At 60.5% G+C, this 56,517-nt stretch carries 46 protein-coding genes, 17 pseudogenes and 1 other annotated feature (2 of these 64 cut by a window edge); of the genes and pseudogenes, 47 read left to right on the top strand and 16 right to left on the bottom strand.

Annotation, left to right across the window (positions count from 1 at the left end):
• A protein-coding gene (locus tag B9Z03_RS02265) for an urease accessory protein UreF (protein WP_085462681.1) crosses the window boundary here: on the bottom strand, positions 1 to 215 show its start. 475 nt of this gene lie to the left of the window's left edge; the window shows 215 of its 690 coding nt (coding positions 1–215); the start codon lies at positions 213 to 215; its stop codon lies off the left edge, out of view.
• Positions 190 to 642 carry an urease accessory protein UreE gene (ureE, locus tag B9Z03_RS02260; RefSeq protein ID WP_085462680.1) on the bottom strand — a complete coding sequence of 151 codons (453 nt, stop codon included), beginning with the start codon at positions 640 to 642 and terminating at the stop codon, positions 190 to 192. Before ureE ends, B9Z03_RS02265 begins: the two co-directional genes overlap by 26 nt.
• 280 nt (positions 643 to 922) lie before the next feature.
• Here ureE and B9Z03_RS02255 point away from each other — a divergent pair.
• Positions 923 to 3,383 (top strand): annotated as a pseudogene (locus B9Z03_RS02255) (excinuclease ABC subunit A).
• Positions 3,384 to 3,459: 76 nt separating this feature from the next.
• On the opposite strand, the gene B9Z03_RS02250 reads toward B9Z03_RS02255, so the two are convergent.
• From B9Z03_RS02250 to B9Z03_RS02240, 4 genes and pseudogenes are all read right to left on the bottom strand, one after another.
• A complete protein-coding gene (locus B9Z03_RS02250) occupies positions 3,460 to 3,744 on the bottom strand; it encodes a metal-sensing transcriptional repressor (protein WP_085462679.1) in 285 nt (94 codons plus the stop codon).
• 276 nt (positions 3,745 to 4,020) lie between these two features.
• Positions 4,021 to 4,650 (bottom strand): annotated as a pseudogene (locus B9Z03_RS02245) (IS630 family transposase); the annotation flags it as partial.
• Positions 4,610 to 4,969, bottom strand: coding sequence for a transposase (locus B9Z03_RS30155; RefSeq protein ID WP_244561627.1), 360 nt, complete (start codon positions 4,967 to 4,969; stop codon positions 4,610 to 4,612). The pseudogene B9Z03_RS02245 and the gene B9Z03_RS30155, both read right to left, overlap by 41 nt.
• A 73-nt stretch (positions 4,970 to 5,042) precedes the next feature.
• Positions 5,043 to 5,246: a hypothetical protein gene (locus B9Z03_RS02240; protein WP_085462678.1), complete on the bottom strand. Its 204-nt coding sequence runs from the start codon at positions 5,244 to 5,246 to the stop codon at positions 5,043 to 5,045.
• 131 nt (positions 5,247 to 5,377) lie between these two features.
• Here B9Z03_RS02240 and B9Z03_RS02235 point away from each other — a divergent pair, with 131 nt between their 5' ends.
• From B9Z03_RS02235 to B9Z03_RS30145, 5 genes and pseudogenes are all read left to right on the top strand, one after another.
• Positions 5,378 to 6,127 (top strand): hypothetical protein, encoded by a 750-nt coding sequence (locus tag B9Z03_RS02235; RefSeq protein ID WP_085462677.1) that lies wholly within the window; start codon positions 5,378 to 5,380, stop codon positions 6,125 to 6,127.
• Between the two features lie 80 nt (positions 6,128 to 6,207).
• Entirely contained in the window at positions 6,208 to 7,104 is an 897-nt protein-coding gene (locus B9Z03_RS02230; RefSeq protein ID WP_432416980.1) for an IS110 family RNA-guided transposase, read from the top strand.
• 32 nt (positions 7,105 to 7,136) lie between these two features.
• Entirely contained in the window at positions 7,137 to 7,349 is a 213-nt protein-coding gene (locus tag B9Z03_RS30150) for a hypothetical protein (protein WP_244561632.1), read from the top strand.
• A 210-nt stretch (positions 7,350 to 7,559) separates the two neighbouring features.
• Positions 7,560 to 7,861, top strand: a pseudogene (locus B9Z03_RS02225) (transposase family protein); the annotation flags it as partial.
• Positions 7,862 to 7,955: 94 nt separating this feature from the next.
• A pseudogene (locus B9Z03_RS30145) lies at positions 7,956 to 8,461 on the top strand (DUF6088 family protein).
• A 212-nt stretch (positions 8,462 to 8,673) separates the two neighbouring features.
• Here B9Z03_RS30145 and B9Z03_RS02215 read toward each other — a convergent pair.
• Positions 8,674 to 9,023: pseudogene (locus B9Z03_RS02215) on the bottom strand (Tn3 family transposase); the annotation flags it as partial.
• A 268-nt stretch (positions 9,024 to 9,291) separates the two neighbouring features.
• Positions 9,292 to 9,480, bottom strand: a pseudogene (locus B9Z03_RS30575) (IS110 family transposase); the annotation flags it as partial.
• Here B9Z03_RS30575 and B9Z03_RS02205 point away from each other — a divergent pair.
• Positions 9,481 to 10,223: pseudogene (locus B9Z03_RS02205) on the top strand (transposase); the annotation flags it as partial.
• Between the two features lie 12 nt (positions 10,224 to 10,235).
• On the opposite strand, the gene B9Z03_RS02200 reads toward B9Z03_RS02205, so the two are convergent.
• A protein-coding gene (locus B9Z03_RS02200; RefSeq protein WP_139832131.1) for an IS630 family transposase occupies positions 10,236 to 11,182 on the bottom strand; the annotation gives its coding sequence in 2 pieces (ribosomal slippage) (positions 10,236 to 10,843 and positions 10,843 to 11,182; 948 coding nt in all).
• 649 nt (positions 11,183 to 11,831) lie between these two features.
• Between B9Z03_RS02200 and istA the strand changes: the two genes are divergently transcribed.
• The 3 genes and pseudogenes from istA (at position 11,832) to B9Z03_RS02185 (ending at position 14,441) form a co-directional block, all read left to right on the top strand.
• Entirely contained in the window at positions 11,832 to 13,361 is a 1,530-nt protein-coding gene (gene istA / locus B9Z03_RS02190; RefSeq protein WP_085462674.1) for an IS21 family transposase, read from the top strand.
• A 46-nt stretch (positions 13,362 to 13,407) separates the two neighbouring features.
• Positions 13,408 to 13,518 (top strand): annotated as a pseudogene (locus B9Z03_RS29260) (ATP-binding protein); the annotation flags it as partial.
• Between the two features lie 97 nt (positions 13,519 to 13,615).
• A protein-coding gene (locus B9Z03_RS02185; RefSeq protein WP_139832130.1) for an IS5 family transposase occupies positions 13,616 to 14,441 on the top strand; the annotation gives its coding sequence in 2 pieces (ribosomal slippage) (positions 13,616 to 13,747 and positions 13,749 to 14,441; 825 coding nt in all).
• 36 nt (positions 14,442 to 14,477) lie between these two features.
• Here the strand turns inward: B9Z03_RS02185 and B9Z03_RS02180 are convergent.
• A pseudogene (locus B9Z03_RS02180) lies at positions 14,478 to 15,261 on the bottom strand (IS3 family transposase); the annotation flags it as partial.
• Positions 15,262 to 15,592: 331 nt separating this feature from the next.
• Here B9Z03_RS02180 and B9Z03_RS02175 point away from each other — a divergent pair.
• The 3 pseudogenes from B9Z03_RS02175 to B9Z03_RS02165 all read left to right on the top strand — a co-directional run.
• Positions 15,593 to 16,518 (top strand): annotated as a pseudogene (locus tag B9Z03_RS02175) (ABC transporter substrate-binding protein).
• Positions 16,519 to 16,903: 385 nt separating this feature from the next.
• Positions 16,904 to 17,930, top strand: a pseudogene (locus B9Z03_RS02170) (IS110 family transposase).
• Between the two features lie 267 nt (positions 17,931 to 18,197).
• Positions 18,198 to 18,311, top strand: a sequence feature (AL1L pseudoknot).
• Positions 18,204 to 18,644: pseudogene (locus B9Z03_RS02165) on the top strand (IS3 family transposase); the annotation flags it as partial. (Overlaps the previous feature by 108 nt.)
• Here the strand turns inward: B9Z03_RS02165 and B9Z03_RS02160 are convergent.
• A pseudogene (locus tag B9Z03_RS02160) lies at positions 18,640 to 18,984 on the bottom strand (hypothetical protein). The pseudogenes B9Z03_RS02165 and B9Z03_RS02160 sit on opposite strands and share 5 nt — an antisense overlap.
• 227 nt (positions 18,985 to 19,211) lie before the next feature.
• Here B9Z03_RS02160 and B9Z03_RS02155 point away from each other — a divergent pair.
• From B9Z03_RS02155 to B9Z03_RS02040, 26 genes and pseudogenes are all read left to right on the top strand, one after another.
• On the top strand, positions 19,212 to 19,439 hold the full coding sequence (locus tag B9Z03_RS02155; protein ID WP_085462673.1) for a hypothetical protein: 228 nt from the start codon (positions 19,212 to 19,214) through the stop codon (positions 19,437 to 19,439).
• A gap of 116 nt (positions 19,440 to 19,555) precedes the next feature.
• The gene (gcvT, locus tag B9Z03_RS02150) at positions 19,556 to 20,662 is read left to right on the top strand and encodes a glycine cleavage system aminomethyltransferase GcvT (RefSeq protein ID WP_085462672.1); all 1,107 of its coding nucleotides are present in this window, start codon (positions 19,556 to 19,558) and stop codon (positions 20,660 to 20,662) included.
• 80 nt (positions 20,663 to 20,742) lie between these two features.
• On the top strand, positions 20,743 to 21,324 hold the full coding sequence (locus B9Z03_RS02145; protein ID WP_085462671.1) for a HupE/UreJ family protein: 582 nt from the start codon (positions 20,743 to 20,745) through the stop codon (positions 21,322 to 21,324).
• Positions 21,243 to 21,467: pseudogene (locus B9Z03_RS30570) on the top strand (hypothetical protein); the annotation flags it as partial. The gene B9Z03_RS02145 and the pseudogene B9Z03_RS30570, both read left to right, overlap by 82 nt.
• 96 nt (positions 21,468 to 21,563) lie before the next feature.
• Entirely contained in the window at positions 21,564 to 23,243 is a 1,680-nt protein-coding gene (locus tag B9Z03_RS02140) for a formate--tetrahydrofolate ligase (RefSeq protein WP_139832129.1), read from the top strand.
• Positions 23,244 to 23,269: 26 nt separating this feature from the next.
• The gene (gene folD, locus B9Z03_RS02135) at positions 23,270 to 24,172 is read left to right on the top strand and encodes a bifunctional methylenetetrahydrofolate dehydrogenase/methenyltetrahydrofolate cyclohydrolase FolD (RefSeq protein ID WP_085462669.1); all 903 of its coding nucleotides are present in this window, start codon (positions 23,270 to 23,272) and stop codon (positions 24,170 to 24,172) included.
• Positions 24,173 to 24,175: 3 nt separating this feature from the next.
• Entirely contained in the window at positions 24,176 to 24,820 is a 645-nt protein-coding gene (locus B9Z03_RS02130; RefSeq protein WP_085462668.1) for a response regulator transcription factor, read from the top strand.
• A gap of 224 nt (positions 24,821 to 25,044) precedes the next feature.
• Positions 25,045 to 25,578 carry an NYN domain-containing protein gene (locus B9Z03_RS30565; RefSeq protein ID WP_432416982.1) on the top strand — a complete coding sequence of 178 codons (534 nt, stop codon included), beginning with the start codon at positions 25,045 to 25,047 and terminating at the stop codon, positions 25,576 to 25,578.
• Positions 25,579 to 25,829: 251 nt separating this feature from the next.
• Complete coding sequence (locus tag B9Z03_RS02120) at positions 25,830 to 26,990, top strand: substrate-binding protein (protein WP_432416979.1); 1,161 nt, start codon at positions 25,830 to 25,832, stop codon at positions 26,988 to 26,990.
• A 159-nt stretch (positions 26,991 to 27,149) separates the two neighbouring features.
• Positions 27,150 to 27,986, top strand: coding sequence for a branched-chain amino acid ABC transporter permease (locus B9Z03_RS02115; RefSeq protein ID WP_085462665.1), 837 nt, complete (start codon positions 27,150 to 27,152; stop codon positions 27,984 to 27,986).
• Between the two features lie 64 nt (positions 27,987 to 28,050).
• Positions 28,051 to 29,805, top strand: coding sequence for a branched-chain amino acid ABC transporter ATP-binding protein/permease (locus B9Z03_RS02110; RefSeq protein ID WP_244561626.1), 1,755 nt, complete (start codon positions 28,051 to 28,053; stop codon positions 29,803 to 29,805).
• 14 nt (positions 29,806 to 29,819) lie between these two features.
• Positions 29,820 to 30,527 carry an ABC transporter ATP-binding protein gene (locus tag B9Z03_RS02105; protein WP_085462663.1) on the top strand — a complete coding sequence of 236 codons (708 nt, stop codon included), beginning with the start codon at positions 29,820 to 29,822 and terminating at the stop codon, positions 30,525 to 30,527.
• A 38-nt stretch (positions 30,528 to 30,565) separates the two neighbouring features.
• The gene (locus B9Z03_RS02100) at positions 30,566 to 31,267 is read left to right on the top strand and encodes an urease subunit beta (RefSeq protein WP_085462662.1); all 702 of its coding nucleotides are present in this window, start codon (positions 30,566 to 30,568) and stop codon (positions 31,265 to 31,267) included.
• A complete protein-coding gene (gene ureC, locus B9Z03_RS02095; RefSeq protein ID WP_085462661.1) occupies positions 31,260 to 32,975 on the top strand; it encodes an urease subunit alpha in 1,716 nt (571 codons plus the stop codon). Before B9Z03_RS02100 ends, ureC begins: the two co-directional genes overlap by 8 nt.
• A gap of 9 nt (positions 32,976 to 32,984) precedes the next feature.
• A pseudogene (locus B9Z03_RS30140) lies at positions 32,985 to 33,152 on the top strand (GTP-binding protein); the annotation flags it as partial.
• Positions 33,153 to 33,480: 328 nt separating this feature from the next.
• Positions 33,481 to 35,049, top strand: coding sequence for an ABC transporter substrate-binding protein (locus B9Z03_RS02085; RefSeq protein WP_085462659.1), 1,569 nt, complete (start codon positions 33,481 to 33,483; stop codon positions 35,047 to 35,049).
• A gap of 9 nt (positions 35,050 to 35,058) precedes the next feature.
• A complete protein-coding gene (locus B9Z03_RS29245; RefSeq protein ID WP_139832128.1) occupies positions 35,059 to 35,448 on the top strand; it encodes a nitrilase-related carbon-nitrogen hydrolase in 390 nt (129 codons plus the stop codon).
• Positions 35,449 to 35,468: 20 nt separating this feature from the next.
• Positions 35,469 to 36,089 carry an urease accessory protein UreG gene (gene ureG, locus B9Z03_RS02080; protein ID WP_085462658.1) on the top strand — a complete coding sequence of 207 codons (621 nt, stop codon included), beginning with the start codon at positions 35,469 to 35,471 and terminating at the stop codon, positions 36,087 to 36,089.
• Between the two features lie 96 nt (positions 36,090 to 36,185).
• Positions 36,186 to 36,929, top strand: a complete 744-nt coding sequence (locus B9Z03_RS02075; RefSeq protein WP_176247400.1) for an urease accessory protein UreD — start codon at positions 36,186 to 36,188, stop codon at positions 36,927 to 36,929.
• Positions 36,930 to 36,934: 5 nt separating this feature from the next.
• Positions 36,935 to 37,429: an urease accessory protein UreE gene (locus tag B9Z03_RS02070; protein ID WP_085462656.1), complete on the top strand. Its 495-nt coding sequence runs from the start codon at positions 36,935 to 36,937 to the stop codon at positions 37,427 to 37,429.
• Positions 37,422 to 38,129: an urease accessory protein UreF gene (locus B9Z03_RS02065; RefSeq protein ID WP_085462655.1), complete on the top strand. Its 708-nt coding sequence runs from the start codon at positions 37,422 to 37,424 to the stop codon at positions 38,127 to 38,129. Before B9Z03_RS02070 ends, B9Z03_RS02065 begins: the two co-directional genes overlap by 8 nt.
• 14 nt (positions 38,130 to 38,143) lie before the next feature.
• The gene (locus tag B9Z03_RS02060; protein ID WP_085462654.1) at positions 38,144 to 39,340 is read left to right on the top strand and encodes a transporter substrate-binding domain-containing protein; all 1,197 of its coding nucleotides are present in this window, start codon (positions 38,144 to 38,146) and stop codon (positions 39,338 to 39,340) included.
• A complete protein-coding gene (locus tag B9Z03_RS02055; protein ID WP_176247399.1) occupies positions 39,330 to 39,947 on the top strand; it encodes an ANTAR domain-containing response regulator in 618 nt (205 codons plus the stop codon). The genes B9Z03_RS02060 and B9Z03_RS02055 overlap by 11 nt, the downstream gene beginning before the upstream one ends.
• Complete coding sequence (locus B9Z03_RS02050) at positions 39,944 to 41,503, top strand: ABC transporter substrate-binding protein (protein ID WP_085462652.1); 1,560 nt, start codon at positions 39,944 to 39,946, stop codon at positions 41,501 to 41,503. Before B9Z03_RS02055 ends, B9Z03_RS02050 begins: the two co-directional genes overlap by 4 nt.
• A pseudogene (locus B9Z03_RS02045) lies at positions 41,478 to 42,253 on the top strand (HupE/UreJ family protein). The gene B9Z03_RS02050 and the pseudogene B9Z03_RS02045 overlap by 26 nt, the downstream one beginning before the upstream one ends.
• Before the next feature lie 139 nt (positions 42,254 to 42,392).
• A complete protein-coding gene (locus B9Z03_RS02040; protein ID WP_085462651.1) occupies positions 42,393 to 43,259 on the top strand; it encodes a nitrilase family protein in 867 nt (288 codons plus the stop codon).
• A 424-nt stretch (positions 43,260 to 43,683) separates the two neighbouring features.
• Here the strand turns inward: B9Z03_RS02040 and B9Z03_RS02035 are convergent, their stop codons facing one another.
• The 4 genes from B9Z03_RS02035 to tnpA are packed head-to-tail and all read right to left on the bottom strand — an operon-like array spanning position 43,684 to position 46,456.
• Entirely contained in the window at positions 43,684 to 43,983 is a 300-nt protein-coding gene (locus B9Z03_RS02035) for a hypothetical protein (RefSeq protein ID WP_056242805.1), read from the bottom strand.
• Positions 43,983 to 45,620 carry an IS66 family transposase gene (gene tnpC, locus B9Z03_RS02030; protein WP_085462498.1) on the bottom strand — a complete coding sequence of 546 codons (1,638 nt, stop codon included), beginning with the start codon at positions 45,618 to 45,620 and terminating at the stop codon, positions 43,983 to 43,985. The genes B9Z03_RS02035 and tnpC overlap by 1 nt, the downstream gene beginning before the upstream one ends.
• Before the next feature lie 60 nt (positions 45,621 to 45,680).
• Entirely contained in the window at positions 45,681 to 46,031 is a 351-nt protein-coding gene (gene tnpB, locus B9Z03_RS02025) for an IS66 family insertion sequence element accessory protein TnpB (RefSeq protein ID WP_085462499.1), read from the bottom strand.
• On the bottom strand, positions 46,028 to 46,456 hold the full coding sequence (gene tnpA / locus B9Z03_RS30560) for an IS66-like element accessory protein TnpA (protein WP_432416975.1): 429 nt from the start codon (positions 46,454 to 46,456) through the stop codon (positions 46,028 to 46,030). Before tnpA ends, tnpB begins: the two co-directional genes overlap by 4 nt.
• Before the next feature lie 341 nt (positions 46,457 to 46,797).
• Between tnpA and B9Z03_RS02015 the strand changes: the two genes are divergently transcribed.
• The 7 genes and pseudogenes from B9Z03_RS02015 to B9Z03_RS01985 all read left to right on the top strand — a co-directional run.
• The gene (locus tag B9Z03_RS02015) at positions 46,798 to 47,988 is read left to right on the top strand and encodes an aminotransferase class V-fold PLP-dependent enzyme (protein ID WP_085462650.1); all 1,191 of its coding nucleotides are present in this window, start codon (positions 46,798 to 46,800) and stop codon (positions 47,986 to 47,988) included.
• 10 nt (positions 47,989 to 47,998) lie between these two features.
• The gene (locus B9Z03_RS02010) at positions 47,999 to 48,964 is read left to right on the top strand and encodes an HpcH/HpaI aldolase/citrate lyase family protein (protein WP_085462649.1); all 966 of its coding nucleotides are present in this window, start codon (positions 47,999 to 48,001) and stop codon (positions 48,962 to 48,964) included.
• A gap of 13 nt (positions 48,965 to 48,977) precedes the next feature.
• The gene (locus B9Z03_RS02005; protein WP_085462648.1) at positions 48,978 to 50,162 is read left to right on the top strand and encodes a malate--CoA ligase subunit beta; all 1,185 of its coding nucleotides are present in this window, start codon (positions 48,978 to 48,980) and stop codon (positions 50,160 to 50,162) included.
• 12 nt (positions 50,163 to 50,174) lie between these two features.
• Positions 50,175 to 51,074 carry a succinate--CoA ligase subunit alpha gene (gene sucD / locus B9Z03_RS02000; RefSeq protein WP_085462647.1) on the top strand — a complete coding sequence of 300 codons (900 nt, stop codon included), beginning with the start codon at positions 50,175 to 50,177 and terminating at the stop codon, positions 51,072 to 51,074.
• Between the two features lie 47 nt (positions 51,075 to 51,121).
• The gene (locus B9Z03_RS01995) at positions 51,122 to 52,096 is read left to right on the top strand and encodes a 2-hydroxyacid dehydrogenase (protein ID WP_085462646.1); all 975 of its coding nucleotides are present in this window, start codon (positions 51,122 to 51,124) and stop codon (positions 52,094 to 52,096) included.
• Positions 52,096 to 53,400, top strand: a complete 1,305-nt coding sequence (locus B9Z03_RS01990; RefSeq protein ID WP_085462645.1) for a glycerate kinase type-2 family protein — start codon at positions 52,096 to 52,098, stop codon at positions 53,398 to 53,400. The genes B9Z03_RS01995 and B9Z03_RS01990 overlap by 1 nt, the downstream gene beginning before the upstream one ends.
• 460 nt (positions 53,401 to 53,860) lie before the next feature.
• Positions 53,861 to 54,070, top strand: a pseudogene (locus tag B9Z03_RS01985) (bifunctional folylpolyglutamate synthase/dihydrofolate synthase); the annotation flags it as partial.
• An 85-nt stretch (positions 54,071 to 54,155) separates the two neighbouring features.
• Here the strand turns inward: B9Z03_RS01985 and B9Z03_RS29230 are convergent.
• Positions 54,156 to 54,398, bottom strand: coding sequence for a hypothetical protein (locus tag B9Z03_RS29230; RefSeq protein WP_139832127.1), 243 nt, complete (start codon positions 54,396 to 54,398; stop codon positions 54,156 to 54,158).
• A gap of 233 nt (positions 54,399 to 54,631) precedes the next feature.
• Here B9Z03_RS29230 and B9Z03_RS01980 point away from each other — a divergent pair, with 233 nt between their 5' ends.
• A protein-coding gene (locus B9Z03_RS01980; protein ID WP_085462644.1) for a phosphoenolpyruvate carboxylase crosses the window boundary here: on the top strand, positions 54,632 to 56,517 show its 5' portion. It continues 808 nt past the right edge of the window; the window shows 1,886 of its 2,694 coding nt (coding positions 1–1,886); it begins with the start codon at positions 54,632 to 54,634; its stop codon lies beyond the right edge, outside the window.

The raw sequence follows: 56,517 nt of genomic DNA, 5'->3' as shown, positions 1-56,517 counted from the left end.
TGGGCGCGCGCCAGCAACGGACGATCCATACCGGCCCAGCGCAGGGTTATCTGCTCCTCGACGATTTTCGCCAGATCCGCCGGAGAATTGAGCAGGCCGTCTCCGGCGAGCCCTTCGATGCCCCAGGAGAAAGTGAACGCGCCGGATGGGAAGGCGCTGTCGGCAAGTTGCGCCACGAGGAGCGCCTCATCAATGGTGATGGTCGTCGATGACATCCACCCCCCCTTCGATGAGCGCTCCGAGCCGGGCCAGGTAATCCGCGCGCGGGCCATCGAGCAGGACGACGAGCGCGCCCTCTTCAAACCGGACGCGCCAATGCAGGTTGCCGGCATGCCAGCCTAGGCGCAACGCCCCATCAACGCTCGCCGCACGCAGCCGAAGTATTCGGGGCGCGCCCACGCGAACCACGACCGCCCGGCTCTGGTCGAGAAACAGCACCGCACCATCCTCGAGCGATTCATCGCGGGACAGGCTTACCGCGCAATCAGTGCCGCGATCGGTGTCGAGGCGGATCCGGTGGCGCCCCATGTCCGCCTCTTCGATGAAGAGATATTCCACAGCGCCCTCATGCGCGAGGCGATGCACGACGTCGGCGAACGGCGCATCGCGAACATTGCCAAGAACGCTCTCGATCCGCAGCATGCCAACCCGCTCCTCTTCTTTGGGATGTGACTGAATACCGCACGCCAAGCTCGCGCTCAGTATGGAATGCAATTGAAAGCTTTTCACTGTAGAATACTCTCTACCAGTATGCAAGGGCCTCTATCAATTTTGACGCCTGGCTAGCAGCCGCGAAGTTGAACTGACGGGAACAAGAAATCCAGTCGCATCGGACAGCTGCAACGCCAGCGTAATCTTGACATGCCGTCCGGATACTCCTAGGCAGTATGCCCACCAAACATTCCACTCCCGGAACACCGACATGAACAAAAGTCCGCTTTCGACATCGGACGTCGCTGGTGGCGGCAAGGCGGAGCGATCCAATTTCGTGCGGGTGCGAGGCGCCCGCGAAAACAATCTGAAGAAAGTCGACGTCGACATTCCGCGCGACGCGCTCGTGGTATTCACTGGCATATCAGGGTCCGGCAAATCGTCGCTCGCATTCGGTACCCTCTATGCCGAAGCGCAGCGTCGCTACTTTGAGTCGGTGGCGCCATATGCACGCAGATTGATCGACCAGGTCGGCGTCCCGGAAGTAAGTTCGATCGACGGATTGCCACCGGCGGTCGCCTTGCAGCAACAGCGTAGTTCGCCGAATGCGCGCTCGTCAGTCGGCAGCTTGACGACGCTGTCGAGTCTGGTGCGCGTGCTCTATTCCCGCGCCGGCGAGTATCCGCCGAACCAGCCGATGCTCTATGCCGAGGATTTTTCGCCGAACACCGTCGAGGGGGCCTGTCCCATCTGCCATGGCCTCGGTCGTGTTTACGACGCAACCGAGAAGTCGATGGTGCCCGATCCCTCTCTGACCATTCGTGAGCGCGCGGTCGCCGCCTGGCCGCCCGCATGGCACGGACAGAATCTCCGCGATATCCTGGTGGCGCTTGGCTATGACGTCCACACGCCCTGGCGCGATCTGCCGGAAAAGGACCGGAACTGGATTCTCTTTACCGAGGAACAGCCGACCGTAGGAGTGTATGCCGGCCTTACGCCGCAAGAAACCCGCGCCGCGCTCAAGCGGGGCTTGAAGCCCAGCTACAAGGGCACCTTCACAGGCGCCCGGCGATATGTCCTCCAGACATTCGCCAATACCAAAAGCGCGCTGATGAAGAGGCGCGTCGCGCAGTTTATGGTCAGCCATGATTGCCCCGCCTGTCATGGCAAGCAGTTGAAGCGCGAAGCGCTGTCGGTGCGGTTCGCCGGGCTCGACATCGCCGAATTCGGCGATCTGTCCCTGTTGAAACTGATGGATTTGCTATCGCCCGTGGCGCGTGGCGAGTTCGCCAGCCACGACGCGGGAGGATCGGCGCACAGGAGCCCACCGGACATCCGCCACACGTCGAATCTCCCCGAAGAGAAACGCATGGCTGCCCGGCGCATGGCTTCGGAATTGCTCGAACGGCTCGCGCCGCTCATCGATCCCGGTTTGGGTTACCTTCTCTGGACCGAAGCACGCCGACATTGTCTTCGGGCGAACTGCAACGCCTACGACTGGCGACTCAATTATCCTTGCAGCTCTTTGGCGTGGTCTACGTGCTGGACGAACCGTCTGCCGGGCTGCATCCGGCGGACAGCGAGGCGTTGCTCAAGCTCCTTGATCGCCTCAAGTGCGCAGGCAACTCGCTGTTTATCGTCGAGCACGATCTCGACCTTATACGTCACGCCGAATGGCTGGTAGACGTAGGTCCCGGCGCCGGCGAGAAAGGCGGCCGCGTGATCTATAGCGGGCCGCCTGCAGGACTGGCAGGCGTCGAAACCTCGATCACGCGCCATTATCTCTTCAGCAACCCGGCCACGACCATCGCCTCGGCAGGCCGCTTGGCTCAGCGGATGAGGATGAAGACGATCCTCTGCCTGCAATCGCGCAGGCGCCGGCCGAGGGGCATGTCGTCGGCGGCATGGAGCACTTCCGCCGTCTCGTTCAGGTGGACCAGAAACCGATCGGGCGCACGCCGCGCTCGAATCTGGCGACTTACAGCGGCCTGTTCGATCATGTACGCCAACTTTTTGCCAGGACGGACATGGCGCGAAGTCGCCGTTATGGCGCGGGCAGGTTCTCGTTCAACGTCGCCCATGGCCGCTGCCCGGTCTGCGAGGGCGAAGGCTTCATGATGGTCGAGCTTCTCTTCCTGCCCAGCGTCTATGCGCCATGCTCGGCCTGCAACGGCAGCAGATATAATCCACAGACACTCGATATCGAATGGTACGGCCGCAACATTGCGCAGGCACTGGAGATGACGGTCGACGAAGCCTGTCAATTCTTCGCCTGCGAGCCGCAGGTGTTGCGACCGCTGAACGTGCTGAGCGAGATCGGGCTCGGCTACCTGCGTCTGGGGCAGCCGGCGACGGAGCTTTCCGGCGGCGAGGCGCAGCGCATCAAGTTGGCGACCGAACTCCAGCGGGCGCAACGCGGAAATACGTTCTATATCCTCGACGAGCCGACCGCCGGCCTTCATCCGGCCGATATCGACCGATTGATGCGCCACTTGCAGGGGCTGCTCGGCGCCGGCAACACAGTCGTCGTCGTCGAGCATGACATTCGTGTCATCGCGCAAGTGGACTGGGTCATCGATCTTGGACCGGGGGCGGGCGAAGACGGTGGGCGCATCATCGCCGCTGGCGCGCCGGCCGAATTCGCCAACGCGACGAATAGTCGGACGGCGGCATATCTAAAACGATACCATCAGGATAAGAGAAGTATCGCGCCTGGATCTCCGGGGCGATGACCGACATCGCGACCGCCCGTCTCATGCCCGGTCCGCCTTGCGCCGGGCCAAGTTTCAGACGCTCTCCAGGGACCGTTCATTTCAGGTAGGTGCGAAAGATCCTCATGACTCCGTCGATCTCGCCATCGACGTCGATACCTCGCTTGGCGGGATCATCGCCGCGGCCAAAGGTTACCCGCAAATGGCCCTCCAGGACCTCCGCGATCAAACCATTCGTCGCACCCCGCATGGCAACGATCTGCTGCAACAAAGGACCGCATTCGCAATCGGCCTCGATCGCGCGCTCAAGCGCCTCGGCCTGCCCTCTGATGCGACGAAGGCGAGTGATGGCCCGCTTCTTCTCTTCAGGTGAATGTGGCATCAGATATTCCCCATGCCACTCAGCATACTGTACAAGGGATAGGTTTCAACCCTGGAGCCAGGGCACTGTCGTAAGCAGATGAGTTGTCCGGTTTAGGTAGCACACGAGCTGTCCGATTTGATGCCCAGCGGATGGAGGCTGGGGATGAGACGGGCAGCATGGCTACAGGACCGGAGAATGCAGAAGTTTCGGGATGTTTTGAGGCGCTGGGATGGCGGCGATCTTTCGATGCTGGAGGCTGGTGAGTTGCTCGGCATGTCGGAGCGTTAGAGTCTTTCACGATTTGACGGAAGCGTAGCCTGCGTTTGCGAAGTAGTTATCGCATTCGCCAGGGTCGATGGTGGCGACGAGGTTGCCGATATGTCGCCATGTGTCCTCGATCGATCGTTTCTGGGCCTTGCGCATCCAGTGCTTGATCTTGGCGAAGGCCTGCTCGATCGGATTGAGGTCGGGCGAGTAGGGCGGCAGGTACCAGAGCCTGGCGCCGGCGGCTTGGATCGTCTGCCGGACAGCCGTCGACTTGTGGGAGCCGAGATTGTCGAGGATGACGATGTCGCCTGGTTCCAGGACTGGAACGAGCTGCTGTTCGACATAGGCGCGGAAGCACTCGCCGTTGATCGGCCCGTCGAAGACGCAAGGTGCGGTGAGCCGGTCGCAGCGCAGCGCGCCGAGGAAGGTCAGCGTGCGCCAGTGACCGTGCGGGGCGAAGCCGCGCAGCGGCCTTCCTTTCGGCCCCCAGCCGCGCAACGGGGTCATGTTGGTCTTGATCCAGGTCTCGTCGATGAAGACCAGCCGGCGCGGATCCAGGCCGGCCTGCCAGGAGCGCCAGCGCTGTCGTCGCCGCGCGATGTCGGCGCGGGCCTGCTCAAGGGCGAACAGCGTTTTTTTTGAACCGCAGCCCTTCGCGCCGCAGGAACAGCCATACCGCGTTGTGCGATACCTTGACCCCGCGCGCCGCCAGTTCCTCCTTCAGCCCATGCAGCGTCAGGTGCGAGGTCTGGTTGATCCGCTCCACAATGAAGGCGCGATGCGGCTCCAGAAGCCGCTTGCGATGCCCGCCCATCTTGCCCGGCGCAACCGAACCTGTCGCACGATAGCGCTGCGACCATTTCACCACGGACGAAACCGCAACACCGAACCGTTCGGCAACCGATCGGCAGCTCTGACCGGCAGCCACCGCCGCAACAACACGCCCTCGAAGATCATTGGAAAGAGCTCGGGTCATCAGATGCTGGCCTCCAATCCAGCCAGCATCTTGAATCACAATTCCGACCGAACGGGAATCCCGTCCGATTCGGTCAAGCCGTGAACCGCTCTAGTTCCGGCGCTATCGGGATCACTACGAAGAGGCTGGCGAGGAAGGCTTGCGCGACCGGCATTTGGGCAAGATCTCGACGCGCCGGGTTCCAGCGGAGGCGATCGAGATGCTGGAGCTCTACCGTCACCGCTATCTTGGCTGGAACGTGAAGCATTTTCACGAGCATCTGGTGCGCGATCATCATTTCAGCTGGGGCTACACCTTCATCAAGACGCAACTACACGCGGCCGGGCTTGTGGAGCGAGCCAAGCGGGCGCGGCGCGCACCGGCGCAAACGGGAGAGGAAGCCGTGCGAGGGCATGATGCTGCACCAGGATGGACGACGCGACGAGCACTGTCTACTCGGCCTTCCTGGTCGAGGAGGAGGGCACGGCCTCGAGTTTTCGCGGGCTTGAGGAGACATTTTTGAGCAAAGGACTGCCTTCAAGCCTCTATACCGACCGCGGCAGCCACTACTTCGTGACGCTCAAGGCCGGCGAGGCCGTCGACAAGGGCCGATTGACCCAGGTCGGTCGGGCGCTGCGGCAACTGGGCATCGAACATATCCCGGCCTATTCGCCGGAGGCCAGGGGCCGCTCGGAGCGGATGTTCTCGACGCTGCAGGGCCGGCTGCCCAAGGAGTTGAAGCTGGCCGGGATCGCTAGCGTCGAGGCGGCGAACAGTTTCATAGCCGAAACCTACCTGCCGGGCCACAATGCCCGCTTCGCCAGGCCGCCCGAGATCGAGGACAGCGCCTTCGTCGCCGCCGATCCGCGCCAGCTGGCCGAGATTCTGTGCATCGAGGAGGAGCGCGTCGTCGGCCGCGACAACACCGTCACCTTCGGCCGGCTCAGACTGCAATTGCCGCCAAGCCCTCACCGCCATCACTTCGTCAAGGCAACCGTCAAGGTCCGCCGCTACCCGGACGGCTCGATCGCCGTCTTCCACGAACACCGACGTATCGCAAGCTACAATCTAGACGCCACCCTGTCGGGCAACCAAACCGAAGTCAAAACGCCCCGTGAACCGCTTCGACGCCAAAACAGAAGCGGACAGATGATGTGCTATCAAAACCGGACATCTTGATTAGCTACCGACACCCTGGAGCCAGGGCAATCGCTTGAAGGGCTGAGGGATTCCGGCATGGAAGTTGCTGTGATTATGGGATGGCCCGCCCTCTCTGGAGCGATCGGTTAGGATCGCTCTGTTTTGGCACGAGAGAGGAACGGACCGATGACGATATTTGTGCTCGGATTGATTTTGGCAAGAACGTTTGCAGCCTTGTAGGGTTGGATGAGGCGGGTGCAGTTGTTCTGCGCCGGCGTCTTCGCCATGACAGCGTCGCGGAGTTTATCGGAAAGCTACCGGCTTGCATTGTGGCGATGGAAGCCTGCTGCGGCGCGCATCATCTCGGGCGGGTGCTCGGCGGTGTGGGTCACGCGATCCGGCTGATGTCGCCGGAATATGTGCGGCCCTATGTGAAGGCGAACAAGAACGACGATCTGGATGCCGAGGCGATCACGGAAGCAGCGACGCGGCCGACGATGCGCTTCGTGCCCGTGAAGAGCGAGGTGCAATCGGATATTCAGGCGCTGCATCGGGCACGCTCGCGTCTGGTGGCGGAACGCACCGCGCTGATCAATCATCTTCGTGCTCTGCTGCTGGAGCGCGGCATCGTAGTGGCCCAGGGGCGACGCAAGCTGGAGGACGCGCTTTCGGTCTTTGCCGACGAGAATGATCCGAGGCTATCACCGCGCATACGTGCTTTGGTCGAGGATTTGCGCGCCGAGTGGCGCAGTCTGATGAGCGGATCGCCGCCTTTGATGCGGAGTTCGTGCGCATGGCGCGAGGACGAGGCAGCCCGCCGCCTTTCGACGATTCCCGGCATAGGGGTGATCAACGCCACCGCGCTAACGGCGGCGATCGGTGATGCGGCCAGCTTCGGGCGCGGTCGCGATCTTGCCGCCTGGCTGGGGCTGACGCCTCGACAAGCGACGACGGGAGGAAAGCAAAGGCTGCTGGGAATCTCGAAACGGGCAACCGCTACCTGCGAGCTAACCTGATCCACGGCGCGCGGGCGGTCCTGCCGCGCATCATGGGCCAGGATACGCCGCTGGGCAGGTGGGTGCGTGGCCTGTCGGAACGGACACACAAGAATGTCGTGGTGGTTGCGCTGGCCGCAAGACTCGCGCGCATCGTCTGGGCGGTGCTGCGCAAGGAGCGCGGCTCGATCCGGCGATCGCAGCGGCATAGGAACAGGAGATCATCGGCCGCTGAGCTGATGGTCGCGGCAATCTGCGGGTGGTGAGAGGAAGATGGCCTGACGGTCGAACGGCAGCCTGGAAACCTGGACCATTGAACGGTCGATCGAGGTCGGTATGATTATGAGGCCCAAGCTGTGCGGATCTCCATCTTGGCCGGGCACGAACCCGAGACCGGATACGTTGACGCAGACTGAACAGAACCAGCTTCACAAACCCCTTGCAGACGGGGAGACCTCGAATCAACGGGGTTTTTGATGTCCAGCAAGAGTGCTCTCGACCACTTTTCCGCCCTCGACGATCCACGTCAGTCGTGGAAGGTTGTCTATCCGCTGCCCGAGATTTTGGCTGTGATCCTGTGCGGAACGCTGGCGGGGGCGGAGGACTTCGTCGAGATTGAGCGCTGGGCGCGCCGGAAGCTGGCCTTCCAGCGCTGGCCCTTGCGTTCGAGAAGGGCATTGCCTCGCACGACGCGCTGAACGACGTGATGAACGCGCTGTCGGCCGGGCCGTTTTCCGAGTGCTTCACCACCTGGGCGGAGGGGTTGCGCGAGGCCGAACATTCGCGGCGGCCGCGGCGGCCGTTTCCCGCCACGAAATGTGCCGATCCTAATTCCAAGTTCTACGGCGATGACATCAGTTCCCGATCGGATCATGCGACGTGCCCGCTCTGCGGGGCGCGGCGGTGTCTTCAAGCTACGCCGCCTAGCGCATGGCCTCTACGACTATCCGAATGTCCATGCGAAGCTGGGGCCGCTTTCACCGGCTTCTGACGACGTTGCACGCGCTCTTGCGCGGGAGACTGGTTCGCAGGCGCAGATCGCTGGCGTACACGCTGCCAATGCGCTCGGCCTCTCGACGCAAGTGCCCGCAAAGAGCCTCTACCTGACGGACGGGCCCTCACGCCGGATCGTGCTGGGCAAACGGGTGGTCGATCTGCGACATGCTTCACCCAAGCACCTGATCGCGCTCGGCAGTCCTGCCGGGGCCGTTGTCCAGGCTCTTCGCCATGTTGGCCCTGTGCGAGCCGCCGACGTGGTAGAGCGTCGGCTGTCGGCCAGCGACAAGGTATTCATGTCCAACGCGGTCCAGGCCCGGCCTGGATGCGACCCACGCTGCTCTCGATCGGCACCACGGCTTCGGACACACCGAATGGTTAAGGTTGCTCTGCTTCCGGCGCGTGACCGCGCGGCTGGCGCCGACCGAGGCGTCGGCAACACGATCATCGAGAAAGACTTCTGCTGGACATTGAAGCGACTGGTTGGAACTTTCAGCAGCGAAATTGCCGCAAGAGGGGGATCGTGGCGACGCTGAGCAGAACGTGAACGCCCGCAGGAACGCACCGGAATACTTGTTGACGGTCGCATATTGCTGCATCGTCGGTGAGCTTCTGGCCGAGCTTGATAATCTGCACACGATCGGCGTGTGTCGACGGCTGGCATTGAAGTCGTTGGCCAGCCATGCGTTGCGTCCCGGTGATATGCGCATCTGCACTTTCGGATCGATCTCCAGAATACGCATGAAGGCAATCCGTTCGGTCAGACCGATCAGGTTCAACGCACCAGGCGCATCCGGGGCCGATCGCAACCAATGAAAGCGCGTCTACCCGATCGTTGGGTCAACCTCCAATAGCCTGTCCAATGATGCAAGCTGATCAGGCGGGAAACCCTCGATGAGTTCTTGCTCTGCGCGTCGGCGTGCTATCGCGCGACTGCCGAGTCCTGTCAATCGGTTCGGAATGGGGACCCTGGATCGGCCCTTTAATTGCGGGTAGTTGTCAATCCGGATCTCGCACTGCCATCGCCGGGGTCATGGTCCTTTCCGAGGTCGGATGCCTCATGATGAAGTTCGGGTCGGGCGCCTAAACGTGTGCAAACGACGTTCGATTGACGTCAGCCGATTCAACGAGGTCGCCACAACCACCGTCCCGGCGGGGACGTCGCGATCCGTATGCCGCGGGCCGCGATAGGTTGCGCCTAGAGTGGCATCATTACGCCATTTTCTCATTTCCCCATTCGAAGCTGGTGCCGTCGACCCAGATGCAGTGAAGCAGCACGGCGATCTTGCGGGCGACCGCGACTTTGGGCATTCTTCATGCCGATCCGCCTCGACAGACGCATCCCCAAGCTTTCAGCGTGGACCATTTCTTCGTCCGGTGCAGGAGCACGCTGGCCGCCTCGAGATCGATCGCTTCCGGGGAAACACCGTAGCGACTGGTTCTTCGCCTTCCTCGATGCCTTTCCGACCCCAGCAAGCATCACGGTGCTGACGAAGGAGGAGTTTGTGACAGCAGCCTGGGATGTCGTCGGCCGCAAGGTCAGCAAGACACAGATTCTGATGGATATTTACGAGACGGCACGCTCATCGATCGGGTTGCCGCTGCCGCTCGATGCGCCTGCTATTCGCATGTTCCGGATGGTCATTGACGAAGCACGCAGCCTGATCCGGCAACGCAATGAGATCGAAGCGCAGGCCGACGCGATGTTGCGGCACAGCCAGGATTATCAGCTCCTGCGCCAGATCCGGCCGATCAATGCGTTGACGATCATCGCCGAGGCCGGAGACCTTCGCCGCTTCCATCATCATCGCCAGTTTCTGAAGTTCTGCGGGCTGGATCTCTCAACCCAGCAGTCAGGTCAATATCGCGGCCAGACCCGCCTTTCCAAATTCGGCAATGCTCGGCTGCGTCGCACCCTGTGGATCGCCGGGCAGGTTGCCATCCGCCAGCGCGAGAACGGCTTCCGGCACAAGTTCGAACGCTACGTCGCAAGAGATCGCGACAATCCAGATCTGCGCCGCAAGGCTATGACCGCAATTACCGCCAAGATGGCGCGTGTCGTGCACGCCGTCGTCAAAGGTGGTTCCGACTACCGGCCCTTCGTCGAGGGGCGGGTGCCAGGTGGAAGAACCTCTGTCAGCTAGAGCAGATTCGACTTAATCCGGGTCATATCCGGCTGCCTCGAAGTAGTTTCTGCATTCCTCTGGCGTGAAGGCGGAGAGGCAGTCGGCGACGACGGACCAGAGTTCGTCGACGGTTCTGGCGGCTGCCTTTCGGAGCAGGGCCTTGAACTTCGAGAAGGCCATCTCGATCGGATTGAAGTCCGGCGAGTATGGCGGCAGGAACAGGAGCCGCGCTCCGACCTTCTCGATGACCTCGCGCACGCCGCCGATCCTGTGAGCTGGCAGATTGTCCATGACCACGATGTCTCCGGGGCGAAGCTCGGGCGCGAGAACCTGCTCGGCATAGGCGAGGAATGCCAGACCGTTCATGGGACCGTCGAGCAGCATCGGCGCCGCCATGCCGGACAGCCGCAGGCCGGCGGTGAAGGTGGTGGTCTTCCAATGGCCGTGGGGAACCGCCGCCCGGCATCGCTCGCCACATGGCGCCCTGCCGCGCAGCCGGGCCATCTTCGTGGAGGCGGCGGTCTCGTCGATGAAGATCAGTCTCTCGGGGTCGAGGTCGAGCTGCCCGTCGAACCAGGCCATGCGGCGGCGCAGGACATCGGGGCGCTGCTGCTCCGAGGCGTGCGCCGTCTTTTTTTGAACGTGATGCCGCGCCGGTCGAGGAACAGCCACACCGTCGAGGGTGCCGCCCGCACGCCGCGCTCGGCGACAAGGCGCTCCCCGATCTCGGCCAGCGTGATGTCCGGCACCTCCTCGATCAGGCCGAGAATGAAGGCCTCGTGCGCATCGAGCTTTGAACGTGACGGCTGGCCCGGCTTGCGCGCTTCCATCTCGCCGGTCTCCCGGTAGCGCCGATACCAGGCCCCGGCCGTCGAGATCCCGATCCGGAAGCGCCGTGCCGCCTCGCGCGTAGAAATCCCGTCCTCGATCGCGGCAATCACTCGACCACGAAGGTCGCAGCTCAGGCTCCTCGTCATCAGCACCTCCTGGCAAATCACCAGGAGCAGTGAATCAGACAACGAACGACACGGGAATCCTCAAACCGACTCGGCATTCAACGAAAATGCTCTAGGGCCGTGAGGGCATCGCTTCGATGACCCTGTAGATAATGTTCGGGTCTTCCGCCTGGATCAGAAGCTCGTGTTGAGGACGGTGAGGGCCGCCTTCGTGCGTACCCTGTGTTTGCTATGGACGAGACCTTTTCCCTTGCCGGTGGAAGCCGCCTGTTTCGACGACTTGACCAACGTCACGCAGCGAGAGCATGCTGGCGGATAGAGAGACTTTGACCGTCTGCTCCAATTTCCTTCCGCTCTTAGTGTCCGTTCCAAAAAGGAGTGAGTGATTTCAGTGGGTTGTGGTTCAGTCGGATTGCTGAGATTCGACGGAGATCACGATGCCCTGGACCGAAATCACTCGCCCGCACTATGAGCTGCTGATTCCGAGGGATGTCGCCCCCGGATTCCGAAATGATCTCGCCCCCCTGTTCCGAGAATTAGTCGCCCCCTGATTCCGAGATGATGCCGCCCCCTTGGTGGCGGTGTTTGGGCCGGGTGTTCTGCTGGTGAAAACTTCCTTCTTTTTGGCGTGTCCGAAGGAAGGAATGAGATGCCGGCGGAGAGATTGACCATGCGGCGTGTCCGCGAGATTTTGAGACACCGATTTGAAGAGGGCCTTGGCCACAAGGCGATATCGTACCGGGTTAGAGCTGCGCCCTCGACGGTGCGCGAAACGCTGCGGCGCGCGGAGGCTGCCGGTCTTGTCTGGCCTTTGGGCGACGAGATCACCGACGCGGTTCTGGAAGCCGCGCTTTACGAGGCGGCCGGGACGAAGACGGGCCACCGCCGTAGCGTCGAGCCGGACTGGGCCCATGTCCATCGTGAGCTGAAGCGCAAGCATGTGACGCTTCAAATCCTGTGGGACGAATATATCGAGCGCCATCCGGATGGCTACCGCTACAGCCGCTTCTGCGACCTTTACCGGGGCTGGGCGGCCAATCTGCCGGTGACGATGCGGCAGAACCATGCTGCCGGCGAGAAGCTGTTTGTCGATTATGCCGGCGACACGGTGACGGTCGTCGTCGACCGGCTCAAGGGCAAGACGCGTCAGGCGCATCTGTTCGTGGCGGTGCTGGGGGCATCGAGCCTGTCCTACGCGGAAGCGCGCTGGAGCGAGACGCTGCCGGACTGGATTGGGTGCCATGTTCATGCGCTCGAAGCCATCGGCGGCGCGCCGGCACTGTTCGTGCCCGACAATGCCAAAGTGGCGGTGATCAAGGCATGCCGCTACGATCCCCAGGTCAACCGCAGCTATGCCGGGATGGCGGCCCATTACGGCAGTTCGGTGCTGCCGACCCGGCCGCGGCGGCCGCGCGACAAGGCCAAGGTCGAGGCAGCGGTGCTGATTGTCGAGCGCTGGCTTCTCGGCCGTCTGCGTCATCGCGTCTTCTACAGCCTGGCCGAGGTGAACGCCGCCATTGCCGAACTGCTTGCCGATCTCAACGATCGTCGGGTTCTGCGTCGTGTCGGGCGCACGCGGCGGCAACTGTTCGAAGAGATCGATCGCCCGGCGCTGCGATCCTTGCCTGTGGAACGATACGTCTTTGCCGAATGGCGCATCCGGCGCGCCGGTCTCGACTATCATGTCGAGATCGATCGCCACTATTACTCAGTCCCCTGGCGCTTCGCGCGTGAGCAGGTCGAGGCGCGCATCACCGCCAACACCATCGAACTGTTCCGCAAGGGCGAGCGGATCGCCGCCCATATGCGGTCGAGCGGCAACGGCCGGCATACGACCGTCCCGGAGCACATGCCCTCTGCGCACCGCCGCTTTGCCGACTGGACGATCGAGCGGATCAGCCGGGAAACCTCGGCCATCGGCCCGGACGCGGCCTTGCTTTGCGAGAAGATCCTTGCCGACCGGCCGCATCCGGAACAGGGCTTCCGGCCCTGTATGGGCATCATCCGCCTCGCCAAGGGCTTTGGCCGGGAAAGGGTCAATGCTGCCTGCGGCCGCGCGCTCGAGATCGGCGCGCGGACCTATGGCTCGGTCCGCTCGATCCTCGACAATCGGCTCGACCAGGCCCCGGCGTCAGCGCGTCCGGCATCACGCGAACCCATCGACCACCCCAATATCCGCGGTTCCCGCTATTACCACTGAAGGAGAAAGACATGCTTGCACATCCCACCCTCGACCGCTTGACGTGATCGGGAATCCGACTTACGCCGACGCCATCCTCGACAGGCTCGTCCACAACGCCCATCGCATCGATCTGACGGGCGAAAGCCTGCGCCGAAAGGAAACGCGAAATGCTTGACATCGATCCCTGACGAAATGACAACAAACGTCGCCAGCAGAGCCCCGGCCCACGGGGGCGAGATCATCTCGGAATCCGGGGGCGCAATCAAATCGGAATAAGAGGGCGGCTTCGTCGGAATCGGCACTATGAGCGGCGTTGCGCCCGCTACGCAAGCGATCTGACCGACGAAGAGTGGTCGCTGATCGAAGCGCTGATGCCATCGCCGAACCGTATTGGGCGCCCGCGCAAAGACGGACCTGCGCGAGGTTATGAACGCGCTTTTGTATATGGCCTCCTCGGGCGGGGCATGGCGGCTTTTGCCGAAGGACTTTCCGCCGTTCTCGACGGTGCAGAAATACTTCTACCGCTGGCGCGACAATGGCCTGCTTCGCGCCATCAACAATGAACTGGTGATGGCGGCGCGCGAACGGCAAGGCCGAGAGGCAAGCCCCACGGCCGGCGTCATCGACAGCCAGTCGGTCAAGACCACCGAAAGCGGCGGAATTCGTGGGTTTGACGCCGGCAAGAAGGTCATGGGCCGCAAGCGGCATATCGTTGTCGACACACTCGGCCTGCTGGTCGGTCTCGTCATCCACGCCGCCGACGTTCAGGACCGTGACGGTGCGCCCGTCGTCCTGAAATCGATCCTCAAACGCTGGCCGTGGCTGCGCCATGTCTTTGCCGATGGCGGCTATGCCGGACCGAAGCTGAAAGGGGCGCTGAAAAAGGTTGGCAAGTTCACGCTGGAAATCATCAAGCGCTCGGACAGCGTCAAAGGCTTCGAGGTTCTGCCGCGCCGATGGGTGGTGGAACGCACATTCGCATGGCTGGGCCGGTGCCGAAGGCTGGCAAAGGACTTCGAACGAACCATTGCCTCCGCCGAGGCATGGGTCTTCATTGCAAATATCCGCCTGCTCACCCGTAGGCTCGCAAAGCCTTGAAAAGGCGACGCTCATTATGATTCAGTCTCTTAGGACGTTGTCGGAGATGATCATCAGCGGTCGGCCGCGGACCTCGGCGATGGCGTCGAGTTCCCGTGCCACCCGCATGCCGGATAGCGATGTGTCAACGACGAGCGCCAGGCACTCGCGGGTGAAGTCGTCGACCACCACCAGGACCCGGAACCGCCTGCCATCGGTCAGCATGGCCGACACGAAGTCCAGGCTCCAGCGCTGGTTTCGGACCCTGCGGCAATGTCATAGGCGCTCGTGTGCCCAAGGCCCGCTTGCGGCCGCCGCGTTTCTTCACGGTCAGCCGTTCCTCGCGATAGAGACGGAACAGCTTCTTGTGGTTCAGGTCGAGGCCCTCCCGCCGCAGCAGGATGTGCAGCCGCCGATAGCCGAACCGACGCCGTTCCAGCGCCAGTTCCTTCAGCCCCTTGCGCACGGCGGTGTCGTCCGGCCGTCGGGACGCATAGCGGAAGGTCTTCGGGGCGAGCCCGACCAGACCGCAGGCACGCCGCTGCGAATAACACTTCTCTTTGATTGCCCAGGTCACGAAGCGCTTCCTTGTCTCGGGCGTCAGAACTTTCCCAACGCTTCCTTCAGCGTCGCGACGTCTCCTCAGCCGTCGGTTCTCATCCTCAAGGCTCTTCAGCCGACGCGCATCCGACACTTCCATGCCGCCATAGGGGCTGCGCCAGTTGTAGAAGGTAGCCTCCGAGATCCCGTGCTTGCGGCACAATTCCGCCGTCGGGATTCCCGCCTGGTGCTCCTTCAGCACGCCAATGATCTGGTCTTTCGTGAACCGGCTCTTCTTAATCTGCGTCTCCTTTCGACGGAGTCCAGTTCAAACCGAGGGCATCCCAGGGGCAACGTCAGCGATATTGACGTCATTTTGGTTGTGTGCAAGCTTTCTCTTTCAGTGGCGGGCTAGCCACTGTGACACCAGCGTCAAGTTCGACCCGCAGGTTTTCCTGCCAGCACGGTCGTATGGCGCGTAGCATTCTCAAAACTAAACATCATTTCATTCCCGGCGATGGCTGCTGTCCGCATTTGGTCGCAGCCTCGAAGGAGGTGAAAGGTTATAAGGAGAACGCAATGAGAACATCACTACAGAAAGCTCTGTTTTTTTTGCTGTAACTGCACTTTCGATGGGAGGAGCTGTTGCTGAAGACGATCCAATTTTGTTGGGTATTCCACTCGGACTAAGTGGTGCAAACAGTGTCACCGCTCCCGCAGTGATTCAGGCAATGGATCTTGCAATTTCAGAAATTAATGACGCGGGAGGAGTGTTGAATAGGAAGTTCGCCATGGAACTTGCCGACAGTGCATCTAGCGCCGCAGGCGCCCAAAAGGCGTATGACTCCCTTGTGTTTCAGAAGAAAGTCAATGTCATAATTTCATCGGAACCGAGCGCGGCCAGAAACGCTGGGCTGCCGATCATCACCAGAGGAAAAATCCCTTATATCTACACTTCATTCTATGAGGGCGGGTCCTGCAACAAATATCAACATATCAATGCTTGGGTGCCGCAGCAGATGGTGTCCCTCATGGTCGACGCCTTTATAAAGGATAAAGGCGCCAAGACATTTTTCCTGGTCGGAAACGACTATGCCTTTGGCCGTGGTCTCCTAGGCGACACCAACAAATACATCACGGAGAAGGGCGGCTCGATGAAGGCACTGCAAAAAGCCTGGGTGCTGATGCGGAAGGTATTTATCTCGGTGGCACATACTACACCAGTATCAATTCTGAGAGTAATGAGAAGTTCCTAAAAGCATTAAAGGACAAATTTGGAGCCGAGACAAAGACCGCGAGCGAACTCTCGGTCCCGCAATATGATGCCGTTCATCTCTATGCTCTAGCTGTGGCAAAAGCCGGCACAACGGATACCGATGCCGTTGTAAAGGCTCTGAGCGAAGTAACCTACAATGGCCCGAGAGGTCCCGTACAAATGTCGAAGCAGCGTCATGCCCCTCTGACAATGTATCTCGCTCAGGTTAATGCTCAGGGAGATACGGATATTATTAAGTCAGAGCAAAATGTAAACCCGGGCGAGCAATGTCCTGATCTGTAATTCGTATATATAAGCATCCTTTTGGTCGGGAGAACTTTCCACTCGTCCACACGTCTTTGACCAAGATGCTGCTCTAGAGCGGTTCTGCCGGTTAAGTGAAAACCAGAACCGCTTGTCTTATGACATTTCCGCGTTTGAAGGCCAAAGTGGGGTGCCGACAGCGGGCCATCACGACCGCAGGCGGCGAGAGGGGATGGATCGTAAGGACGCCGGTCGTGGTGACGAAGCTCAAGGCTTTGGAGCGCGAGAACCGCGAGCTTCGGCAGGCCAACGAGATCCTGCGCAAGGCGAGCGCGTATTTTGATGGCGGGGATGCCCCCTCCCGACGGCATCGCAATGTGCCAAGGTGTGATCTTCAAAGACATCACGCGAGGAGAGGACATCCATGTCAGAGGTTAGCATCATCGGAATCGATCTCGCAAAGCGGATATTCCAGACGCACGGGGCGGTCACCGATGGCTCTGTGGCGTTCAGGAAAAAGCTTTCCCGTGACCGGCTTCTGCTGTTCCTCAGCGCTCAGCCAACCTGCATCGTAGCGATGGAAGCCTGCGCGACGGCCCACGACTGGGGCCGCGAGATTGAGAAGCTTGGGCACACGGTCCGCCTGATCCCACCCATTTACGTGAAGCCCTTCGTAAAGCGACAGAAGACGATGCCGCCGACGCGGAGGCCATCGCCGAAGCGGCATCGCGCCCGACCATGCGGTTTGTGGCCGTGAAGAACGAGGCTCAGCAGGCCCGGGCAATGCTGTTCCGTACCCGCGACCTGCTGGTGCGCCAGCGCACCCAGTTGATCAATGCGATGCGCGGCCATCTCGCTGAGCATGACGTGGTGGCGGCGCAAGGGCCAGCCCATTTGAAGCGCCTAGCGGACGCCATCGCCGACGAGACATCCCTTCTGCCGGAGATGGTGAGAGACCTCGGTCTGCTCTTTCTCGAGCAGATCGACGCGCTCGACACAAAGATCGGCGAACTCGACAAGAAACTGCGCTCGGCCACCGGGCAGGCCGAGACGACTCGGCGACTGCAGACCATACCAGGCGTGGGACCGATCACGGCAGTTGCGGTGGAAACGTTCGCGCCGGCTATGCAAACCTTCCGCAGCGGTCGGGACTTTGCGGCTTGGCTCGGGCTTGTGCCGCGCCAGTGCTCGACGGGTGACAAACCACGCCTCGGAAAACGTCAAAGATGGGGCAGCGCGATATCCGCCGGCTGCTGATCATTGGCGCGATGTCGGTGCTGAAGGCGAGCGCCCGGTCGGCACCGCCGGTGGGTTCGTGGCTCGCGCGAATGCTGGGAAAGAAGCCAAGAATGCTGGTTGCGATCGCCCTCGCCAACTAAATGGCACGAGGCATCTGGGCCATGATGACGAAGCAGGAAGATTACCGGGGTCCGGTAGCAGCTGCCGCGTGATCGCAAAGATCAAGCGGAACTGCCCCGGCGTTGGGGGGTGTGAGGAGGTCGAGGAACAGTATGGGCAAATGATCGACAAGATCGCGGGCGGGCAAGTCATTGCCTGAGCAGGAGCTTCGAGCTCGCTATTTTGATGTGACCCCGTCCGGCGCATCGCCATACCGGCCAGCGGCCATGATGAGAGCCGCGTCTTTGAGGCCTGACACATGACCGCACCCGATCACGCACCCAAACCGTTCGAAAGCCACTTGCACTCACGGGGGCATCCACACATGCCCAGGCGGAGCTCGACCGCCAGTTCAAGCCATGTTCGCGTTCATCGACGATCACCGCGAGGCGCATGGGGTCGAGCCGATCTGCAAGGTGTTGCCGATCGCCCCGTCGACCTACTACGACCATGTCGCCAAGCGTATCGATCCCTCCCGGCTGTCGGCTCGGGCAAAGCGGGATGAGGCTTTGAAGGATGAGGTCCGACGCGTGTTCGATGCGAATTTCCGCGTTTACGGCGTTCGCAAGGTCTGGCGGCAGTTGGGCTTCGATGTCGCCCGTTGCACGGTCGCCCGCCTGATGAAAGCCATGGGCCTCGAAGGCATTATCCGCGGCAAGCCGATCCGCACTACGGTGAGCGACAAGGCCGCACCTTGCCCTCTCGACCACGTCAACCGCCAGTTCCATGTCTCGGCGCCGAACATGCTGTGGGTCGCAGACTTCACCCGCTCGCCCCATTCTCGAGATCCCGGATGAAAGCCAGAACCGCCTCGGTATGACCTTCTGCGACGAGCTCGGCTGCTGTGCGATGGCCATAGTCGACGATCGGCTCGTTGCGATACCAGTAGATCGCCCTTCGTTGTCGCCGGTGAGTTCCGTTGCAGCCGAAATCACCTTCACCGTCTCCCGCATTCTGCCCTGCAGGCGCTCCGACGAAGGATTGCGGAGAATGTTGCGGTGAACGCCTGTCACCAAGAGACTTCGACAGGCGCTTTGGCGAGATATATGGCGTGCGCGGATCTTGAAGACTATCAACAAAGCCGGAAACCATTGCGTTGTGGGTCATGCCAGGCCTCGTCCAGTTGGACCCGGTTGAGATCGATGTACCTGATAATCGACGTCGCGGCATGCTTCCGCGTCCGCGTGGCCGGTGTGTTGGGCTAAGCAGGTGGATGTAGACGTCTTCGCAAGGGGGGAATTTGGCTGCGCGCCCCCTTTGGCAAGCACCGTGGGTGAGCTTGGTCCATCCTTCCTCGCGCTGGTCCTGAACAGATGATGGGGAGCAAGTCCTGCATGCAAGGCAAGGCATTGTCCGAACCGAACACGATGACGCCAGTCTATGTCGGCATCGATGTGTGTAAAGCGTGGCTGGACGTCCATGTGGGCGCGGGCGGCGTTGAGTTCCGCATCGCCAATAACAGGCCGGTCCGTTTCTTGCAGAAAATTGCGCATGAATGGCTGTTTTGTCGGCGGGCACTTCACCTGATAAATGCCTTGACACAACTCGGGACAAGAAAATAAGAAAGGTGATGCAGCGGGCTAGCTGCATCGGAATTGGGGTATTTGAAGCCCCCGACTGGCGCGATGGCGCCGTCGGGGGCTTTTTTTGTTTTGCGCACTAGGAGGAGAAACGCGCCATGAAGAAGACTCCGTTTTACGGAAGCGGCCTTGAGTATGGGGCCAAAATGATCGAGTTGTTCGGCTACTACCTTCCTTGGGAGTACAGCGCAGGACATTCCCGGGAACACTTGGGTACTCGCGAGAGCGTCTCTCTGTGTGATCTGGATTATATGGGCGAATTCGTTGTCGAAGGACCCGATGCGCTTCGGTTCATCCAGATGCTCGCGACAAACGACTATTCCAAGAAGACGATCGGCTCCGTGCAATACACCGCCATGTGTGACGAAGACGGTCAGATGATCGACGACTGCACGATCTGGTGCCTGGACAATAACAAGTACATGATCATCAGTGGTTCGGAAGACGACTACGTCTGGATATCCAAGCAGGCGAAGTCGTACAACGTGACCACCACCAACGTGACCGATAAGCATACAACGCTTGCGCTGCAGGGGCCGAAGGCCAATCGCGTGCTGCAGCAGCTGGCAGACATCGACCTGTCGACCATCGGCTATTATCGCTTCCGGCCGGCAAAGATCTCCGGCATCGAGTGCATCATTGCGCGCATGGGCTACACGGGCGAAGCCGGTTTCGAGCTCCATTTCGCCTCAAGTGAAGGGCCGACCATCTGGAACCTGGTCATGAAGGCCGGCAAGCCCCACGACATTGTTCCATGTGCTCAAGCCGCTCTGGAGAGCCTCCGTCAGGAAGCCGGATATCTTTTGGTCGGCAAGGACCATGATCGCCGCACCAATCCCTTCGAAGCCGGCATCGGCTTTGCCGTGAAGTTTGGAAAAGAGGATTTCATAGGCAAGGCGGCCTTGCAGCGAATCGTCCACGAAGGGGTTACCCGCCGGATGGTATGGCTCGACATTCCGTCCGGCGATGTGGCTGAAACCGGCGACAAGATAGTTGTCGGCGACCGCGAGATCGGAGTGGTCACCAGCGGATCCTTTTCGCCCACCAGAAAGCGCGGAACCGCCATGGCCTATGTCAATCCCGCCCACGCGGTTCCGAGTCTGGACGTTGCGGTCGTGCTGGGGAATGGCAAACGAGCGGGTGCGAAGCTGTCGGTGATGCCGCTGTATGATCCCGGCGACACCCGCACCAAGAACTTCGCCTAATCCAGGTGTTGAAAGCTTCCCCATCAGCTGGGGAAGCTGTCAACCGGCACGGTTTTCCTTCCTCCAATCGGAGAAGACCTATGACCAGATTCCTTCTGATGACTGCATTATCACTTGCGGCCGCGACGACCGCCGAGGCTCATCCCGGAACCGGCCAGGCACATGGGATTGCCGCCGGTCTTTCCCATCCGCTTGGCGGTCTGGACCATGTTCTTGCCATGGCGGCCGTGGGCCTGCTCGGATACCTGTTCGGCGGCCGTCTCCGTTGGCTCCTGCCGGCTGCTTTCCTGGGAATGATGGTCTTCGGGGGTGCGCTCAGCGTTGGCGGCATCGATCTGTTGGCCGTCGAGATCGGAATAGTCCTCTCCGTCATCGTGATCGGAGCCATGATTTTGATCGCTCCCAACGTTCCTGCCGGCGTCGCACTCGCGATCACCGGATTCTTTGCCGTGTTTCACGGTCACGCCCATGTTGCCGAAATGCCAATTGATGGCAGCGTCACCGGCTACGCGCTAGGTTTCGTGCTGACGACGGCACTGCTCAACGCTGCAGGGATTGTGTTTGGCGCAGGGATCGCAGCATTTGGTGGCTCGCCGCTTGTCAGACTGACAGGTGGGGCCGTGGCTGGTTTGGGGCTGGGCATTTCGGCCGGCCTCATCTGATCGCAACTGCGGGCGAGGGATATCGGCCGCAATTTTGCTTCGTCAAAGCAGGTCGAACCACTTGGCAAAAAGCCGGTTCGCTGACGCCCGTGCCTGGCGGCATCGGACCGATGACGATCACGCTTTTGATGGCGAAAACGGTGGCCTCCGCCTTCCGTGCCGCAGGCCAGCGGCCGCCGCGTCTTTTAAACCCATCGCGATCCGGCGCTGCCGGATCGAACACCGTTCCGGAGGGAAACATGTTCGAAGTGAAGTCCGACATCGAGATTGCGCGTGCTGCGAAAAAGAAGCCGATCCAGGAGATCGGCGCCAAGATCGGCATTCCGACCGAACACCTCCTGCCCTATGGCCACGACAAGGCGAAGGTGTCGGCGGAATTCATCAAATCGGTCAGGGGAAACAGCGACGGCAAGCTGATCCTGGTGACCGCGATCAACCCGACCCCGGCCGGCGAAGGCAAGACGACGACGACGGTCGGCCTCGGCGACGGGCTGAACCGTATCGGCAAACGAGCGATCGTCTGCATCCGCGAGGCTTCGCTCGGGCCGAACTTCGGCATGAAGGGCGGCGCGGCCGGCGGCGGCCTGGCGCAGGTGGTGCCGATGGACGACATGAACCTGCACTTCACCGGCGACTTCCACGCCATCACCTCGGCGCACAACCTGCTTTCGGCGCTGATCGACAACCACATCTATTGGGGCAACGAACTCGGCATCGACACCCGGCGCGTCGTCTGGCGGCGGGTCATGGACATGAACGACCGGGCGCTGCGCGAGATCATCTGCTCGCTCGGCGGCGTCGCCAACGGCTATCCGCGCGAAGCGGGCTTCGACATCACCGTTGCCTCGGAGGTCATGGCGATCCTGTGCCTGGCCAAGGATCTCAAGGATTTGGAGAAGCGGCTCGGCGACATCATCGTCGCCTATCGCCGCGACAAGACCCCGGTCTTCGCGCGCGACATCAAGGCGCCGGGCGCGATGTCGGTGCTGCTGAAGGACGCCATGCAGCCCAATCTGGTGCAGACGCTGGAGAACAATCCGGCCTTCGTGCATGGCGGCCCGTTCGCCAACATCGCGCATGGCTGCAACTCGGTGGTCGCCACCACGACGGCGCTGAAGCTCGCCGACTATGTCGTCACCGAAGCCGGTTTCGGCGCCGATCTCGGGGCGGAAAAATTCTTCGACATCAAATGCCGCAAGGCCGGGCTGAAGCCGGCCGCCGCGGTCATCGTCGCGACGGTTCGCGCCATGAAGATGAATGGCGGCGTCAAGAAGGAAAATCTCGGCACGGAAGACGTCGCGGCCGTCAGGAAGGGATGTCCCAACCTCGGCCGCCATATCGAGAATGTCAGGCAGTTCGGCGTGCCCGCGGTGGTTGCGATCAACCATTTCCACTCGGACACCGAAGCCGAAATCCAGGCGTTGAAGGATTACGTCGCCTCAATGGGCGAAGAGGCGATCTTGTGCAAGCACTGGGCGCAAGGCTCGGCCGGCATCGAGAATCTCGCGCATAAGGTGGTGGCGCTCGCCGAGTCCGGCGCGTCGCAATTCGCGCCGCTCTATCCCGACGCCATGCCGCTGTTCGAGAAGATCAACACCATCGTACAGCGCATCTATCGCGGCTCGGAAGCGATCGCCGACAAGAGCGTGCGCGACCAACTCCATGCCTGGGAGGCGGCCGGCTACGGCAATTTGCCGGTGTGCATGGCCAAGACACAGTATTCCTTCTCGACTGATCCGAACCTGCGCGGCGCGCCGACCGGCCACACCGTGCCGGTGCGCGAAGTCAGGCTGTCGGCCGGCGCCGGCTTCGTCGTCGCCATCTGCGGCGACGTCATGACCATGCCCGGCCTGCCCAAGGCGCCCTCCTCCGAGAAGATACTCCTCAACGAAAACGGCGACATCGAAGGCCTTAGCTGAGCAAGGCAGACCGAAGGAGTTTGGACATGCCAAAGATAATCGACGGCAATGCGGCTGCAGCGGATGTGCTTGCAAGGCTCAAAGTGGCCGCCCAGCAGCTGACCGCGGAAACCGGTGTAGTTCCAGGTATCGCTGTCGTCATAGTCGGCCAGGATCCGGCCAGCAAGGTCTATGTCGCGTCCAAAGGCAAGAAGGCCAAGGAGTGCGGCTTCCATTCGACCGAGGATGCACTGCCGACGCACACTACCGAGGAAGAGTTGGTCGCGCTAGTCGAAAAGCTCAATGCCGATCCTGCAATCCACGGGATCCTGGTGCAGTTGCCCCTGCCGGACCACATCGATTCCGGCCGCATCATCCAGACGATCGCTCCGGAAAAGGACGTCGACGGGTTCCACTTCATCAATGTCGGCAAGCTCGGCACGGGCGAACTCGACACCGCCTTCGTGCCCTGCACGCCGGCCGGCTCGATGATTCTGATCGAGCGCGAGCACGGCCGTGATCTGTCGGGCCTCAACGCCGTAATCGTCGGACGCTCCAACATAGTCGGCAAGCCGATGGCCAATCTCCTGCTCCACGCCAATGCCACCGTGACCATCGCCCACAGCCGCACCAAGAACCTGCCGGAGCTGTGCCGAAGCGCCGACATCCTTGTTGCGGCTGTTGGTAGACCTGAAATGATCAAGGCGGACTGGATCAAGCCCGGCGCGACCGTGATCGACGTCGGCATCAACCGTATTTCCGGCGGCAGCAACGGCAAGACGCGCCTGGTCGGGGACGTGTCTTATGAAGAAGCCGCCACAAAGGCAGGCGCCATAACGCCCGTCCCCGGCGGCGTGGGACCGATGACGATTGCGCTCTTGATGGCCAACACCGTCACATCGGCCTCGCGTGCGGCCGGGCGGGCGTTTGCCCTCGAAGCTTACGGTTGATCGATGCATGGCGGCGACGTAAAAAAGCCGACACGGCCGAAAAGGCTGCTGATTGCCGAGCGTAATCAGCTGGTGATCTCAGCGTTGCGCGACATGATCAGCCGCGACGAACGTTTCGACTTCGCCGCCGGCATCCATAGCGGCAAGGCGTTTCTGAAAGCCGTGGAGGAACCGCAGAGGGCCTTCGACATAGCAATCGTCGGCTGGAAACTATCCGACATGGATGCCGGCGAACTGCTGATCGAACTTCGTCGCCGGCAGTGCGCGACGCGCGTGGTCATCTTCTGCAATGATCACGACATAGGCATACTGAAGCAGTGCGTACGCCTCGGTGCGCACGGCTTCTGCTATCAGTTCGACGATCCCGGCATTCTGTTCGACACGCTTGCTGCGGTCGCAAACGGCCGCATCTGCATTCCCTTCATTGACGTATCCAAAATCAACGAAACGCCGTTGTCACGCCTGACGCCGCGCGAACTAGAATTGCTCGCTGTGCTCGCCAATGGCTGGACCAATCTGCAGATTGCGACCAGGACGGGCATTTCGGAGAACACGGTCAAGTACCATCTCAAGAACCTGTACGACAAGCTCGGCGTCCGCAATCGGGCAATGGCGGTTGCGCTGTTTCTCACCGATACGAAACATTAAAGTCTCCAACGCCTGCTTCCCAGGTCGCGATTCTCGCGCGCGGCAAGCCGACCTTCATTTGCGGACAGTTCGAACCCGAGCGTCTCGGCGGCGCGACGCGCGCCTTGGCTGCGTCAGGCCAATCAGCGATTTCCGATCTGTCACCGTCAGATGAACCGACGCAGCCGTTATCCTGTGATTGCTTCAAAATTAACGACACGGAACCGTCATTGGATATTGAGGTAGTGTCTCGCCGGTTGGGGCGTCTGATCTGCGCAAGGCATGGCACTATCTCAGTGAAGGTTTGCTTTTTCACAGCCGTTCCAGATGAGCCGGAAGACGTTAAATCGAGGCATCGAACCTTCAACACAGCCCTTCGCGCGGTGGGGGTCGATATCGTTGAGGGGCATCACGTCATTGATCCCGACTCAGGGAAGCGTCAGGAGAAGCAAACCGATATAAACCTCGCCCTCCATCTCATCCGGGATGCGCACGACAACGTATATGACTGTGCCTACATACTCAGCTCGGATTCAGATCAAGCCGCCACGGCGAAAATGCTCAAATCGTGGTTCCCGAACAAGTATCTCGTTGGCGTAGCGCCCCCCTCGAATAAGGTGCCGGAGAAGCTGATCACTTATGCCGACACTCACTTTGAGCTAACAATGGCCGACTTGGAGCGTTGTGTCTTTGACGACCCGTTGATTGGACGGTCAGGCAAACCGATCCCGCGACCAGATGCTTACCGACCGCCAGCCGGTTGGATTCGGCCCATATAATTCAAACTGAGACACTACCGATATTGACGTCATGTTGCATGTGTGCGAGCGTTCCAAATGGGTGGCGGGATAGCCATCCGCAATCTGGTACCACGTGCCACGCTCAGGATACATTCCTGCCAGCGCGCAGTTTCGCCAGCACTCTCAAATTTATCGACATCATTTCATCTGGCCGACGGCTGCCGTCTGCTCAACGGAAACGGTGTCAGCTGGCGCTTTGAGCGGGCAAAAAAATCACAAGGGGAACGCAAATGAAACCATCTATGCAGAAGATTTCCGTGTTGCTTGCCGTAACTGCCCTATTGACCGGGAGCGCAGTTGCGCAAGACGAGCCGATCGTGTTGGGCATTCCAATCGGATTGAGCGGTGCAAACAGCATCACGGCTCCCGCGGTTATTCAGGCGACGGAGCTTGCAGTCTCTGAAATCAACGACGCAGGGGGGGTGTTGGGCAGAAAGCTTGTTATTGAACTTGCTGACAGTGCATCCAGTGCTGCAGGAGCTCAAAAGGCGTACGACTCTCTCGTGTATCAAAAAAAAGTCGACGTTATAATTTCATCGGAGCCGAGCGCGGCCAGAAACGCTGGCCTGCCGATCATCACTAGGGGAAAGATCCCGTACATTTATACTTCCTTCTATGAAGGAGGTTCCTGTAACAAGTATCAGCACATCAACGCCTGGGTGCCACAGCAAGTGGTGTCCCTCATGGTTGACTACTTCATGAAGGATCTAGGCGCGAAGACATTCTTCCTAGTTGGAAACGACTATGCCTTCGGCCGAGGTCTTCTTGGCGATACCAACAATTATGTCACAGAGAAAGGTGGGATGGTCGTCGGAGAAGAATATAATCCGATCGACGCCAGTGATTGGACGGCGACCGTTAGCAAGATCCGCGAGGCCAATCCAGATGTCATCATAACTTCCACTGCGGCAGGCGCGCCAAATGTGACGTTCACAAAGCAGTTACGGGCGGCCGGCATCACCGCCAACTATGGCAGCTACGCACTGGATGAAGGTACTGCAAAGACCCTAGGGTCGGATGGGGAAGGAATTTATCTCGGCGGCACGTACTACACAGGCATCAATTCTGAGAAAAATGCGCAGTTCTTAAAAGCGTTAAATGATAAATTCGGCGCAGAGACAAAAACGTCAAGTGAACTCTCGGTCCCGAATTATGACGCCGTTCATCTCTATGCTCTAGCTGTAGCAAAAGCCGGCACAGTGGACACGGACGCCGTCGTAAAGGCTCTGAGCGAAGTAAGTTTTGATGGTCCTAGAGGCCCCATACAAATGTCGAAGCAACGTCATGCTCCGCTGACGATGTATCTCGCGCAGGTCAATGCTCAGGGCGACACCACGATCATCAAGTCCCAGCCCAACGTGGACCCGGGCGAGCAGTGCCCCAATCTGTGATCAGAACAGGCGGCGCTTTCCGCCGCCTGCCTCTGCTGACCAACCAATAGTGGCGATGCTGTGTTGATCCGCCAGACGCGGTCATGTACGAAACCGCCTTTTCGTCATCGATCACGCAAGAGATCAATACAGCACGCCACAGAGGAGTCGGAGACTTAGATGGTTCCGGTACTACTTGATATCATAACAACTGCAGCAATCTTATACATCGTGTCTTTGGGATTGCTTCTTGTATTCGGCGTTATGAAACTGATCAACTTCGCGCATGGCGCATTGATGACGCTCGGCGGTTATGCTGCGGTCATGGCCACCGCGATGGGGGTAAGTCCCTGGGTCGGTATACCCTTGGCTGCGATCTTCGGTGGTATCGTCGGTCTCGGCATGGAGCGTGTCGTCGTACGCTCGCTCTACAATCGTCCCCTCGATGCAATTCTGGCGACTTGGGGCCTGAGTATCATCATCGGGCAGATCATCACGTTGGTTTTTGATCGGGGCGTTCATTTCGCCGAACCTCCGATCAGGGGCGTAATCAGCATCCTTGGGGAGCCGTATTCGACCTATAGGCTGATCCTGATCGCCCTTGCGCTGCTGCTCGGGGTCGGCTTGACGCTGGCGCTCCGGGGTACCTCGCTAGGCCTATCCACACGCGCGGTTATCATGAACGAGGACCTCGCACGCGGGCTCGGTATCAACAGCGGACTTGTCCGCTCCGTCACGTTCACCCTCGGCTCCGGGTTGGCGGCGGTGGCGGGAGCTCTGATAACGCCCCTATCCAGCGTCGATCCGAACATGGGCGTCGCCTGGCTGATCAGCGCCTTCATGCTCGTGCTCGTATCGGGTTCCTCGCTCTATAGCCTGGCTGTCGCGAGCATTGTGCTGGGCGGCGCCCAAGTCCTCGTGAGCAATTATTTCGGGCCGGTCCTCGGCGGCATGACGATCGCCGCCCTGGCTGCTGTCGTCCTCCGTATCCGTCCGCAGGGGTTTTCTTATGAGTGATGCGAACGTTAAGGAATTGGGAAGCACTTCCGTTCCACGACCCCAGGTTCCCCCGCTGACAAGGATGGTGATCGTCGCTTCGATCGTTCTGATCGGCGTCGGCGCCGCGCCATTTTTTATGGACGCCTATTCCGTGAACGTCCTCGTGAGATCGATGATTTATGCGACGATCGCACTGTCGGTCGACATCCTCTGGGGCTACCTCGGAGTTCTGACCTTCGGTCAGTCGGCATTCTTTGCGGCCGGCGCCTACGCGACGGCATTGGTTTTCACCTACGGCGGCTTTTCGGCTGAATTTGCCTTCGCCGCCCTCCTGATTGGTATCGCGGTCGCGGTCGCTCTCGCCGGCTTGGTGGCATTCCTGGCCTTCTGGCATGGCGCGTCGGCGCTGTATGCGTCGGTGATCACCCTCGTCCTGCCGATCATTGTCACCCAGCTTCTGTTTTCCGGCGGAACCTACACCGGCTCCAGCAGCGGCCTGACTGGCTTCGACACTATTCCCCTGAGCTCCGAAGGGTGGTTCTGGGTGGTCGGCGTCTGGCTGGTAGTCCTGACGGCAGCGGCTTGGATGTACACACGCAGCGACGCGGGACGGCTTCTGATCGCGATCCGCGAGAACGAGCAGCGGTGCAAGTATCTTGGCTTGAACACCTCGAACATCAAAAAGGTGATTTTTCTGATCTGTGCCGCAATTGGCGCGATCGCCGGCTGGATGTACGCCAACTACACGATGGTCGTTGCTCCTGAAATCGCCGGCTTCACGTTCGGAACGGAGCTTCTGATCTGGGTAGCATTGGGCGGGCGCGGCACGCTGTTTGGCCCGGTGATCGGAACGATCATCATTGACTATGCCAGTGCGCAGTTGCAGGGCGATTTTCCCTTCGTGTGGAAGCTTGTCATCGGAATAGTCTTTGTTTCCGTTATCGTAGCCTTGCCGCGCGGTATCCTGCCGTTAATTTCTCAGGCCGCAAACTGGTTCCGTGGTCGCACCGGCAAAGCCCAGCCGCATCCATACTCTCAGCTCCAGCTGCGCAAAGCGAGCAGGAGCGAACATAACCACATTGCGGCTGGGTCCAGCGGACCGGCGCTTGCGGTGAGCGGGGTCGAGAAGCGATTCGGCAGCCTGGAGGTTCTGTCCGGCATCGATTTCGAAGCTACCTATGGCGAGATCGTCAGTCTCGTGGGGCCCAACGGCGCCGGCAAGACGACCCTGATGACCTGCATCGCCGACGGCTCGAAGCGCAGCGGCGGCACGATTTCGGTCGCTGGCCAGGATATCGGTCATCGTCCGCCTGAAGAGTGCGTGCGTCTCGGAGTCGGCCGCAAGTTCCAGACGGCCAACGTTTTTGACACTTTGACGGTCGGCGAGTGCCTCCAGATTGCCCGGGCGCGCCTGGATCCTTTGTCGAAATGGCAAAAATCCGGTGTTTGCAGTCTGCCGCCCTCTGCCATGCGCGTCGTCAGGGCCACGGGTCTTCACAGCGATCTGAACGTGCCTGCGCAAGTGCTGTCGCACGGAAAGAAGCAGGCGCTCGAATTGGCAATGGTGTTGGCTCTCGAGCCCAAAGTCGTCCTCCTGGATGAGCCCACGGCTGGTCTCACCAAAGCCGAGCGCACGCTGATCGGAACGATCCTGACGGAACTCGCCAAAGCGGAGCAACTCTGCATTCTGCTCGTGGAGCACGACCTGGAGTTTGTCCGCGAGATTTCTTCGCGGGTGATCGTTCTGCATCAAGGTCGGATTGTTCTTAACGGCTCGGTCGATGAGGTCGTGAATTCCGAGCTCGTCAAGTCGGTCTATGCCGGGTCGGGGCACTGAGGAGAGATGGAATCATGACGGAAGCAATGCTCGCTGTGAATGGTCTCAGCAGCGGATATGGACAGGCGACCGTAGTACGGAACCTGGACTTGACGATTGCCCGCGGCGAAATCGTCGCCGTGGTCGGCAAGAACGGCATGGGCAAGAGTACACTTCTCAAGTCGATCATGGGGTATTTGCCGAAGTTTTCAGGCTCCGTGTCGATGGCGCAGAATGCTATCAGCGAATCCCGGCCCCATCAGATTGCCCGGCTTGGCGTGGCTTATGTGCCGCAGGAAAAAGCGTTATTTCAGGACCTTACGGTCGAGGAAAACATTCGCTTGGCGTTGCGTGGCTCGGCAGGCTGGAACGAGGCAAAGGCGACGATCGGCCGTTGCTTCCCGTTTCTCCTCCAGCGGTTGCAGCAAAAAGCCGGCACGCTCAGTGGCGGCGAGCAGAAGATGCTCCTGATGGCACGCGGCCTCTCCGTCGGAGCCAAGGTGCTGCTGATCGACGAGATAACCGAAGGCATGCAGCCTTCGATCATCTCCAACCTAGTGAACATCATCAAGACGGAGAGGGATCGCTCGGGCCTCGGCGTTCTGCTGGTTGAACAGAACATTCCGTTCACCCGCGCCGTTTCCGATAGATATGTCCTCCTGGATAAGGGCGAAATATCGGGATCCGGAAACACACGGGACGCGGATACGCACGAAAAGATCACGGCTCACATAAGCCTCTGATCATCCGAAAACGACTAGAAAAAGGGCGAGGGCATCTCGTGTATCTGACCAACAGGGAAAGCGACAGACTTCTGATTTTCGCGGCGGCGCAGATGGCTCGGCGCCGCCTGGCCGACGGCATACCGCTGAATTTACCGGAGGCCAGAGCGGTAATCGCCGATGCAATCCACGAAAAGGCCAGACGAGGGAGTTCGGTCTCGGAATTGATGGCCTTTGGCCGCACTATACTGCAGCCTGAGGAAGTCCAACCCGGCGTCGTGCCGCTGTTGGAAATGCTGATGGTCGAGCCGATGTTTCCGGACGGTCAGAAGCTCGTTTGTGTCCACGACCCCCTCGGCCTGCCGCAGAATACCGAAGAGGAGGACAAACCAGGCGGCTATCGCCTGGCGAAGGAAGGAATAGAGATCAATGTCGGTCGTGCGACGACGCGGGTAGTTGTTCGCAACTTTGGCGACCGCCCCATTCAGATCGGCTCCCATTTCCACTTCTTCGAAGTAAACCCCGAACTGGAGTTTGACCGGGCCGCAGCCTTTGGCTTCCGTCTCGACATTCCGGCGGGAACGACGGTCCGGTTCGAGCCGGGGGACGAGAAGACCGTCGACCTTGTCGCAATCGGCGGCGAGCGGCGCGTCGAAGGGCTTAACAACCTGACCAATGGTGACTTGGACAACCCGGAGGTGAAGCGCAGGGCGGTTGCACGCGCAGCAGCCGAAGGGTTCAGGGGAGCCGACCATGGCTAAGATGCTGTCGCGCCGCCAATATGTCGAGCTGTACGGGCCGACGACGGGAGACCGGGTCCGTCTTGGGGACACGGATCTCTGGGCGGAAGTCGAGCGGGATCTCCTGGTTCCGGGCGACGAACTCGTCTTCGGGGCTGGAAAAACCCTGAGAGTGGGCACCGGCTGTCATGGCCACATCACTGCGGCAGACGGTGCACTCGATCTGGTGATAACGAATGCCACGATCATCGATCCGGTCCTCGGCATCATCAAGGCCGATATAGGGATCAAAGACGGCCTGATCGCCGGCATCGGCAAGGCGGGTGACCCCCGGATAATGGACGGGGTGGACCCGAAACTGATCGTCGGTACCAACACGGACGTTCGCGCGGCGGAGGGGCTGATAGTCACGGCCGGCGGCGTTGACTGCCACGTCCATTTCATAGATCCGGGTCAGTGCGAAGAGGCGCTGGCCAGCGGCATCACCACCCTGTTCGGCGGCGGACTGGGCGCTACCACTGTTCCGATCGCCTCCACCGGCACTGTGAACCTCGGATATATGCTCCAGGCAGCCGAGGCGTTCCCGCTTAATTTCGGCTTCTTCGGAAAGGCGGCCTCAGACAGCCAAAAGCCCCTGATCGAGCAGCTCGAGGCAGGCGCCGCAGGGCTGAAAATTCACGAGGATTGGGGCGCCACAACCGCCGCGATCCATTCAGCACTGGTGGCTGCTGACGAGGCGGACGTGCAAATTCAGTTGCACACCGACACGCTGAACGAGTTTGGGTTCCTCGAGCGCACCTTGAAGGCAATCGACGGCCGTACCATTCACGCCTACCACGTGGAAGGTGCCGGCGGGGGCCATGCCCCCGACATCATTAAGGTGTGCGGCTTCGAGAACGTCCTGCCTTCGTCGACCAACCCGACCAACCCCTACACGGTCAATACATTCGACGAGCATTTCGACATGGCGATGGTTAGCCATCACCTCAATCCGAGATTGCCGGAGGATGTCGCCTTTGCCGAATCTCGGATCCGCCACGAAACCATCGCGGCCGAAGGTGTGCTGCACGATATCGGCGCCATCAGCGCCATAGGGTCGGACTCCCAGGGAATGGGACGGATCGCAGAAACCATCGCCCGTACCTGGCAGACCGCATCCCGCATGAAGGCGCAGCGGGGCGCTCTCCCCGAGGACAGCGGCCGCGGCAACGACAACACCCGCATCAAACGGTTCATCGCCAAATACACCATCAACCCCGCGCGCATGTTCGGTGTGGAGAAATATGTCGGCTCGCTCGAACCGGGCAAGTTGGCCGATCTCGTGTTCTGGAAGCCGGGGCTGTTCGGCGTCAAACCGGAGGCTGTCTTCAAGTCGGGCTTTCCGGTGATGGCGGTCATGGGTGAGGCGAACGCCTCCCTGAATTGCTGCGAGCCGTTGCGTTACCGTCCGCAATGGGGCTGGTTCGGGCGCGCTGCGCAGTCGCTTTCGGTTCGTTTCATGTCTCAGCGAGCTATAGACCGCGATGTGGCCGGAAAGCTGGAGCTGCGCGCACGTTGCCTGCCGGTGTCCGGAACCCGAAAGCTCTCGAAGAGAGACATGCTCTGGAATGACAAGGCCCCGAAAGTAACGGTAGATCCGGAAACCTACAGAGTCGAAGTCGACGGTGAGCACTGCACGTCCCTTCCGGCCGGCAAGGTGCCGCTTGGCGTCCTTTATACGTTGAAATAGGAGAGATTCATGTCCGCAAAGGCCGTTCGCATCGGCATCGGTGGTCCGGTAGGCTGCCGGAAGACCAAGCTATTCGAGCGTCTACTGCCCCTGATGCATAGTGCGGGACTGAAGCTCGCGGCCATCACCAACGACCTTGTGACACTGGAGCATGCCATGCGGCTCAATGCGAGCGGCTCTCGAAGAGACACTGGTCATCCGCGTCGGAACGGCTTCGCGCGGAGGTGCTCGGCCTCGACGGTTGCAAGTTCGCGCTACCGGTTCGAACGCCGACAGAACAGCAAGATCGCCAAGTTGGAAGAGACCCTGCGGTCGCGGCGCGTCGTGAATAATGCGGTCCGGCATCTCGCTGCGGAGCGATCGATCAGGAAGAGCATGCGTATCAGTGCATCCGGCGCTGGTCTCTGGAGGGACGCACGTCGATGACCAAGGTCGCCGATCAGGTTCTGGCCTGCGGGTCGGAGTAGAGCGATCCGAATTTCAATATCGATTCGAAGGAAGCACCATGACGGCATCTAGAAACGCCCGCGACTCTGTTCTTCGAGTCGCTCTCGACTGGGAGGTGGACGCGATCGATCCGCCCGCCTCTTTTGGCGGTTGGAATACGGGGAGGGTTGTTCAGCAGGTATTTGAGAGCCTATACGAAGACGATCTGGAGGATGAGGCAGCCAGTCCGACGCGGCTTATCCCCGCTCTTGCCACTTCGGTCGAGATCTCCGGCGACGGGCTGGAATATCTATTCCGCTTGCGGGAGGGTGTGCGTTTCCACGATGGAAGCCGGTTCGATGCGGAGGCTGTGCGGTTCAACATAGAACGCATGTGGAACCTTGAGGCGCCGCAGTATTCGCCTGTGGCAGCGGACTACAACCGGATCGGTCTCGAAGCGCTGAAATCCGTTGAGGTTTTGGGGCCGCTCACGATCCTGCTTACCCTGAAGGAGCCCTTCCCTGAATTCCTCCGCTACATGACGCAGGAGGACGCCCCGGGCGCTCATGTCTTCATCAGCCCGCAGGCACTGAAACAGCACGGTAATTCGGGAATTGCGGACCTTGCCCCAGGAACCGGTCCGTTTCGGTTCGACAGTCGCTTTTCAACGCCCTTCGGCAGCGGCGTTCGGCTGAGCAGGAACGAGGACTACTGGGGAGGGAGATCTAAGCTCAACGCGATCGAGTTCAGGCCGTATCCGAGACTTGAAGACCGCTATAGGGCCTTGCTCGACGGCGAAGCCGACGTGGCTTACGGCCTCGAGGGGAGCAATCTCGACGAGTTGGTGCGGCGCGGCTTCGTCGTCCTAGAAGGCCAGGTACCCTATATCTGGTACTTCATTTTCAATATGCGCGATCCCGTCCTGAGCGACGTCCGCGTGCGTCACGCCATCGCCCACGCAATCGATCGGGAGAAGCTAAGCAATGACTTCTTCAGCGGACACACCGCCGCCGCTCCCGGCATGCTGCCGCCCGCTTCGCCAGCCTTCGATGCGGACTACAATTTTCCTTATGAATACGATCCGAAGCGTGCCCGGCAGCTACTGACGGAAGCTAGCGTCCCCTCGGGCTGGCGATTGCGCATCATGTCGGCAAAAGCTGGGTCCGGGCATTCCGTTCAGATTTGCGAGTATCTGGCGAAGAGTCTTGCGGAGATTGGGTGTGGTGCAGAGTTTGTGTGGACAGAAGACTGGATTTCTTATTGCAACGAATGGCGATCCGGTTTGCCGGATGGCGCCGGTGTCTCGCAGATGAGCTGGGGTATGTCCTGCGACGTCTGGCTGGAGCAGGTACTTCATTCCAGGAACAGTTCGCCGTTTGGATTCAATGCAGGATATTACTCCAATCTGGTCGCAGATGATTTGCTGGACAAAGCCCGACGAACCCAGAACGATGATCAACGAGGCCAGCTATATCGACAGGCCAATGCAAAGATCATGGAAGATCTGCCGGTACTGCCAATGTTGAATTTGCTACGTGGTAACGTTTGTTATCACCCTCGAGTAAAGGGGTTTCGTAACCCAAGGCAGAATTGGCATTCGTTCAAAAATGTATGGACGGATTCAGACATTTTGATCGAACCAGTTTGATCCCACGAGATGAATGTAACGCGCAGCATTACGTTTATGGAAAAGGTTGCTGCCAATCTTATGGTATTGTGGGAGCTGTGTGATACTCGCTATTTCTGTCAGACACGTGCTGAGGCGCGATTGCTGGCGGAACTGATTTCGGCAAGACCGTCGACCGAGGCATGGTGTCGTGCCGCCAACCGGCTGGGTATGCAACTAGTGAACGGCATCGTCGAATGCGACGGTGAAAAGCTTCTCAACTCGGCGGTAGTCCTCGGATACGATGATTGCGTGCTACCGCAAGAATCCATCTATGGGTTACCGCCAAGTAACCTTGGTTTTGCCGATGCACCGCTCGGCCGGATCGGTGAGCACTGCACGTCGCTTCCGGCCAGCAAGGTGCCGCTTGGCGCCCTTTAACGTTGAAATAGGAGAGTGTCATGTCCGCAAAAGCCGTTCGCATCGGCATCGGTGGTCCGGTGGGCTCCGGGAAGACGAGGCTAATCGAGTGTCTCCTGCCCCTCATCCATGAGGCGGGACTGAAGCCTGCGGTCATCACCAACGATCTTGTGACTCTGGAGGACGCGATGCGGGTCAAGGCAAGCGGCCTCATCGAAGAAACGCTGGTCATCGGCGTTGAAACCGGCGCGTGCCCTCATACCGCGATCCGCGAGGACCCTTCAGTCAACATTCAGGCCGCCGATGCATTGGAACGCGACAACTCGCTCGATTTGATCCTGATCGAGAGCGGCGGAGACAATCTGGCCGCGACATTTTCTTCGGAACTCGTGGACTATTGGATCTTCGTGATCGACTGCGCCGCAGGCGACGACATCCCGCGCAAGCGGGGGCTTGGAATGCTCCAGGCCGATCTCCTTATCGTAAACAAGGTAGACCTCGCTCCGCATGTAGGCGCCGACCTGAATCGCATCCGTCACGACGTTCAGGTCAACCGCCCTCAAAAGGCGACCATCTACACGAATTTGCGTTCGCCGGAAGGTGCATGGGAGGTCTTTGACATCATCAAAAGGGAGGCCCTGTTCGGCTGTGCGGTGCATTGATCGGGCATGACACGCTCGTCCGGCCTACTCGACCTGGAATTTGCAGCCGACTGCCTCGGGAAAACACACCTCATGCGGCGGGCCCAGAGATTTCCCTTGCATTTCACCACACCCCTTTTTCTGGACGAGAGCCAGCCTGGCATGGCTTTCATTTATGTCCAGAATCCCTCGGGCGCGGTGTTTAGCGGCGACCAGCTGGAACTGCGGATTGCTGCGCGGAACGGCGCAAAACTTCATGTCACGAGCACGTCCGCGACCAAGCTGCACCGGATGCTCGACGGATCAGCGTTTCAGAAGGTGCAGCTGGAGGCAAAGCAGGGGTCGTACATTGAGTACCTGCCGGACCAGCTCATACCGCAGGCGCAATCCTCCTACAACCAGGAGACTACGATCAATCTCGATCGCGGATCCATGCTCATTGCGAGCGAAATCATCGCGCCGGGACGTTTGGCCCGTGGCGAGATTTTCGCGTTCAGCCGCCTCAAACTGGAAACGCAGATTAGGCTCGACGGAAGCACGCTTTTCACGGACCGCATAGTCTTGGAACCGACGACGACGCCGATCAATATAAGAGGCGTCCTCGGCTCCTTTCTCTACTCGGGAAACCTGCTGGCGCTCATTCCAGGTGGCAACGCAAAGGGCGTTTACGATGCCGCTTCGTCCCTGGACATGACGGGCGAGGATTTTCGATTGGGCGTAGGCGCCCTGCCCGGAGCGGTAGGGATCATCGTCCGTGTCCTCGCCCGGTCGTCCTCAACAATCACGCGTCTCATGGAAGACGCTTGGTCAAGGATTCGGATGCAGATGATCGGGGCGCCAGCGCCATCTAAGAGGAAATAGGTCCCATGCTTATCTCGAACGGAATAGTTGGCGCCTTGGACGCAGTCCAAGGCTGCGCCGGTACATTAGATTTCATCGATGTGCCTTGGGCGGAGGCCGGCAAGCGGCGGCTTCGGCGGCACACGAAGGGCGGGCTCGATTTCGCGGTATCGATGCAGCACAGCCAGTACCTTTTTCACGGTGCAGTCCTATTTGACAACGAGGATCACACGGTGGTCGTGTGCAGGCCCGAGGAGCTCGCCCTCATCGTTGACCTCAGCCAGACCAGCTCGGTTCCGGATATCGTTCGGCAGGCCGCGCTTATCGGCCACGCATTCGGCAACCAGCACGTACCGGTTGAGGCGGACGGGTGCTCCATCCGCGTGCCGATGCTGTCGAGTGTGGACCTCATGACGAAGACGGTTCGAGATCTCAAGCTCGGCGAACTATCCCTGCGTTTCGACTACGTCCGGCTGGGAGCCTCTCGTCCCCTTTTGATGACGGGGCACGCCCATGAATGAAATGTGGGTAGGAACCGCGATAGACACGAGTTTCCTGACGGCCCTTCAGTTGGCCGACAGTTCGCTGCCGATCGGGCGTTATGTCCACTCCAGCGGATTGGAAGGAATTCTGGAGGAGCTTCCAAAGAACTCGGCTCAAATCGTGGAAGTCGTCAAAGCGGTGCTGCTCCACGGCTCGGGCCGCTGCGACGCCGTTGCAGCCGCTCATGCGCATCGGATGTTTTCGGTGGCCGATCTCGACCAATTGCACGATGTCGACGAGCGTCTTCTGGCCACAAAGCTGTCGGTTCCGGCCCGGAACGCATCGACCTCGTGCGGTCGCCAGCTGGCAAAACTCGCCCTTCAGGTCTGGCCGCACGAAGTGCTCGATCCATTCTGCCGCGAAGTGCAGCTGCGTGAGACCGGCAACCTCGCCGTCGTCGCAGCAGCCGTGTCGGCCTCCAGGGGAATTGGCATTGAGAACACGCTCCTAGCGGAGTTGCGCGGCACGGCAAGCGGCCTCCTTTCGGCAGCCGTGCGGCTCGGCCGGATGGGATCGGCTGAAGCCCAGGTTCATCTCTATCAATGTGTCCCAACCATTGTTGAGGCTGCAGAAAAGGCCCTGCTCCTGGCTCTCGACGACATGAGTTCGACCACGCTCGAACTGGATATTGCGATGCTGCAGCTTCAGCGTAATCCACTGCGCCTGTTTGCAACCTAGCAGGAAGGCACGAGATGTCCGGCATTGGCGAACTGCAGGAGTCCTATCGTTCGGAGGGTACATGGCCGGTGGGTGTCCTGTACTCGAGAAGCGGGATCACAGCGATTGCCGAGACTTCGCAATTGCAGGGAACATTGCTCGCCGTTTCGGAGATAAACGCCGCAGGCGGCGTGCTTGGAAAGCCGATTTCTCCCTTGATCCTGGATCCGGCTTCCGATCCGCAGCGCTATACCCAACTCGCCAGTTCGCTCCTCATGGACCGCGGCGTGACCAACATATTCGGCTGCTCGGCGTCCTACAGCCGAAAGGCTGTGGTTCCGGCAGTCGAGCGCCGCGGAGGCTTGCTTTGGTATTCGATCGGTTACGAGGGATTCGAATATTCGTCCAACGTCATCTACACCGGCCCTGCCCCAAACCAGCTGCACCTGCCGCTCGCCGAATATCTGTTCCCGCGCTACGGACGGAAGCTGATGTGCGTCGGCACGGACTATCTCTTCCCGCGTGAATCCAACAGGATCATGCGCGACCTCCTGTCCGAAATCGGAGGCAGCATCGTCGGCGAATACTATCTGCCGTTCGGCGCTCAGAGGGATGCCTTTGTGGCTGTGGTCAAGGAAGCGCGATCGCTCGGCGCCGATGTCATCTTCTCGACGGTGGTGGGGCCGGGAATAGCGGCACTTTACGATGCCTACGCGGCCGAGAATCTCGATCCGGCCGTTATGCCGATCGCCTCCCTTACGACCAACGAGGCGCATCTTCAGGAAATGTGGTTCGAGCCGCGGCCGGGCCACATTGTCTCGGCGCCCTATTTCGAAACGGTGCAATCGCCGCGAAACAGCAGCTTCGTTGCCAATTATCACCAACGTTTCGGAGCCAAGCGCCCGGCCGATGCCTGTGCGGAGGCTGCATATTTTACCGTGCTGCTCTTTGCGCGAGCCTTGGAACGTGCGGGAACGCTGGATCCGGAACGGCTTCGCACGGAGGTGCTCGGCCTCGAGATCTCGGCTCCCCAGGGCGTGGTCATGGTCGATCCGGACAACAGCCATACCTACCTCTGGCCTAGAATCGGCATGACGGAGGCGGGGCGGCAATTCGGGGTCGTCGCGGAGTTCAAGAGGGCGATGAAACCGGACCCGTACCTTGTGAACTATGTGGGCCTCGGCCGCATCGACCGGGATCACGGATACGAGGAAATCGACAATGTCCGGTGAGGCGTTGATTCGTGAATTGCGGAACCTTCGAGCATGTGTGATCCATCCGCCGGATTCGGTCTGTGATGAACTTGTTCGGCACTTGAAGCGGATCGGATGCCAAGTCGACACCCTGTGGCCGGTACCCGATCGTTGGCCGGCTGATGCCGATGTCGTCTTCTGCACCTTCGGCGGGCACTCTTCCCTCAATGTGAGCGACCTGAAACGGGATCGCGATGGCGCCCTTATAGGCATCGTCGAGTATGAGAGCCCCACGGTCGTCCGCGAACTCCTTGAAGCGGACGTGCAAGCCATCATCGGCAAGCCCATCCACCCCTTTGGGATTTTGTCGACGTTGACGGTTGCAAGTTCGCGATACCGATTTGAACGCCGGCAGAACAGCAAGATCGCGAAGCTGGAAGAAACCCTGCGATCGCGTCGCGTGGTGAATAATGCGGTCCGGCACCTCGCCGCCGAGCGATCGATCAGCGAAGAGCAAGCGTATCAACTCATCCGGCGCTGGTCCCTGGAAGGACACGCATCGATGACCCACATCGCCGACCAAGTTCTGGCTGCGGCCGGGTTGCGGGATCCGATTTCTGATATAAACCCGAAGGAGATATCATGACGGCACCGGAAAGCGCCCCTGACTCTGTTCTTCGCGTCGCCCTTGACTGGGAGGTGGACGCGATCGATCCGCCCGCATCGTTTGGCGGTTGGAATACAGGCAGAGTTGTCCAGCAGATGTTCGAGAGCCTGTACGAGGACGATCTGGAGGATGAAGTAGCCAGTCCGACGCGGCTTATCCCAGCGCTTGCCACTTCAGTCGAGGTTTCCAGCAACGGACTGCAATATTTGTTTCGTCTGCGGGAGCATGTTCGGTTCCACGATGGCACCCGGCTTGATGCGGAGGCCGTGCGGTTCAACATTGACCGCATGTGGAATCCTGAGGCGCCTCAATATTCGCCAGTGGCGGCGGATTACAACCGGATTGGACTTGAAGCATTGAAGTCCGTGGAAGTCTTGGGGCCATTTTCGATCCTACTCACGCTAAAGGAGCCATTTCCGGAGTTCCTCCGCTACATGACACAGGAGGACGCACCGGGTGCGCATGTCTTCATCAGTCCAGAGGCTCTAAAAAAGCTTGGCAACTCAGGCATTGCCGACCATGCGCCGGGCACCGGCCCCTTTCGTTTTGACAATCGCTTTTCAACACCTTTCGGCAGTGGCGTTCGGCTGCGGCGGAATGAGGATTACTGGGGTGGTTTGCCCAAGCTCAAAGGTATTGAGTTCAAGCCGTATCCAAACCTTGAAGATCGGTACAACGCATTGCTCAATGGTGATGCCGATCTGGCCTACGGCCTAGAGGGGAGCGATCTCGACAAATTAGAACGGCGTGGATTTGTCGTCCTCGAAGGCCAGGTACCCTATGTCTGGTATTTCATTTTCAACATGCGCGATCCGGTCCTCAGCGACGTTCGAGTGCGTCACGCCATAGCGCATGCGGTCGACCGGGACAGGCTGAGCCACGACATTTTCCGCGGACACACGGCCGTCGCGTCCGGCATGCTGCCGCCCGCTTCACCGGCCTTCGATGGGGGGTACAATTTTCCCTACCGATACGATCCCGAGCGTGCCCGGCAGCTGTTGGCGGAAGCAGGCGTCCCCCCAGGCTGGCGATTGCGCATCGTGACGGCCAACGCAGGATCCGGCCAGCTCATGCCCGTCCGTATTTGCGAGCATCTGGCGAGGAATCTTGAGGCGATTGGATTCGGTGCAGAGATTGTGCGGACAGAAGACTGGGTTTTCTACTGCAACGAATGGCGATCCGGGTTGCCGGATGGCGCAGGCGTCTCGCAGATGAGCTGGGGCATGTCCTGCGATGTCTGGCTGGAGCAGGTGCTGCATTCCCGGAACACTTCGCCGTTTGGGTTCAATGCAGGATATTACTCCAATTCCGCCGTAGATCGCTTGCTAGACAAAGCTCGGCAAGCCCAGAGTGGCGATCAACGAAGCCAGCTGTATCGAGAGGCCCACGCATTGATCATGGACGATCTGCCGGTCCTGCCAATGCTGACTTTGCGACGTGGCTCTGTCTGCTATCACCCCCGGGTTAAAGGTTTTAGCAATCCAAGGCAGAATTGGCATTCGTTCAAGAATGTATGGACGGATTCAAACCTTTGATCGAATCAGTTTGATCCCACAACAGCGCGAACTCGAACGCCTTTGCGCTCTCCGTGGAGGCGGCCTTCGGGGTGCTGCCGACACCACGCCGAAAGTAAGAGGCAACAGTCATATTACCGGCAACAACCCGAATGCAAGGAGACTGAAGATGGAAAGAACTCCGATTACCGCATTGGCCGCAATGGCCATGCTTGCTGCCAGCTCGATGATTGCCAGCCCCCATGTCGGGGTCGGCGACATCGGCGGAGTCGCACACGGCTTCTGGCATCCGATCGGCGGCGTCGACCACGTGCTCGCCATGGTCATGGTCGGCCTGCTCGCTGCCCAGTTGGGCGGATGCCGCTGTCGCTGGTGCCGGCTGCGTTCGTTTCGGTCATGGCCATCGGCGGCGCCATCGGTTTCGCTGGCATCCCTGTGCCCTTCGTCGAGCTTGGCATCGGCCTGTCGATCGTTGTGCTCGGCGCCGCAGTCGCGCTTGGCTTCAGGATCGTGATTGCCGTAGCCATGGCGCTGGTCGGCATCTTTGCCCTCTTCCACGGCTACGCCCATGGCGCCGAGATGCCAGAAACCGTCGCTGGCCTTGCCTACGGCGCCGGCTTCATCATTGCGACGGCGCTGCTGCATGCCTGCGGCCTGGCGCTTGGCCTGATCGCCGCCAGCAAAGTCGGATCCCGCGGAGAAACCTTAGTCCGTGTAGCAGGGGGCCTTGCCGCGGTTGCGGGTGTCGCAATCGTCACAGGTAGTATCTAGTCGGCGACTTGCCGGGCGCAAAATTTCCGGACTGGATCGGGTGCCCCGGATGAATGACTATGCGAACGGGTGGCACCCATCCAGTTTCGCTGCGTCTGCAGACTGAGTAGCGTTTTGGAAAAGCCATTTTGGTGAGCTAATGTCGAAACGGAACAAAGAAGCCGAGGTCACCGTCGCCGTCGGCCAGATGGAACCGAGCTTCGGTGCGATCGAGACGAATGTGACGCGCAGCATTACGCTAATGGAAAAGGCTGCTGCGAAGGGGGCAAATCTTATGGTATTGCCGGAGCTGTGCAATACCGGCTATGTCTTTCAGACGCGTGCTGAGGCGCGATCGCTGGCGGAACTGATTCCGGCAGGATCGTCGACCGAGGCATGGTGTCGTGCCGCCAATCGGCTGGGTATGCACCTAGTAGCCGGCATCGTCGAACGCGATGGTGAGAAGCTTTACAACTCGGCGGTAATCCTCGGACCCGATGGTGTGATTGGGCGCTACCGCAAGATGCATCTATGGGGGGACGAAGTGTTATACTTCTCGCCAGGTAACCTTGGTTTCCCGGTGTTCGATACACCCCTCGGGCGCATCAGTTGTCACATCTGTTATGACTGTTGGTTCCCTGAATGTTTCAGGCTTTCTGCGTTGCAAGGCGCGGAAATAATTTGCGTACCGACCAACTGGGTGCCGATCCCGGGGCAGGATCCGAAGAGCCAAGCCATGGCCAACATCCTTGTGATGGCAGCTGCGCACAGCAATTCGGTATTCGTTGCAGCCGCAGATCGTATCGGCACCGAACGCGGTCAGCCGTTCATTGGCCAGAGCCTGATCGCCGGCCACAGCGGTTGGCCGGTCGCCGGTCCGGCGAGTCAGGATAAAGAGGAAGTGCTTATCGCCACAGTCAATCTCGCAGACGCCCGGCGCAACGCTTTCAATCAAGTGCTCCGCGATCGTCGTATCGATACCTACGGTGAAATGCTCGGCAGTCGCCACACGCCCGACTGGTATTGAGCGTTTGACACTGCACTAACCGTCGCGCTGGGACTACGGACGTTGGACAACACGAGTTCACGCTGTCGGGCGCCGATCCGGAAGGCATCTTCCCTAAGCCTCACAGGTGTGTTGGCTCGCCCGCCGCTCGTGCGGTAGGTGCTTCCGTAAGAACGCTGAGAGATGAGGAGCCAGCGCGGTCATGTGACGGCTCCTTGGTGCAAAGGCTCCCCGGCCGCCGCGATCTGCACCATCAGGATCTCGCGTTGCCTGCAGATACCAGTAGGTGTCGCTGACGTGTGCGTGGCCGAGGACTGGTCCGGTGAAGCAGCGCCATATAGGTCTATGGTTTAGCATGCGGCTCGGGCTTCGACGGTCGGGAAGCGCAATATAAAGCGCGGGCGTTCCTCGCTTTCCGTATCCATCCGGCCAAGACCGCGAGAGATCAGGAATTTGGTTTGTCTGCCATGACGCGCTTGATCATTCCCGGATCGCATTGGGAATCCGCGAGGAACTGTCGCACACCGCCGTCCCAGGTCCGTACGTCTGCGAGGAACTCCTTCAGGCTTTCGATGCCTCGGTCGGTGAAGGTAGTGATGCCCTCTTCGCTTCCGTCGTGGACATGGATCATCTCGCCGTAGTCGATGTTCTCCGAATTGCCGGTGATTTCCTGGAGGAGTTCGAGGTTCTCGCCTATCAGCGTGGCGACGTATTCGATGGTGTAGACACGGGTTGGGCGTGCCATCAGGCGGCCTCTTGCCGGGCGTCTCCGGCGGGAGACCAGTTCCACGGCAGCAGTTCAGGTACTCTGGATACGGGGAAGCTGGGCATCCTGGCGAGCACGTCCGCCAGCCAGGCCTGCGGGTCGATATTGTTCATCTTTGCCGTAACGATCAGGGAATACATGAAAGCGGCGCGCTCGCCTCCGCGCTGGGAACCGGCGAAGAGCCATGCCTTTCTGCCGAGAGCGATACCGCGCAGAGCGCGTTCGGCGGCGTTGTTCGTAAGACAAAGCCTGCCGTCTTCGAGGAAACGGGTGAAGGCCTCCCAGCGTCCCTCCTTCTCGAACATGTAGTTGATCGCCTTGGCAACGGGATTGTGCCTGGACATTTGCGCGCGCTGGGCCTTGAGCCAGTCGTGCAATTCCTCGACGAGAGGGCGGGCATGCTGCTGTCGGGCAGCAAGCCGCTTCTCGGCAGGCATACCGTTTATCCCACGCTCGATGTCGAACAGGGCGTCGATAAGAGCCACGGCCTGAAACGCGACAGGCGAGATCTCGTGACCGGGTTTGCCTTTGCGCACATTGCCGGCAATGTCTGCCAGTTCGAAGAACTTGCGCCGCGCATGGCTCCAGCACAGGGCGCTGAGCACCGGCGCGGGGCTGCGGCCTGCACGATAGAGGTCGTTGTAGCCACCGTAGGCGTCAGCCTGCAGTGTGCCGCTCCATCCAGCGAGATGCCGGTTGGGATGGGTCTTCTCACGATCGGAAGAGAAGTAGAAAAGTGCCGCGGGAGGAGCGCCGCCCGCGAAGGGGCGGTCATCGCGGACGTAGGTCCAGAGCCGGGCCTGCCTCGTTGCTCCCCGAGCCAGAAGCGGCACGGTGGTGTCATCCCCATGCAACCTCTCGGCGGCGAGAACATGTGCCCGGATCAGATCATGGACCGGCTGCAGGGCGGTGGCGCAAGCGCCGACCTGATCGGCCAGCGTGGAGAGGCTGAGATCGACGCCTTCCCTGGCATAACGCTCGGCCTGGCGGTTCAGGGGCTGATGCTGGCCGAACTTCTCGAAGAGGATCGTCGCCAGCAGGTTCGGTCCCGCCCATCCGCGCGGTGTGGCATGGAAGGGCGCCGGTGGCTGGCTAATCTTCTCGCAATCCCGGCAGGTGAACTTCTCGCGCACCGTCTGGATTACCTTCCACTGGCGAGGGATCATCTCCAGCGTCTCGGTTATGTCTTCGCCCATCTTCAAGATTCGGGGCGAACCGCAGCAGGTGCAGGTCGAGGGAGCCTCGATAACCAGACGCTCGCGCGGTAAGTGTTCCGGAAATGGTTTGCGCACCGGACGACGACGTTCGAAGGCGGAAACATTCGTGTTCTTCGCCGCGGCGCGTTCTGCCGCTATCTCGTCTTCGGTTGCGTCGGCCTCGAGTTCTTCGAGCTGCAACTCCATCTGGTCGATCAGCCGGGCACGGCGTTCCGAACTCTGGCCATACTGCTCGCGTCGCAATTTGGCGATCTCGAGCTTGAGGTGCCTGATCATCGCCTCGGAGCTTGAGACGACGGCGCGGACCTGCGCAAGTTCGGTCTCGGCCAAGACGGCGCGAGCCTCCGATGCCGCAAGCGCTTCGCGTAATCTGGCAATCTCCGAAGCGGCTTCATCCATGGTGGAAAGGTTACCATGATAGCCGCCGAAAACCTAACAAAAACAGATAAATATGGACGATCAACCTGCCTTCGAAGGTCGCTGCGTCCAGCGCGGATTACGCCAGTCGATCCCTTCGAGAAGATAGCCCAATTGCGCTGACGAAACAGGAACGGCAGAGCCGATATGGCTGATTGGCCAGATGAACTTTCCGGCCTCCAGGCGCTTCATATAGAGCGACATGCCAACCCCGTCATGCCACAGGACCTTGATCAGATCGCCCTTGCGTCCCCGGAAACAAAAGAGTTCGCCGCCATGAGGATCGCGCCCGAGCCCTTCCTGCACCTTCAGCGCCAGGCTGTTCATGCCGCAACGCATGTCCGTCACGCCACCCGCGATCCAGACCTTCACCCCGGCCGGAAATGCGATCATGACGCGTCCAGAACCGGCAACAGACGGACCAGGATGTTCGGATCGAGCGAGGCCGGGATCGTCAGGCGGCGGCCATTCGGTAGACCGATCTCGATCCGCACGTCATCATCAGTCCGAGGCTGCGACACCACCTCACGAGGCTCGGCTTCCGGCGGCGAAATCGCCAGCGGCACGAAGCCATGGTAAGCCGCACGGCCAAGAACGCCGCTCCGGTACTCCCGACGCCAGATCGTAAGCAGCGAGCGCGATAACCCGTAGCGCCGAGCCGTCGCCGAACCCTGCCGATAGCCCTGCAAGCTCTCCTCGACGATGCGGATCTTCTCTTCATCCGTCCAGACCCGCCGACGGCCCAGGTCACCGGCAGCCAGAACCTCAATTTGTGAAACGACTGTAGCGCATGACATAAGGCATGCACTTAAAGCCAATCATCAAATCATGGCAGACGGCTTTCGGCGCAGGGGTACCGCTTTCCCGTCTACCGCCGAATTCAACCATTTCATGAACGAATGGGAGCAGGAGACACCGCGCCGACCTGCGATAGCGGGGTGGACAGGACGGAAATGGTGCTCGGTTGCCGATGCGCCTGGGTAGGTTCCGACCTATCCGATAGGACGCCCCTGCACCTGAAAGAGTGGGCTCAGCCCAACGCCCCGGAGCCCGCTAATCTATCTGGACAGGTGTTGTGAGCGGTGGGCGCAAAACCGATCATCCTTCCGAACGCCACAGATAGGGCACCGTGCCCGCGACGATCTTCGGGAGACATTTTATGGCCGGCTTCACCCAGCTCTTCGTTCCGGGACCGACGAATGTTCCGGAGGTCGTCCGGCAGGCGATGAACATGCCGATGGAGGATATGCGCGCGCCGGATTATCCTAGCTTCACACGCGGCCTCTTCACCGACCTGATGAAAGTGTTCCGCAACGAGACTGGCCGCGTCTTCATCTTTCCCTCCTCGGGCACGGGTGCCTGGGAATCGGCGATCACCAACACCTTGAACCCTGGCGACCGGGTGCTCATGTCGCGCTTCGGCCAGTTCTCGCATCTGTGGGTCGACATGGCCGAGCGCTTCGGACTCGACGTTGACGTGGTCGATGTGGAATGGGGAACGGGCGTTCCGGTCGAAATCTACACCGAGCGTCTTGCCAAGGACAAGGAACACCGCATCAAGGCGGTCTTTGTCACCCACAACGAAACCGCGACCGGCGTGACCAGCGATGTCGCCGCAGTGCGGGCGGCACTCAACGCTGCCAAGCATCCGGCTCTGCTGTTCGTCGATGGCGTATCCTCTGTCGGGTCGATCGACTTCCGCCAGGAAGAATGGGGCGTCGATCTCGCTGTCTCCGGCTCGCAGAAGGGCTTCATGCTGCCGCCCGGTCTCGGCTTCCTGTCGGTCAGCCAAAAGGCGCTGGCCGCGGCAGTGGCGGCCAAGCACCACCGCTGCTACTTCTCCTTCGAGGACCAGATCCGCGCCAACGACACCGGCTTTTTCCCCTATACGCCGGCGGTACAGTTGCTGCGCGGTCTGCGTGCGGCCCTCGACCTGATCCAGGAAGAAGGCCTGGAACGCATCTTCGAGCGTCACAACCGGCTTGCTACGGGCGTGCGCAAGGCGGTTGACGCGTGGGGCCTGCATGTCTGCGCTAAGGAACCGAAGTGGCATTCCGACACCGTCAGCGCCATTTTGGTCCCTGAGGGGATCGATAGCGCGGACGTCGTTCGTCGCGCATATCACGGCTACCAGACGTCGCTCGGTGTCGGCCTTAACAAGGTTGCCGGCAAAGTCTTCCGAATCGGCCATCTCGGCTGGGTTAACGAGGTGATGATGTGCGGCGCGATCTCGGCGGCTGAAATGGCTCTGCGCGATTGCGGCGTAAAGGTCCAGCCAGGCTCCGGTGTGGGCGCCGCACTCGAACACTATCGCCTGTCGGCCCAGCCGGCTGTCGCCAAAGCGGCATGAGGAGGAACGCATGAGCCATACACTTCACCACCTGCGAAAACTTCGCCTGCAGCGTAGCGAGCTCGCCGTCCCGGGCTCCAACCCGGAGATGATCCGCAAGGCCGCCGACGGGGACGCCGATTACATCTTCCTCGACATAGAGGATGCTGTCGCACCTCCAGACAAGGAACGGGCGCGCAAGAACATCATACAGGCGCTCAACGAGATCGACTGGCGTGCCAAGGGCAAGACCATTTCGGTCCGCATCAACGGCCTCGACACCCACTACATGTACCGCGATGTGGTTGATGTGATGGAACAGGCAGGCGACCGCCTCGACACTATCCTCGTTCCAAAAGTTGGCGTTCCGGCCGATCTCTACATGGTCGACGCCATGGTCACGCAGATCGAGACGGCCAAGGGCTTCAAGACCCGCGTCGGCCTCGAGGCCCTGATCGAAACGGCGCTTGGAATGGCCAATGTCGAAGCCATCGCCGCCTATGGTGGGCGGCTTGAGGCTATGCATTTCGGTGTGGCCGACTACGCCGCAAGCTGCAAGGCGCGCACTGTCAGCATCGGCGGTCTCAACCCCGATTATCCTGGCGACCAATGGCACGCTGCGCTGTCGCGGATGACAGTCGCCTGCCGCGCCTATGGGCTGCGTCCCATTGACGGGCCATTCGGCGACTTCTCCGACCCGGAGGCCTACATCGCCGCCGCCAGGCGTGCAGCGGCCCTGGGCATTGAAGGCAAGTGGGCGATCCACCCCTCGCAGATCGAACTGGCGAACGCCGTTTTCTCACCGCCGGAAAAGGAAGTTACCCGCGCCCGTCGAATTATCGAAGTCCTCAAGGAAGCTGAAGAGCAGGGCAAGGGTGCCGCCGCCCTCGACGGCAAGATGATCGACGCCGCATCCGAACGTATGGCGCGCAATGTGCTGGTCATGCACGAGGCGATCGAGCATTCGACACGGTCGCGCACAAGCCTGCCAAACTGAGGAGGAGTTCAAGATGGATATTCATGAATATCAGGCCAAAGACCTGCTCTCGCGCTATTCGGTGCAAATTCCTCGCGGCGGCCTTGCGTATAGCCCCGAGCAGGCGACTTACCGCGCCAGCGAGATTGGTGGCGGCAAGTGGGTGGTCAAGGCGCAGATCCACTCCGGCGCGCGCGGCAAGGCCGGTGGCATCCGTATCTGCACTACAGACAACGAAGTGTCCGAAGCGGCCGAAGCCATGCTCGGCCGCAAGCTGGTCACCAACCAGACCGGCCCAAAAGGCAAGCTTGTCTCGCGCCTTTACATCGAGGAGACCGTCGACATCCGCCAGGAAATCTATCTCGGGATCGTGCTTGATCGTAAGTCAGAGCGCGTGATGATCGTGGCATCGGCCTCGGGCGGGATGGAGATCGAGGAAATCGCAGAAAAGCAGCCCGATTCAATCATCCGCGCCATCGTAGATCCGGGCGCCGGAATGCAGCAGTTTCAGGCTCGCGAGATCGCCTTCGGCCTGGGGCTTGAAAACAGCCTGATCGGCAAGGCGGTAGACGCGCTGCTCGGCTGCTATCGCGTTTTCCGCGATTTCGACGCTTCGATGCTGGAGATCAATCCCCTGGTGGTGACCCGCGACGGTAACCTGATCGCGCTCGATGCCAAGATGTCGTTCGACGAGAACGCCCTGTTCCGCCGAGCCGAGATCTCGGAACTGCGCGATAAGTCCCAGGAAGATCCGCGCGAAACCTTCGCCAGCGACCGCGGCCTGTCGTATGTCGGTCTCGACGGCAATATCGGCTGCATCATCAACGGTGCTGGCCTCGCAATGGCGACGATGGACATGATCAAGATCGCTGGCGGCGAGCCAGCGAACTTCCTGGACATCGGCGGCGGCGCCTCGCCGGAGCGTGTGGCCAAAGCGTTCCGTGCCGTTCTGGCCGACAAGAACATCGCCACAATCCTGGTCAACATCTTCGCCGGCATCAACCGCTGCGACTGGGTGGCCGAGGGTGTCATCAAAGCGATCCGTGAGGTTGGCGTCAACGTGCCGCTGGTGGTGCGGCTTGCCGGAACCAATGTCGAGGAGGGACGGCGCATCCTGGCCGAGTCGGGCGAAAAGGTGGTTGTGGCCGATACGCTCGCCGAGGCAGCCGACAAAGCGGTCGAGGCGATGCGCGCCTTCTCCAAATCGAAAAAACACTAAGGGGAGGTCGAAATGGCAGTTCTTTTGAATCGCCGGACGCGGGTTATAGTCCAGGGTCTGACCGGCAAGATCGGCAGCTTCCACGCCGACGACATGAAGCGCTACGGCACCAACGTGGTCGGTGGCGTTACCCCCGGCAAGGGCGGGCTGATGCACCAGGGCATCCCCGTGTTCAACACCGTCAAGGGCGCGGTGCGCGAGACAGGGGCCGAAGCCTCGATCGTGTTCGTGCCGCCACCCTTTGCGGCCGACTCGATTATGGAAGCAGCCGATGCCGGCCTGAAGCTCTGTGTATGCATTACCGACGGCATCCCCTCCCAGGACATGATGCGGGTGAAGCGCTATATGCGCCGTTTCCGCTACGAGGACCGTATGCGGCTGGTCGGCCCGAACTGCGCCGGCGTCATCACGCCCGGTCAGGCGTTGATGGGCATCATGCCCGGTAACATCTATCTGCCGGGCCGTGTCGGCATCGTCGGCCGCTCCGGTACTCTGGGGTACGAGGCCGCCTCGCAGATGAAGGCGCTCGGGATCGGTGTCTCGACCAGCGTCGGCATCGGCGGCGACCCGATCAACGGCTCCTCCTTCAAGGACATCCTAAAGCTGTTCGAGGAAGATCCGGATACTGACGCCGTGGTGATGATCGGCGAAATCGGCGGCCCGCAGGAAGCCGAAGCCGCGGAATGGGCCAGGCACCACATGCGCAAGCCGCTGATTGCCTACATCGCCGGTCTTTCGGCGCCAAAGGGCAAGCGCATGGGTCATGCTGGGGCCATCATCTCGGCATTCGGCGAGTCCGCACAGGAGAAGGTCGAGATCCTCCGTGACGCCGGCGTGACAATCGTACCGACGCCGGCGGCATTTGGTCCGACCATCGCGGGCGTGCTGGAGCAGCAAAAAAAGGCCGCTTGACGCGGCCTTCGGGACGGCGCCGGCCGCCCCTTCATGTCGACCAGGAAATGAAAATGAAACCACGCGTTATCGTTACGCGGCGCTGGCCTGCGGCAGTCGAACACATCCTGGCGGAGCGGTTCGATACGACTTTCAATCAGAGCGACGCGCCACTGAGCCCGATCCAGCTCAAGGCGGCGTTCCTGAATTTTGATGCGATCCTGCCAACCGTCAGTGACAAGCTGCCGGCATCGGTGTTCCCGGACACCGATAGCCGCACGAAGCTGCTCGCCAATTTTGGCGTCGGCTTCAGCCACATCGATATCGGCGCTGCGCGCGAACGCGACATCGTGGTGACCAACACGCCGGGCGTGCTGACCGACTGCACTGCCGACATCGCCATGAACCTGCTGCTTTCGGTCGCCCGGCGGGCGGGCGAGGCAGAGCGTCAGCTGCGCGCCGGCGATTGGGCCGGCTGGTGCCCGACCCACATGATCGGCACAAAAGTGTCTGGGAAGACGCTCGGGATCATCGGCATGGGTCGCATCGGCAAGGCAACTGCGAAGCGGGCCCATTTCGGTTTCGATATGGACGTACTCTTCTACAACCGTTCCAACGTTGACGACGAGGAAATCCGTGCTATGGGCGCACGCCAGCTGTCCACAATCGAGGACGTGCTGGCCGAGGCCGATTTCGTCTCGCTCCATTGCCCGGGCGGCGGCGAGAACCGGCACCTGATCAACGCCTCTCGCCTAGCAGCGATGAAACATAGGGCATTCCTCATCAATACCGCTCGCGGCGACGTGGTTGACGAAGGCGCTTTGATCGATGCGCTCGAAGGCGGCAAGATCGCCGGCGCGGGCCTCGATGTCTTCGAGGGTGAGCCCTACATTCCCGACGCCCTGAAGCGCATGGAGAATGTGGTGCTTTTGCCGCATCTTGGCAGCGCTACCGAGGAAACCCGCGTAGCCATGGGCATGCGGGCGGTCGAGAACCTTGTCGCTTTCTTCGAGGGGAACCCCGTACCGGACCGGGTGGTGTGATGGCCTTTGGCTGGTCGGCTTCGGCTTTGATCAAGCTTCGCGCGCAGGCAATTGAACTGTTTCGTGAGGGCATTGCCGCATCCGATCCCGGGTGCGCAGTTGCTTCGGCCTTAAATGCGCGGAGGGAGATCATAGCTGCGGCCAGACGGGTCACCCTGATCGCCTTCGGCAAGGCCGCGTGCCCAATGGCGCGAGCGGCCCTGCCTTTCGTTGGTGACAAGATCCACACGGTCTGTGTGGTCACCAATCGAGAGAACCTTGCCGAGATCGATGGCGTCCAAGTCATCGCCGGCGGCCATCCGCTGCCCGACGAGGGAAGCTGCCGAGGCGCTGATGCAATTGAAAGCGCCGCGCGTTCGACAAGGCCCGGCGACCTGCTGCTTGTTCTGATCAGCGGCGGCGGTTCGGCACTTGTCTGCGCGCCGGCGCCTGGGATCGCGCTCGCCGACAAGATCGCACTTAATGAAGCACTGATCCGCAGCGGCGCCGACATTACCGCGGTCAACGCCATCAGGCAGAGATTTTCAAGGTTGAAGGGCGGGCGCCTCGCCCAGCTTGCTTCGGACGCAAAAATGCTGTCGCTGATTCTCTCGGACGCGCCCGGCGACGATGTCGCCACCATCGCCAGCGGCCCGACCGCAAAACCCTTGACCACGGCGGCGGACGCCACCGCGATCCTCAAACGCCACGACCTGTTTGAGAAATTGCCCCCGACCCTGCGCGCGTACCTCGATGGTTCAGCCGCCCGGATGGACCTCGAAGCGGCGAGCTTCGACCATGTCGAAAATGTTGTTGTCGGCAGCAACGCGATCAGCCTGCAACGGGTGATGAGAAGTGCCGGCTCGGATTACCCCGTGGTCGTGAAGGCCGACGACTGGCTGAGCGGCGACGTGTCGGAAGCAGCAGAAACGCTCCACCGTCTGGCTGTATCCGCAGCGAGACAGGATGGCCCGCTCGCTATCGTCTCCGGAGGAGAACCGACCGTCAAGGTGTGTGGGAATGGCAAGGGCGGGCGCAACCAGGAACTGGCGCTTCGATTCGCATTGCTCAACGAGCGCACCTCGATCAGGCGACCATGGGTTTTTCTAAGCGGTGGTACCGACGGTCGAGACGGCCCGACAGATGCGGCGGGCGGCCTTGTCGATGCTGGATCGACAGAATGGATGCGCAGGCTGGGCGGGAGCCCAGAAGCTCGTCTGAACAACAATGATTCCTACCACGCGCTGGCGTCCTCCGGTGACTTGTTGATCACAGGCCCAACCGGCACCAATGTCGCCGACCTCCAAATTTTGCTGATGCGATGACGGTTGCTGGGTGCTCCGGTTTAGACGCCTTGTCCCGTGGATCCCGCCTGTTGCATCGCCCGCTTCGAAGGCGAGAAGGCAAGAACAAGCGGCTGGTACGATATGAATGTGGAGTAGATCAAATGACATGCTCGCAACGTTTCCCGACGCTTGCCGATCGCCATCGCGTTCTAAGTTCCAAACCTGAAGTCTGGAGCCCCATGGGTACTGCGTTGGCCTATGACAAGTGTGCGGACGAGGAATATGCCGCTACCCGCAGGACAGTAGGCTTGAAGTCTGATGATGGCGCCCCGACTTCACCAGGCTTCAGCCCGGATTAGATCTGGACATGTCTCTCGCTGACCATTTCGGGCATGCCGCCTTGATCAAAAGCTTCCCCGCCGGGGGTCAGCGATCTTTTACTGCTGCTGATCGGGAAATCGGCCGCCTGATGGCGCTCCACCCGAAAGGCTTCGACCTCTCGCTGGACCGGATTGTGCCGAGTGCCGAACTTGCCAAGCGAGCGGTAGCGGCCGGCCTGTCTGCCGACCCTATCAACTCCGTCGCCAACGCCCTTGAGCGCTTGCGCGACAGCTGGAACCGGAGCGAACCCGCTCCGCGCGTCCTGATCGGCGGATCGCTCTATCTCGCCGGTGAGGTACTGGAGCAGAATGGAACGCCACCGGATTGAGGTTGCAATGATGCCCGGCACGCATACCGCGGCGCGTGACATCGACGGCTTGACGACTTGACGCAGACGGCGTTGGGCGTCCTTCCTAGCGACGACGAAAGAAAGCCGTCAGCGGCACGCGGGCGGCCGCGACAGCGCCTGCAGCGTGGTCTTCGAGCGCTTCGAGCGCGTCATGAAAGGCGTTATGCAGAATGATGGGCGCGTGGCCCTGGAAAGTTCCCGCAGCACTTCTGCATGCATGTTCCTTTTTAAGCTCGTGTAGTCGTGCCGGAGCAATGCGATGTTTGAGCTGAAGTTCACCTGCATTCTTCTGATGCTTGCCGTACATTTACAAATTGGACCCCTGTTAAAAATGTCTGGCCGGCGGTGCGTTGTCCAATTCGAGTGCGGCCATCATCTTTCGGCCAATGCGGAAACCACCCGAACGAATGGGAAATCTACCCGTCCGGGCGTTTTCAAAGAGGCCAAAAACCGGTCTGCTTGCTCTCATGAACACAGGATTTCGGGACGATTGTTTCAACGGTTCGACTTCCGGAACAATACCAGATGAATAGGTGTCGCTTGGAGGAGAGCAGACCACTCAACTTTCGCGAGGACATCCGCAGCCTTCTTTTCAGGCTGCTTCTGGCCGTTGTCGGTGAACGCGAGCCCTATATGGCAGAGGTACTTGCCGGCCGCGTGAGCCTCGATGCGCTAGCAAGCGAGCGGCGTATTGCTGCGTTGCAGGCGACTGGCATCTGGTTTCAGCTCGTCGCGATCGCCAATGAACTGCTTGCCATGCGTTCGCGCCGCGCGCTCGAGCAGATGGGCGGCGCCGACGAGGTAATCGGCTCCTTCGCCAATGTCATTGGCGAAATGGCAGCCGGCGGCTACCCTGCGGAACAGATCCAGGCCACCCTCGACGACCTCTGCGTCGGACCGACGATGACGGCGCATCCGACCGAAGCCAAGCGGGTCACCGTTCTTGAAATCCATCGCCGCATCTACCGCAAGCTGACCGAACTCGAACAGCAACGTTGGGCACCGCGCGAGCGCGAGCAGCATATCAACGACCTCAAGAGCGAAATCGAGCTCTTATGGATGTCGGGCGAACTGCGGCTCGAACGGCCATCGGTGGAACGCGAGATCGCCTGGGGGCTGCATTTCTTTCGCGAGGTTATCTTTGACGCGACGCCCAAGCTTTATGACAGTGTCGAAGAGGCTTTGGCGAGGCACTACCCGGAGTATGATCTTAAGGTGCCATCCTTCATGCGCTTCGCGTCATGGATAGGCGGTGACCGTGACGGGAATCCGAATGTAACGGCCAGCATCACTGTCTGTGCGCTTGACGAGTGCCGCCAAGCTATCATCGGCTGGTATATCCAACAGGTACGCCGGCTGGTCACCGTGCTCAGCGTCAGTGCCAATGTCGTTAACATCCCGGAAACCTTCACGAAGGCGCTCGGACGGGCATTGCATCGCAGCGGCAATGCCGCCGAGATCGTTGCGCGAAACCCCGACGAGCCGTTGCGCCAGTTCTCTGCCGCGATGCTCGACCGCCTGGAGGCGATGCGCGGCGAGGCTTCGGCCAAGCCTTATGCCCGTTCGGATGCCTTCAAAGCCGACCTCCGTGAGCTGGAAAACGTGCTGGCCCAGCTCGGCGGCAAGCTGATCGCCAAGCGTTTCGTCCGGCCCCTGCGACAACAGGTCGAGACCTTCGGCTTCCGCACCGTTTCCCTTGACATTCGCCAGAACTCCACCGTCGTCAATCGCGTTCTGACCGAGCTGTTCAAGCTCGCCGACGCGGCCGGCGCACCGGCGCCTGACACGCCGCAATGGACATCGCGTATCAGAGCGGCGCTGAATTCCGGCGAACAGCTGGAGGTCGACCGGCTGGCTCTGTCCGACGAAGCGCAGGAGCTTCTCGACCTGTTCGACGTCATCCGCAAAGCTTCGACTGGGCTGAACGGCGGCCCCGTTGGCGCCTTCATCCTTTCGATGACGCGGTCGACCGACGATCTTCTGGCCGTCTATCTCCTTGCGCAATATTCCGGGCTGGCAACGGCGGTCGACGGTAGCGGAACCATTGCGCTTCGCGTCGTGCCGCTGTTCGAGACCATTGCCGATCTGCGCGCCGCACCAGACATCCTCGACCAGTTGTTCAGCATCTCCATCGTGCGCCGCTCTGTGCGCGATTTTGGCAACCGGCAGGAAGTCATGCTCGGCTATTCCGACTCAAACAAGGACGGTGGCTTCCTCGCGTCGAATTGGGAGTTGAACAAGGCACAGAGGCGGATCACGGGCCTTAGCCAAAAGCGCAACGTCAAGATCAGCTTCTTCCATGGCCGTGGCGGTTCGGTCAGCCGTGGCGGTGCGCCGACCGGCCGGGCGATCGCCGCCCAGCCTGCCGGTACTGTCGGCGGTGCCATGCGCGTGACAGAACAAGGCGAGGTGGTGTCGTCGAAATT

The organism is Mesorhizobium australicum, assembly GCF_900177325.1.
GTDB classification, from domain to species: domain Bacteria; phylum Pseudomonadota; class Alphaproteobacteria; order Rhizobiales; family Rhizobiaceae; genus Mesorhizobium_A; species Mesorhizobium_A australicum_A.
Note: the sequence above shows the minus strand (reverse complement) of the source record. Positions and strands in the feature narration are given on the sequence as shown.

What these genes read in the sequence shown, in the direction of transcription:
- ureG (WP_085462658.1), top strand. Translation starts at nt 35,469, where the DNA reads ATGTCCGCAAAAGCCGTTCGCATCGGCATCGGTGGTCCGGTGGGCTCC.
- tnpB (WP_085462499.1), bottom strand. Translation starts at nt 46,031, where the DNA reads ATGATCGCATTTCCGGCCGGGGTGAAGGTCTGGATCGCGGGTGGCGTG.
- B9Z03_RS29230 (WP_139832127.1), bottom strand. Translation starts at nt 54,398, where the DNA reads ATGTACGGCAAGCATCAGAAGAATGCAGGTGAACTTCAGCTCAAACAT.
- B9Z03_RS02070 (WP_085462656.1), top strand. Translation starts at nt 36,935, where the DNA reads ATGCTTATCTCGAACGGAATAGTTGGCGCCTTGGACGCAGTCCAAGGC.
- B9Z03_RS01990 (WP_085462645.1), top strand. Translation starts at nt 52,096, where the DNA reads ATGGCCTTTGGCTGGTCGGCTTCGGCTTTGATCAAGCTTCGCGCGCAG.
- B9Z03_RS02140 (WP_139832129.1), top strand. Translation starts at nt 21,564, where the DNA reads ATGTTCGAAGTGAAGTCCGACATCGAGATTGCGCGTGCTGCGAAAAAG.
- ureE (WP_085462680.1), bottom strand. Translation starts at nt 642, where the DNA reads ATGCTGCGGATCGAGAGCGTTCTTGGCAATGTTCGCGATGCGCCGTTC.
- B9Z03_RS02230 (WP_432416980.1), top strand. Translation starts at nt 6,208, where the DNA reads ATGGCCCGCCCTCTCTGGAGCGATCGGTTAGGATCGCTCTGTTTTGGC.
- B9Z03_RS02130 (WP_085462668.1), top strand. Translation starts at nt 24,176, where the DNA reads ATGCATGGCGGCGACGTAAAAAAGCCGACACGGCCGAAAAGGCTGCTG.
- B9Z03_RS02015 (WP_085462650.1), top strand. Translation starts at nt 46,798, where the DNA reads ATGGCCGGCTTCACCCAGCTCTTCGTTCCGGGACCGACGAATGTTCCG.
- B9Z03_RS30150 (WP_244561632.1), top strand. Translation starts at nt 7,137, where the DNA reads ATGGGCCAGGATACGCCGCTGGGCAGGTGGGTGCGTGGCCTGTCGGAA.
- B9Z03_RS01995 (WP_085462646.1), top strand. Translation starts at nt 51,122, where the DNA reads ATGAAAATGAAACCACGCGTTATCGTTACGCGGCGCTGGCCTGCGGCA.
- B9Z03_RS29245 (WP_139832128.1), top strand. Translation starts at nt 35,059, where the DNA reads ATGAATGTAACGCGCAGCATTACGTTTATGGAAAAGGTTGCTGCCAAT.
- B9Z03_RS02250 (WP_085462679.1), bottom strand. Translation starts at nt 3,744, where the DNA reads ATGCCACATTCACCTGAAGAGAAGAAGCGGGCCATCACTCGCCTTCGT.
- B9Z03_RS02155 (WP_085462673.1), top strand. Translation starts at nt 19,212, where the DNA reads ATGCAAGGCAAGGCATTGTCCGAACCGAACACGATGACGCCAGTCTAT.
- ureC (WP_085462661.1), top strand. Translation starts at nt 31,260, where the DNA reads ATGGCTAAGATGCTGTCGCGCCGCCAATATGTCGAGCTGTACGGGCCG.
- B9Z03_RS02040 (WP_085462651.1), top strand. Translation starts at nt 42,393, where the DNA reads ATGTCGAAACGGAACAAAGAAGCCGAGGTCACCGTCGCCGTCGGCCAG.
- sucD (WP_085462647.1), top strand. Translation starts at nt 50,175, where the DNA reads ATGGCAGTTCTTTTGAATCGCCGGACGCGGGTTATAGTCCAGGGTCTG.
- B9Z03_RS02035 (WP_056242805.1), bottom strand. Translation starts at nt 43,983, where the DNA reads ATGGCACGCCCAACCCGTGTCTACACCATCGAATACGTCGCCACGCTG.
- B9Z03_RS02010 (WP_085462649.1), top strand. Translation starts at nt 47,999, where the DNA reads ATGAGCCATACACTTCACCACCTGCGAAAACTTCGCCTGCAGCGTAGC.
- B9Z03_RS02240 (WP_085462678.1), bottom strand. Translation starts at nt 5,246, where the DNA reads ATGATGATCGCGCACCAGATGCTCGTGAAAATGCTTCACGTTCCAGCC.
- folD (WP_085462669.1), top strand. Translation starts at nt 23,270, where the DNA reads ATGCCAAAGATAATCGACGGCAATGCGGCTGCAGCGGATGTGCTTGCA.
- gcvT (WP_085462672.1), top strand. Translation starts at nt 19,556, where the DNA reads ATGAAGAAGACTCCGTTTTACGGAAGCGGCCTTGAGTATGGGGCCAAA.
- B9Z03_RS02145 (WP_085462671.1), top strand. Translation starts at nt 20,743, where the DNA reads ATGACCAGATTCCTTCTGATGACTGCATTATCACTTGCGGCCGCGACG.
- B9Z03_RS02085 (WP_085462659.1), top strand. Translation starts at nt 33,481, where the DNA reads ATGACGGCATCTAGAAACGCCCGCGACTCTGTTCTTCGAGTCGCTCTC.
- B9Z03_RS02105 (WP_085462663.1), top strand. Translation starts at nt 29,820, where the DNA reads ATGACGGAAGCAATGCTCGCTGTGAATGGTCTCAGCAGCGGATATGGA.
- B9Z03_RS02065 (WP_085462655.1), top strand. Translation starts at nt 37,422, where the DNA reads ATGAATGAAATGTGGGTAGGAACCGCGATAGACACGAGTTTCCTGACG.
- B9Z03_RS02115 (WP_085462665.1), top strand. Translation starts at nt 27,150, where the DNA reads ATGGTTCCGGTACTACTTGATATCATAACAACTGCAGCAATCTTATAC.
- B9Z03_RS02050 (WP_085462652.1), top strand. Translation starts at nt 39,944, where the DNA reads ATGACGGCACCGGAAAGCGCCCCTGACTCTGTTCTTCGCGTCGCCCTT.
- B9Z03_RS02235 (WP_085462677.1), top strand. Translation starts at nt 5,378, where the DNA reads ATGGACGACGCGACGAGCACTGTCTACTCGGCCTTCCTGGTCGAGGAG.
- B9Z03_RS02060 (WP_085462654.1), top strand. Translation starts at nt 38,144, where the DNA reads ATGTCCGGCATTGGCGAACTGCAGGAGTCCTATCGTTCGGAGGGTACA.
- B9Z03_RS30155 (WP_244561627.1), bottom strand. Translation starts at nt 4,969, where the DNA reads ATGACCCGAGCTCTTTCCAATGATCTTCGAGGGCGTGTTGTTGCGGCG.
- B9Z03_RS02110 (WP_244561626.1), top strand. Translation starts at nt 28,051, where the DNA reads ATGGTGATCGTCGCTTCGATCGTTCTGATCGGCGTCGGCGCCGCGCCA.
- B9Z03_RS02120 (WP_432416979.1), top strand. Translation starts at nt 25,830, where the DNA reads ATGAAACCATCTATGCAGAAGATTTCCGTGTTGCTTGCCGTAACTGCC.
- B9Z03_RS02055 (WP_176247399.1), top strand. Translation starts at nt 39,330, where the DNA reads ATGTCCGGTGAGGCGTTGATTCGTGAATTGCGGAACCTTCGAGCATGT.
- B9Z03_RS02005 (WP_085462648.1), top strand. Translation starts at nt 48,978, where the DNA reads ATGGATATTCATGAATATCAGGCCAAAGACCTGCTCTCGCGCTATTCG.
- istA (WP_085462674.1), top strand. Translation starts at nt 11,832, where the DNA reads ATGCGGCGTGTCCGCGAGATTTTGAGACACCGATTTGAAGAGGGCCTT.
- tnpC (WP_085462498.1), bottom strand. Translation starts at nt 45,620, where the DNA reads ATGGATGAAGCCGCTTCGGAGATTGCCAGATTACGCGAAGCGCTTGCG.